Origin of the sequence: Levilactobacillus bambusae, from assembly GCF_003124125.1 — a bacterium.
GTDB lineage: Bacteria > Bacillota > Bacilli > Lactobacillales > Lactobacillaceae > Levilactobacillus > Levilactobacillus bambusae.
The window spans coordinates 84,881-142,551 of the sequence record NZ_QCXQ01000003.1 but is presented as its reverse complement, the minus strand read 5'-3'; the positions used below and the strand labels follow the sequence as shown (position 1 = coordinate 142,551).

Here is a 57,671-nt window from a genome sequence, read left to right as displayed (position 1 = left end):
AGCCGTTCGATTTCTGTGACTGGGTGTTTGCCGGTCTCGTTTTCCTTCGTCCAGTCCTTGCTGTCCGTGGCGTAGACAAGCTGATCATGATCTCGAAGCCCCTTAGAGATGTACCCGTTACCGGCCATCACCTCGAGGGTCTTTTTACCATCGATGTACTGTGCTAAATCGGCCGCAAAGGGCGCTGAAATGTAGGCCCACATCCCGTAACGGTCCTCCAAGTAATCCCGGAAATTCCGCAGGTCCTGATCTAACTTCGGCAGCGCATCCGATAGCTCGTTCCACAGCTGATCGCCCTTAGGATCATGGGGGGCAAAGCGCGCGTTAATATTTTGAAAAAGGATGTCCTGAATGTTGTCGGGAAGTTCAAGTACGGGAAGGTCCTGAGGGAGTCGTCCCTTGGTGAGTAACTCATCGGCTAATAATACGTTATTAACGAGGACTTGAATTTCCGGAATCTGGGCAAACCGATTTCGGTACCGCTGCATCCGAGTGATGTAAGGTTCAGCCCGGGAAGCGGGGTGCTTTTGGACCTGTTTTTTGAGTTTCTTTAATTTTTTGGGATTCATATGGTCCTCCTAGACTAAAAAGAAGCCTGGCTTGACGGGTCACCGCCTAACAGACTCCTAGGGTTAATCAAAGTGCAGGTCTAACTGTTCGTTTTGATCACCCGGATCGGTTTGACCGCGGGTTTCTTTACCGTGTAGGTAGCCATCAATGAGCTGGTAAATTTCGTACCGGTCTTCACCGCTAAGGATGACCCGGTTAAAGCTCAACTGCTTTCCCGATAGGAAGAGCTTTCCGAGGTCGTATTCATCACGTTCGGCCTTGCCCGTCAGGTAGTCTAACGTGACATCAAAGTATTCGGCAAGTTTACGAACCTCAATGTAGGACGGGGTCCGGATGCCACGTTCCCAGTTGCCAATCTGGGAGGCGGTGTTCGCGTGCTGATCTCCGTCGGTTTGCGCATTGAGTGCGTTTGCCAGTTGTTCAAGTGTAATGTGTTGGCCGCGACGTAAAGCTCGAAGGCGTTCTGGAAACATCTTGGTCCCCCGTTTCAACAAATTTTAATTCTGCTTTCATTATAGCCCAACTCAGCCTTGATGGGAAAGGATTCCCGCGGGAAACTTCGTGGAAGTCGACCTGGTTGACACGTGGTTGTCAGCCCGTATCATGAAGGCAAAGGGGGTGCCAAACATGAAGATTGACGTGATTTTACATTCTGAAGATGATTCTCTGGGATTCATTCAGGAATGGGCGGATAAACACCACCATGAGTTGGTCCTTCACCGGCCAACCGACAGTGATGGCGTTCAAACGATTCAGCCGCACCGGGTAAACCTATTAATTAGCCTTGGCGGGGGTGAGCTGCTGAAATTCAAGAAAACGGCATGGTTTGCTGTTGAACGGGAACTTATGCGACGGTTATCCGCGTTCAACATTCCCCAATTCGGAATTGGGATAGGCGCTCAACAGCTAGCGTCGGCCTTAGGTGGCACCATTACGTCCATGGCCCATCAGACAGCGGGCTGGCAGCTCGTCAACGCCACCCGGGCTGATACCGTCAAGCTTCCTGATCTAATGACGGTCTTTCAGGAGCCCCATGACCGAATCGTGATGCCCCGGGCCCAACGACTCTTTAATTCTGCCCTGGACCATTGTCAGGGATTTAAGTTTAAAAATGCAGTTGGCCTTCAATTTCATTTAGAAGTGATGCCCGAAACTCAGCGTCAACTAGCGGGAGGTGGTGATTCTAAAGTTAATTGGACCACCAATCAGCGGGTCTTAGACGAGCTTCTGGATACATTGGTGAAGAACGGGACAAATTAGCGTATAATGGTTATATGGCGAATTAGGTTTAATTTGCGATAATTTATAATTTAAGGAGAACCACATTTTGATGATGATAGGAGTGGCTGTCATTATGCTCGCGGTGGGCTTGTTAGGTGGCGGTTTAGTGCGCGAAAAGCAGCACCAGCGCGACCTAGCGAATGCCCGTGAAAAAGCGGCAGCAATTACAGCCGAAAAAGACCAACTCACACAACAAGACGTGGCCCGCATCCAAAACGAAAATCGAGCAGAAACCGATACCTACCAACAATCGATGACAGACGAGTTAGATGAACAGCACACTGATCTTAACCTTCGGCAACACCGAATTGATCAGCGGGAAGAAGCAATGAAACAAACTCAGCAGCGATTGGACGACCACGACCAAGATTTACGGCAGCGTCGAGCTGAAAATCGAGAGATCAATGAGGGCGTCAAGGAACGGCGGCACCAAGCAAACGATCTGATTCAAAAACGGAGCGAAGTGCTGGAAACCCAAGCGGGGATTACGCACGACGAAGCGGGACAACACGTTATAATTGAAACCCAGCGGGAATTAGCTGGGGAACGGGATATTCAGGTCAGGGAACTCACGGAGATTGCCACGGCCATTAATGAACGACGCGCCAAGGATCTGATCGTTGATGCCATTCAACGGGGCCCAGAAGACCTCCCAAAAATCCACATTGAGCACACGATTACCGTCCCAAACGGTGAAGTTAGAAGTAAAATTATCGGTCGGGAGGGCCAGCATATTCGGCTGCTGGAAACCTTAACTGGAACGGACTTACTGTTTGAACCGGATGATAAGTTAACCCTCTACATCAGTACTCACGATCCCATTCGGCGGGAAGTGGCCAGAACGGCAGTGGAAAACTTGATTGCCGGTCGTCGGGTTTCTGTGAGCGCCATTCAAGCCCAGGTTGCGGCTGCCGAAAAAGAAGTCATGAAGGGCCTCCGAGAAACCGGTGAAACGGTTGCGAGCCGACTGCACGTGGGATGGGTTCATCCCGACCTCATGAAGACGATCGGTCGGTTAAAGTACCGGACGAGTTACGGACAAAACATGTTGCTGCACTCCATTGAAGTCGCTGAATTGGCGGGATTAATGGCCCAGGAACTTGGTATTGACGTGCGGCTGGCTAAGCGAGCTGGGTTATTACATGATATTGGTAAGGCGTTAGATCATGAAGTTGACGGAACGCACGTGGAAATCGGGACGGAGATTGCCGAGAAATACGGTGAAGATCCGTTAGTTGTCAACGCGATTGAGGCGAGTCACGGAGACGTTGAAAAAACGAACCCAATTTCCGTGTTAGTCGCTACGGCAGATTCGATCTCTGGGGGTCGACCAGGTGCCCGGAGTGAATCGGTTGAAGAATACATTAACCGGCTGCACGCCTTAGAAAATATCGCCCGGTCACACGATGGAGTTTCCGATAGTTACGCCATCCAAGCCGGCCGTGAAATCCGCATCATCGTTAAGCCAAATGAACTAGACGATGAGGCCACGGCGACCCTATCAAACGAGGTAGCGAACCAAGTGGAACACGACTTAACCTACCCAGGTAAAATTAAGGTAACCGCCTTAAGAACCTTCGAAGCGGACGAATACGTCGGGGATGATCACCCGAAGAAGAAAAAGAAGAAGAAAAAGGCGGGATAGAGCGCAAGTCTCAACGGGAGATTTTGAGGACTAACCTAGAAAAAAGCTTATTCAACCGGTCCTTGGTTGGATGGGCTTTTTTCGTAGTTAGCCGCAGAAATCTGTTGAGACTTGCGCGTTTCGGCAACGAGGCCAAAGAAGTATGCCGGTCTTTGGCATGTATTCGGGGATTTTGTTAGGCGGAGGAATCTGACTTGCTGAATGCCATTCGGCAAAGAAGCCAATTTCGTTGAGCTTATTCAACCAGTTCTTGGTTGGATAAGCTTTTTTCGTAGTTAACCGCAGAAATCTGTTGAGACTTGCGCGTTTCAGCAACAAGGCTAAAGCAGTATGCCGGTCTTTGGCATGGTCTAAACATCTGATGTCCCAGTTTTACAAAAAAGGCTCAGCCTCGTACACGCGGGGCTGAGCTTATAATGGTTATTAGTTTGGTTCATTAATGACGTGAAAATTGTCGTTGGTGGTGGCATCAATGACGGGATGGTCACGGAGATAATCGGCGATCAGTTCGCTCATGGTACCGGAACTTTCACTGATGATCTTTTGGGCATTATACATGGGGTAGTGGCCCCCGCCAACCGCCCGATATTGATTAAGGGCAATTTTTAACCGCATCTTATCGGTCACGGGTTGGCCGTGATACATTAACTTAGTGACCCGACTACCAACGGGATTGGCGATGTTTAAGACGTAGTCAATCCCTTCGTACATATCGTAGTTATACTGACGGCGTTTGGGTGTAATATAGGCCGGATTGGCCGCTAACTGACCATTTTCAATGATGAAATAGTTGGCGGTAAGTTCGAGAGCGTCCCGTAAATCCTCTCCGGTAATTTCGAGTAGGGAAACCCCATTTGGGTAAACGTAATTTGTCATAATATTACGCATGGTAATGGGATTTTCAAATCCCCGGGCTTCGTCGTTAAACAGGGCGGTCGCCGAGATATCAGCGCCGACGGAGGCCATCTGGACCTTTTGGACGAATTCAATGTAGGGCGTTTCACGGATCCGGGCTTTAAATGCATTATTAAACGTCATGGAACCGTTGATGTGGCCGAGCGGCTGATCTAACCAATGGTCAACGTCACGGTCTAACCGGTGGGATTTTGCCATCATATCGCTATCTAACGTTGCGTCACCCGTTGGAATGAGTTCAGCTTCGGAGCTGATGACGCTCACCTTGCCGTTAGCTAACCGCTGTAAGTTTAACGTGATTTTGCCCACGTCTTCGCCCCGGGACCCGGGTTGAGTCACGGGAACGTCAAAAATTTTGGTCGCTAGCTTTCGATGTTGGTGGCCCGTCACAAGCGCGTCAATGCCCGGAATTTGTTCCAATAAGGTGTAAGCCTCGTTTTCACCGGCATGAATGTCCGTTAGCTTTCCCGTCAATAGGTCGCGTTCGAACCCACCGTGGTAACAGACTACTACGACGTCAGCCTGTTCCCGGATGATGGGGATGTAGTGTCGGGCGGTAGCAACGACTGAGTCGAACTGTAACCCGCTAATATTGGTCGGTTTTTCCCACTTATACACTGCTTGCGTGGTCAAACCGAGGACCCCAATCCGAATGCCCTCTTTTTCATAAATTTTATAAGGTGAACCGTACTCGGTGTCGCCGTTTTCGTCTAAGATATTAGCGCATAAAATATCACGTTTTGCCTCGTTAACGGCAGATTGGAGGTATTCTTGCCCGTAATTAAATTCATGGTTGCCAAGGACACCAACGTCGTATGGAATCAGATTATAAATGGCCATCAGCCGTTTGGGATCGTGTTCTGGTTCAACCTTAGCAACGTAGTACGCCAAGGGCGAACCCTCTAAAAAGTCACCGTTATCAACGGTTAATACGGCGCCGTCAGTTTGGCTTTCCCGGTGAATCACGGTTGCTGCCCGGGTTAAGCCAAAGGGCATAGTCGTTCCCTTTTCAACGTAATTCGTTGGAAAAATATAACCGTGGGTGTCACTAGTTGACAGAATTGTTAGTTTCATTTGACTGACCTCCAATCTTAATATTTTATAAACTATATTGAAATTATAGGCTAGTTTATAAGTCATGTAAATTGACCAATAAAATTAAAATTAGCAGATTGGGGTAATTAGGCAGTTATAGATTGGATAATGGGATGATGGGTGAGTTAATTAAAGGGAAGGTCCCCCATACNNGTATGGGGGACCTTCCCTTTATGCATGATATTTGGCTAATCCGACTGCTGCATGTAAACCAATTCATCCGTGGAAACCTGTTCGTAAAGTTGGTTAGCTAACGCTTTACTAATTTTATTCGAGCTAAGTTGCGCCTGAATGTAGTTATACTCGTACTGAAAGGCTTGGATAAAGAGGTCGTTTTGTTCTTCGTTGGTTTCATTGGAGTTTGTCATACGCCGATGCCGTAGGTTGTAGTAACGGCGAACCGCACTGGTTTCCGCGACATTTTCCGGTGTCATAATGTTTCCGAGGTAAGTCATGACGGCGTTGTACCCATCCGTTTCAATTTCGGCCATTGCCTGGCGACGGTCGGATAGGGCCGCCTTACTCTCGGGCGACTTCAGTTTTTTCTTAAACTCCCTGTAGGACCGGTAAGTTTGAGGGTGAGCTTCCCGCGGTAAGATGGCCACCTCTTTTTCATCCGCCGAAACATACTGGTTAGCCTTTTCGGTCGCCCCAAGTTCCAGTGGGTGATGGGTCAAGTTGCGCCGCACCATGACGTCGCCCTCCTTGGGCCGACGATGGGTCCAGAAGCGGGCCCAGAAACGGAGGGATAATCGAACGCGCCCCCAAAAACCTAGGGTCGCCTTATAGTTATTAATAATGATAAATCGTTCGTACATTTGGCCCCAGGCGCTGGGAATTTCACCGTTTTCAATCTGATTGTTGATTGTATCGGATTCAACGAGCCCAGCTTTGCGCATGAGGTGTTCAGTTTCCTTGCTGTTAGGTCGCTGGGCAGAAACCTGACTGCTTAAGGTTTCCACCACTTGCTGGGTGGTTGCAAGGGTTTCGGAATGGTTATCTAGGAGCTGCTGGATTGCGTAATTCACCATAGCGCGTCGGGTTTCCGCAAATTCGATCTCACTAACGGGAAGTTCCTTTGCGGGCAGAATTAGCGGCAGGACCAGAGTCGGAACCAGCAAGCTGATGATAATGACGATGCTGGCAATGAAAATAATGACGTTTCTAAACGGGAAGGGCGCCCCGTGGAAAAATAGGGGCAGTGAAAAGGCCATGGAGAGGGTAACCGTTCCGTGGATGCCGGATAGCGCGCCAATGAGGGCGGCTACGGGCGTCTGTTTCTTCGTAAAGTGGGCGTCGGAAAAACCGAACCGAATCCATAAGTATCTCATTAACGTCATTACCACGTATAGGAGGACGGCTAAGAGCAGGTACCGTAAGTAGTCGCTTTTGGGGTCACTCAAGATGTTAGCGAGGACGGTCGGCAGGGTTACCCCTAAGAGGACAAAGACAATTCCGTTCAAAATACTGGTCAAAATGGACCAGGTTGCCCGTGAAGCGATTTGCAAGTGGGTGGACGTTAACTGCAATCGGTTATGTTCAACCCCGTGGACTAAGCCGGCAGCCACGGCGGCTAAAATTCCGGACAGGCCCAGTTCTTCGGCAACGACGTAGACTAGGAAGGGGGTCAGAATACTATACGGAATCACAACCGCAGCGGTGCTCATGGAACGTTGGACGAGCCAAATCCGGCCAATCACTAGGAAGTAACCGAGGATAAGCCCAACTAGCAGGCCACCTAAAAAGACGATTAAAAAGTGTTCGACTCCGTGGCCAAGAGAAAACTGCCCGCTCGTGAACGCCGTTAAAGCCAGGTCAAACGCAACGATACCGGAAGCGTCGTTAAACAGCGCCTCGTTCTTCAGTAACGTCATAATCTTGTTTGGCACCGCTAAGTTGGTGGTCACGCTGCTAACCGCAACCGCATCCGTTGGCGTAATAATGGCCGCAAGAGCAAAGGCTAAGGGGAGCGGTATGGTTAACAAGACGGAGTGGGTGATTAAACCCACGACCCCAATGGTAATCATGACGAGTAGGACGGCCATCGATAGGATTGAATTAATGGACCGCCGCAGCAGACGGGTATTCGCGTTTTGCCCGTCCTCAAACATGAGGGGGGCAATAATGATCAGCATAAATACTGAGGGATCTAAGTTAAAGTGATGGTACATCGGAACAAAGGATAGGACTAAACCGGCGCCGATTTGGTAAAACGCCAGTGGAATCTTTGGTAGCAACGTATAGACGATGTTCGCAAAGATGGTGGTAATGACAAGCAAAACCACCGCGTAAAAAATTGTCATCGAAATCACTCCAATAAGGTTCTCCCCTTAATTTTACTGCACTGTTGCGGAAGTCGAAAGGAATTTAACAGAAGCCACAAGTTGGGTACAACGGAAACAGTTGATAGGATGAATAATTTCACAAAAAAACATTGTGTTAGGTCATTTAGAGTAAAACGCTAAACTCAACGGGGGTTTTTGGGGCAAAATCCTTAATTTGTGGGGTTTTACGTAAACATTTTGGGATCTAACACTCCGTTAGTTACAGTTATTAAAATGTGTCCCAACTGATACGATATAGAATTAATATTCATTTAAAGGGATTAATATTCATTATTCTCCAAGTCGACTTCAGAACTATCCAATCTCCAAAACATGACAAAAAAATGAAGACATATGTGTTAAAACCTATATATAAAGGCATTTGTAGTAGTGGATTGCGTCAAGTATTTTTCATTTTTTATCAATTTTATTTATAAATTTTGAGAAAATGACCGATTTTGGCTAGGGTGGGTATTCTGATGATTGATTATTCATACATTTATGTTATGCTTTTAACTGAGCATTACGGATGGCTGTGATTGCTTTAAAACGATGTGATCTTGTCTTGCCTACAATGTTCAACTACTATCACGCTAGGGAGTGTTCGGGATGATTAATTTATACGTTGCACCAAGTAGTGCATCGAGTCGGAAAGCACGTGCATGGTTAAAGGAGCATGATATTCCATTCAAGGAACGGAACATCAAATCCAAACCATTAAATGCTAACGAAATTAAGGAAATTTTGCGACTGACTGAAAATGGTAGTGAAGATATTATTTCCACTCGGTCCAATATTTTCAAAAAATTGGCTATTGATATGGATGGGTTAAGTGTTAGCCAACTAATTGATTTAGTGGTGAAGTACCCTGATTTAATCAAGCGCCCAATTATCTTTGACGACCGCCGGCTTGAAGTGGGATATAACGAAGAAGAAATTCGTCGTTTCTTACCACGTGAAGTTCGGATCGCCGAGCTGCACCAACTAGAATCTCAATTAAGCTCATAAAAAATGACCGGTAATCTGGGGGGATTATCGATCATGGACGTCGTTATTAAATTACATTAAAACTAATCGGTTAGCACCGATCGGACGGGATCCGATTCAGTGTAAATGGATTGTACCAGCTAGGTAAACTCTAGCTGGTTTTTTTATTTTCTAAGATGATGATCGTACCGGTTGGCTAGCTTAGTTTGCCCAAGCAAGGTGAGAGTGTCCACCACCGTTTGATGAATCGTTGATGTGGCCACCAGCGAAAACCCGGCTAACTGTGCAATCACCAATCCTTCGGTCCGGCGAATAATGATCGGATTACGGGAGAGGGTGCATAAAGAGGCGTGCAGCTTTTTTTGATCAAACGCAGTGAACGTTCCGTCAGATTTTTCCACGGTAAGTGTGCTAATATCACTGCTGTTCTGGAGTGCTTTTTGAACATCCATGGGCGGTGGCCTCCTTTTCTCTCATTCCTTACTCCCTATTTTAACTCTTTTTTGGTGAAAGGCAATCATTAATATCTATATCTGGTGTCTGAAATTTAACCAAAACTAGATATTGTGGTCAAACCACACTCCGTGGTGTTGTAAAATGTAAGGAACGGATGAAAAGGGTGTGGAGCTGCTCGGTAGATCTGGAGGATTAACTGAGTCATCGGAAAATGCTGGGTTTGGGCATTATCCGATGACTTGGTTAACCGTAGAGACCTGAGCGGTGGAACCCAACTAAAAGGGTGTGGAGCCGCTCGGTAGATCTTAAGGAATAACGGTACTACCTAAAGTCGACTCACAACTAAAAAGGGTGACGCCCAAATTCGATTATCGTGCAATCGAATTTGGGCGTCATCCATATTGGGAATACTCTGAATGTTTTTTTGATGGTCAAGTCTTGCAGTAAGTCGGCTAACCTACCCGGTACAAAATCCACGCGACCAAACTGATGGTGGCAATGACAAAGGTATAGAGAGCGACCTGAACGGGCCATGTATAGGCGCCCGTTGATAGATCGACTAACTGCCAGTTATTCTTCGGGATGTAGGATTCAGTCACGACTTTGGGTCTGGCTTGGGGCTTTTTAACGTCAAGTTTTTGGGGTTGTTCGTGTTGATCCTTCGGTGAAATCAGCCGCCCATCCGGTGTTACAATGAGTTGGTCTTTGTGGGCCCTATGAAAGGCCTGCTGGTGGATTGGCTCCGGCTGCATTTGGCCGTGGGCAATGGCAGCGGGGCCCATTAAAAAGATAAGCCCGGTCACAAGGATTAGCAGGCTGCTAAAACCCAGGCGGTACCATTTCTTCATTTATTTGTCATCCCCTCAGAAAGTCCCCGGTGATCAAACACTAGGGTGCGGTTTACTTTAAGTTGGCAACGCGGGCATAGCCAACGGCGTGCCACCATGGTGCATGGATGGACTCGGTAACGACCCCGCGGCTTTGGGCGTCGATCATTTGGCCGTTGCCGACGTAAAGGCCAACGTGGCTGATGGATCGCTTGTTACCGCCAAAGAAAACTAGGTCGCCCTTTTTCAGGTGTTTGGCTGAAACGTGTTGGTAATGGTTGTATTGGGCCTGTGCGGTCCGGGGTAAGGTTTTTTTAGCTGCCTTTTTGTAGACGTACTTGGTAAATCCAGAACAGTCAAATCCGGCGGGAGTTGTCCCACCCCAACGGTAACGGGTTCCCCGCAGGCTTTTCGCTTTTGAGACAACCTTGCTGGCTTTGATAGTGGCGGCCTGGGCTGAATTCGTGTGCCCCATCGGCAAACTGGCCGTAACCCCAAACATAACGGCCACCATTAATACGAGCTTAATCCACAAACGTTTCATATCCAAAAGACATCCCCTGAGTAATATGTATTTTTTCCAATGGTTCTATCATATCAGCTTAGTGTTACAGAAATATCTCAGATAGTTGTCGATTTACTGACCGTTTGTTATTTCAACTGGGTTTTGACAAAATGCCGGCCGCTGGAATTGAGTTTGGCTTGTATTTCGAAACTTAATCACGTACCCTTATTATAGGAAAATAATCACCATTGTAATTGAGGGAAGGGTGTAACAGATGAAATCAGCATGGAATTTAGTGGGAATGGCCCTGTGGCTAATTCTTCTGATTTACCTAATTTGGATGATTCATAATATGCGGGTTCGCCGGTTAAAACTGATTGTTCAGGAGCGAAAGAGCTTTTCGTGGCGTAACCTTGGGATTTCCACCGTTGAATTGATCGTCTTTCTCGTAGCGGCCTATGGGATGGGCAAGACAACGTTCTTCCAAAACCCGCACGATTTAAACGCTAGTCAAGTGACGGTCACCACGACCTACCACCCGTTAGTGGTCAATACCACGAGTTCAGGAGCTTCGTACTACGTCTCGGTAAAAAACACGACGGGAAGTTCTCCCGTTCAGTTCTATAGCTACTATACGGATGGCGAACGGTACCGGATTGCAAGCCCGAACGCCACCATCTCGAGCGGCAAGAACGCCATTAATATTTCGGCGTCCCGGTATCAGTGGGACGATAAAAAGGTTAAGGAAAATGACAAACGCCACCAGCGAGCCTGGGTTGGGACGGTTGATACCACCTATAAAAAGACCTGGCAAAACGGGATTGGCCTTCATGCCGGCCGCTTAGCCGATCGCTTCACACTGATTCGGGTGCCGGATAAAAGCTTTGTCCGTTACCGGGCTGGCGAAGCAACCCACTAGAAGTCGTTAAGCTTGCAGTTCTAAACGAGATAACAGAAAATTAGGGTAAACGATGAAAAGGGGAATGATCTTGGAGAATGCAGAGGCGTCATTTTTAGATATCACGTTTGACCACGCATTGGCCACCACGCTGACAACCTTCCATGATTTAAGCGACGACGACCACGATGAAGTTTTAGAGTTGGATCTGGCCTTAGACGTTGGAGACATTAGCCACGTGGATGATACCGAGACCCGGCAAGCCATCTGGGATACCCGGCGGAAGTTTAATCCTGATGCACCCACGGGCGATGATATGATTAGCCAGCTGGGCCACTTAGACGATGCCATTGATGATGGCCGGTCGCTCCGGGTGTGGATTAGTAATGATCCGAGTGATCTTTGCGGTTACTACTGGTTATGCGCCCGGTTAGCTGGCAATATGGCCGGTGAAGTCTTTACGGTCAACGTTACCCGGCACGCCATGAAATTAATGGGTGTTTACAAACGGAATACCATTGGCGATATGTCCCTGGATGAACTCGTGAACCAAATTAATAACGTCACCTCCGTTAATGGGTTAACGCTGCGGGATATTAAGCATATTTGGGACGTCTTAGTGGCTGAAAATGCCCCGTTACGGGTGAACGTTAACGGAGTGATCATTAGTGTGGCGGACAGTTTTTATGACCAATTTGTTTACGCTAGCGTGCAGGACACCCCGACAAAACTCAGTGCCGTCGTTGAACTCACCATTGAAGCTGGTCCAGGCGGGATGCCGCTGTGGTGGTATTTAAGCCGGATTGACACCCTAGTGGCTAACCAGATGATCGAATACGTTGGCGATGAACGTGACGTGGCCGATGCGGAAGTCAAACGGGTCACGCAAAATTAGGGTGTGGAATCACTCGGGAGTTCTAGGGTTAACCGCAAGAAGTTGAGAAGTGGAACCCGACTGAGGGTGTGAAACTTCTCGCTTACTTCTGAGGATTAACGGAGTTCACCGAAAATACTGGGTTTTAGTATTACTGGGGAACTTGGTTAACCGCAGGAAGTTGAGAAGTGGAACCTGACTAAAGGGTGTGAAACTTATTCAACCCCAATAAAAATTAAGTTATTAACACAAAAATCCCCGCCATCAAACGCAATGCTGTTTGGTGGTGGGGATTTTAACGTATATCTTAAACTAGTTCATCCAAGTCTTTCTCCTGGTTTTCAGGGGCCAAAATTTCACTGGCGATGCGGTCGGCCGTAATGAAGTTGCTATCATTAACGTCCGGCCGGGGGGCGGTCGTAGTCATCCAGTGCTCGCCCTCGGTAGGAATTCCCCAGAAATAGAAATTTGACAGGGAGTGGCCGTAAGCGTCAATGAGCCGGTCCGTTTCGTGATCCACTAAGACCGCGTGGGTTTGGGCCTTCGGATTAGTGGTGGTAGCTAACAATTCTGGCGTCGCTGTGTGGTGGGAAATTAAGGAGGCCAGCAACGGATTGTGACTCACCATGAGGTCAATCCGGGGCAGCCGGCTTTCAATTAACGCTGCGGCTGATACGGGTTGACCTCCCACCTGAGTCTGAAAGTGGTTGTCAGCGATGGTAACCGTCATGTTGGGATCCGCTAGGGTCACAATACCCGCGCGCATTAAGGCGCAGAGCTGTTCTATCCGAACTAGTGGCGGCCCGACCACTAAGAAGCTGTTTAGCTGGTCAAACGTGGTTAAAAAGTCGTTAATGTAGGCGTCGTTAGTTAACCAGTGGTTTTCGACGATGAACCGAATGTCGCTCCGGAAGTCCCGGAGGGCATCTAATGCCCCGTTGATGGGTCCCGTTAGGTTACCGAGTTTGGCGTCGACAATTAACGTGTTAAGTCGTTCAAGAATAAATTGCTGGTGGTTAACGCCAGCTGGTTCGTCTCGCAGCGGTTGAATGATTGACTCCCAGTTCCACCGGTCTTCGGGGTTAAACGGCGCCTGGTCAATTACCGTTTCAGGGTCGGCCGCAGCAAGGTAATCCTGCTTAAACTGATCGGCACTGAGTTTCGGGTACTTTTGCTTAATCAACAGTTGGTAATACACTAATTCAACGTCTAAGCGGACGAGGTGCTGAAACGCTGTGAAGTCCATGGGACGACTAATATGACGGGCAGTCAGGGCTTCGGCCGTTAAGAAATGGGACTGCCATTCCTCCCCCGGTTTTTTCTGGTTAACGCCCTTAGGGTAGTAAGGGAAACCCCGCCGGGAACCCGCAATGATTTGGGGTTCGTAACCGGACGGCTGGTAGGTGAGTTCATGATCCGTTTGCTGATATTTCCCTCCCCGGCCCAACGTTAATAGGGTAATGTAATCAAAGAAACTTAGCCCTAATCCGCGCATAATAACGGTTTGACCATCGGTGAGTTTGGAAAAATCAGCGTCACCCGGGTGCATGGGTGGGAAGTAGGCCAGACCGTGACTTTCAGCAAAGTCGGCAAACGAGCGCTGTTCCGTCGTGGGCCGGTTCTCAGAGTGACCAAGGGCCATGATAATTTGGTCGGCCAAAAGGGATCGGTGAGCCGTCTTAATGATGTCATGGGTGTCAACGTGCCGAATTTCGACGACCGATTCCTGAATAAACTGAATGGTGACGGTGTCTGACTGTCGGTTTAACTGCTGTTCGTAGAACCATTGAAGGTAGACGCCAAACAAAGCCCGGGGAGCGTAGTCGTTCTTGCCCAGGTGGCGGGCGAAGGTTTGAAGCGTCTCCCGGTTTGGTAAATCATGCGTCGCTATGTACCGTTGGCCAACCTGACTTTGGGCCCAGTCGCAGAGATCAGGGCCCGTAACGGATTGGCCCCGCATCTCAACGGACGAATCGGCAAAGAGCGAAATTTCCTGTGCAACGGTATTCATCAAAAGCAGCGGGTTTTGATCAGTCCGCCAAACATGACCCCCGACGGGAAAGTCATCCATTAGCGTGATTTCCAGTGACTCGGTTGAGTGGGGCGAATGCCAGGTAAGCAGCCGTTCGAGTACTAATAGGCCGCGTGGGCCAGCTCCGATAATGGTAATTTGCATGGGGAAGATCCTTTCTTACTTGCTTGGAATGAGGGGCGAAGGTGCGTAAACCCCAATGTCGGCAACGTGAAGCTGACCAACGTGCTGTCGGCCGCTCGTGGTTTCAAAGCCTATTTTACGATAACCCATGGTCGTTGTCATGCGGGCGGTCAAGGCGACCCCCAAAACGTCACCTGTGTCAGCGTTAATGCCTGACGGAACGTCAATGGCAAACACAGGCGCATCGACTTCGTTAATCTGATGAATAATTGTGGCATAGTGACCTTCAACGGGCCGTGAAAGTCCAACCCCGAAGATCCCGTCGACAACGAGGGTTGCGTGTTCAATATCCGCCGTTTCCGTGGTCATGGGTGTTTGGTAGTGAGCGGCAATTTTTAACTGCTGCTTTGTTTGTTCGGTAGCGTGGTCAGGTTGACCAACCAGCATGAGTCTAACGTTTAAACCATGAATGCGGAGCAATCGAGCGACCGCAACCCCGTCCCCGCCGTTATTACCCGATCCGGCAACCACTAAAATTCGGCTAAGGTCGAACGGCCCGGTTAAAATATCCCGGTAGCAAGCTAGTGCGGCCCGTTCCATTAAGACGAGGGAGGGAATCCCCACCTCCTCCATGGTGTAATGATCATATTCTTGTGCTTGTGCAACTGTAATGGCGTCTGTCATCTGCGCTCAACTCCTTTTACCTAAATCCTGACCTACTTGGCAAAATAATGCAAGAACCAACTCCTGCCGTGATACTATAGAAGCAAAACAGGAATGAGGAGTGGTGATGATGATTATTCAAATTCCACAAGATATGGATGAAGTCACTTTGCGTCAGGTTCAATTACAACGCAGCGGGGTGGATATGACGGAGGATGAAGTGATTAAGCAGGGAGTCCTAGACGCCTTTCAACAGTTCTTGGATCAGGTGGAGGACGGGCACTACGATACAGGCGTTTATGAGGGCCATGCCCTAGTCGTCAAGGATATTTACGGCGAAGATATGGGCCATGTTACACCAGAAGGCACCACATTTATTGAAGATTTCAAAACGAACGCGGAGTCCACCCTATCCCGTTTGGAGGCCGCAGCCATTAAAATCGGGGGCGGAAGGTAAAAATATAGTGCGGACCTAATCGGTAAATCCCGAGCACTAACGTAATCACCCGAAATACCTGCACTTGGGTATTACGGGTGATTTTGTTAGGCGGAAGGATTTGATTAGGGGAGCCGGAATAAAAAAAATAGTGCGGACCCAATCGGTAGATTTTGAGGACTAACCTAGCAAGGACATAAGCGTCTGGGCTTTGACGGTTAAGTTCTTGCGTAGTTAGCCACAGAAATCTGATTGGGGGAGCCGGAATAAAATAGTGCGGACCTAATCGATAAATCCCGTGCACTAACGTAAAAAGGCCAGCCAAGTTCTTTCGAATTTGACCGGTCTTTTGAGTTGCCCCACTGGTCCCCTAATTAAATAGGGTATCCGAGTCATGGGGAGTTCGAACGGCAATGGTGATGAGCTCAACCGTTGTAATAATGAGTAGACTAGGGGGATAGAAGTAAACTAAAACGCCTTCCACCCCAATTAACAGGTAGCCATACCAAGTCCCGATGAATCGATAGACCAGCATGTTCGTAATTCGACTGGCAATTTCGGGATTATGCCGGGCCAAGTCAAGCGACAGCGCGTGGTAAGTTGTATCCCACAAAACTAGGACTAAGAGATAGAAGTAGGCGGGGGCCCGGTGCATGATAAAGCGACCCGTCCAGCTTGTGGCGATCGGTAAAAAAGACATGACGAATAACCATAAACAGTTTAACCAGAAGGTACTTTTCCGAATGTGAGTCGCTAGGCTAAACATGTAGTGGTGGTTATACCAAGCGGTTAAGATGAATAACCAGCTCACGGCGTAGGCAAAGAAATAGGGAACATCCCCGACTAGGGCATCGGGCTGATAACTGTCGGGGGTCTTAACCTCCAACACCATAATCGTCAAAATAATTGCCACAATGGCGTCCGTAAAGGCTTCTAAACGGCTCTTATTCATCCGTTAAGCCTTGAAGGTGGTATCAATGATTTGGTAATCGGCGTCACTGAGGTTAACGGTCATAGATTGGGCGTTCGCCATCACTTGTTCGGGCCGTTTAGCACCGGGGATCACAACGGAAATAGCCGGGTTCTTGATGTACCAAGCTAGAATCAGTTGGGTTATGGTGACGTCATACTTTTTGGCCATTGGAATTAAGGAGTCAACGCTGCCAATGATTTGTTGGTAGCGGTCGCCCTTAAAGTCGTAGTCATTTTGCCGTAGGTCACCGTCCGGGAAGTGGGGTTCCTCAGCGGTGTACTTACCCGTTAATAGTCCAGAGGCAAGTGGGAAGTAAGGGATAAACGAAATCCCGTTTTGCTGAAGGTATGGGAGTAATTCGACTTCGGCGTCCCGGTGAATTAAGCTGTATTGATCCTCGACCACGTCGACGTAACCGTCACGGTTAGCTTCTTTGACTTGGTCTAACGTAAAGTTGGAAATCCCAATGGCGCGAATTTTACCGTCCCGTTTTAAATCGTTTAACGTTGAAACGGCTTCGTCCTTAGGAGTTTTTTCGTCAGGGAAGTGAATGAAGAAGATGTCTAAGTAGTCGGTGTGCAACCGCTCCAGACTTTCATCGACGGCCTTCTTTAGAAAGGCAGGGGAATTGTTCACGGCGTTTTTGCCTAGACTGGGATCTTGGGCCGCCTTAGTGGCAATCGTGACGTCCTCACGTTTGTAATCCCGGAGAACTTCACCGATAAGGGTTTCTGACCGGCCTAAACCGTAAACGTAGGCTGTATCTAAGAGGTTGATTCCCGAGTTGATGGCGGCCCGAACCATTTCTTTGCCCCGGTTATCATCTAAGTTCGGAAAAAGATTATAACCGCCGACCGCATTGGTACCTAAACCAAGTGGGGTGGTCATTACGTCGGAGTGGCCAATTTTAACAGTTGAAGTCATAAGCAAGTTACCTCCTTAAATTTTAAACGCGGCCAATAAAGGTACAGGTCGCTGTCGTTAACGTTTGAGAGTCAGCATCGTGCATCAATTCGTTCAACCAGAATCCTTCTTCAAGGTCGAGGACGGATTTTAAGGCGTACACCGTTAACGTATAGGTATGATCAGCATCCGGTGGGAACGGCCCCGTATAGTGTTCAATAATTGAGGGGTTCGTTTCATTGATTAATGACCCGGCATTACTGTTTTTACCGAGCGTGTGGGGAACGACTAGGGTTCGGCTGTCGTCCTCGGGGATTTCGGTAATGTCCCCCGGGAAGTTGGCGGCGACCCAGTGAATCCAGGGGAACCCGCTAACCGGAATGGCATCAAAGTCGAGAAGACTTAACGCAAACGACTGGGTGCCCTCAGGAGCATCTTCGATTCGGATGGGAAACGATCGGACGGGTTGGCCGTTATGAACGTCACTGCCCGTCGCATACTTTGCGTATTGATCCGGCAAGACGCCGTTTTGAAGCGGAACAGAAATTTTCATGATGTTAACCTCCAATGCTAAGAATACCCTTAATTATAGCGCTTCCTTCCCGGTAAATGGAGGATAAGGCTTTTTGTTACGAATCTGAATGTAAGCTTGATATAATGGCTAAAAAGGGGGATGGATAGTATGTCCACAAATTCAGATGCATATCCACGTACAGAAACGTATTACGAGAAATTAGCTCGATTGTCGAAGATTCAAGAGTTCCAAAAGGATGAAAACGGGGTTCTGTCTTTAACGAAACGTGATCCCAAGGTAAAAGACGGCGAAGAAGATCCCGTCTTAAAGGATTACCAGAAGGACTATAAGTTCCCGAAGGACTATAAGGCTCAGCCTTCAGCTGCTATGGCAGCAGCTGCGCGGGCCCCACGTAATGATACGGAAAAGAAGCTGTTTGCATGGCGGGAACGGATGAACGGGGTTAGTGTCAACATGGCGCCGAACGTTAAGACCGAAAAGGTAACGACTGACGAAGGCGTCAGCATGATGTCTTACACACCAGTTCTAACGGCACCTTACGAAACCTTACCAGCTGTTATGTACATTCACGGGGGCGGCTTTATTGGGGGCTCCATTTACTTAACCCAGGGCTTTTCATATCTCTTAGCTCAAGTTGCTCACGTTAAGGTATTTGCCGTTGACTTCCATTACGCACCAGAATTCGACTATGAAACGACAACGAGTGAAAATTACTCGTCGCTACGTTACCTGTCAGAACATGCGGATGAATTAGGCATTGATCCAGCCAACATTACCCTGTACGGGGAAAGTACGGGCGCTAACATTGCGGCTGCCATTACGTACATGGACCGCGAAACCCGCTACGCTAAGCAGCAGGCGCTGCTCTACCCGTTGGTCACCATCGATTCCAAACAAATTCGTGAATTAACCCCCAAGGGTGCCGGAAGTGGTCCCGTAGGTGCAAGTGGTGATTTTACAACGTTAATTGATACGATTGGAACCGCTTATACTCACGATAAGATTGATAAGATGGATCCGTTAGTATCGCCAATTAACTACCCGGATGACGTCACGGCTAACCTGCCCCGGACCATCCTTGTAACGGACGAATTTGATCCATTGCACGAAGAAGGGTACGCCTTTGCCAAAAAGTTAGCGAAGGCTGGGGTTGACCTCCACTACCTATACTACCCAGGAATGACCCACGCCTTCCTAAACAACGTCGGTCTATTTGCCCAAGCCGAAGACTTTGCGTGGGAAATGGCTAAGTGGTTAAGGGGATAGGGTGCGGAACCGCTCGGTAGATCTGGAGGTTTAACTGGGGCATCGAAAAATGCTGGTCTTAGGCATTATTCGATGCCCTGGTTAACCGCAGAGATCTGAGCGGTGGAACCCAACTAAAGACAGACCACAATTAAATAAAACGAAGGGCCAAATCCGATCAAAAACAATCGAATCTGGCCCTTTGTTTTATTTGGCATATCCTGAACGTTTTGTATTCCAACCCCATCTTTATTTTGGCTAATTATTGTCCCGTTACCCAACTAATCCAGAAGGTTAACAGCAGAATGCAGCCCATGGCACATAAAGTCCCTAAAATAAGGGACCAGATGAAGCGAATGTGGCGTCGGCCAAAGACCAGGCAGAAGTAATCCGCTAATAGAAAAAAATAGAAGTCGTTTAACCAATTACTGGTGCGCTGAAACCCGACTAGTGCCAGCCCGAGTAAAATGACCGGGCTCACTAGAACGATCCAGGTGAGCCGGCGACGCCATTTCTGACTGACCTGATCCGCAAAATTTCGGCTCGTCAGTCGTTTCCAGGCCAAAAGGACGTTGTTTTCCATGGGTGTCTCCCCCTAAATTATCCGCAAAGTTGTTGTTAGTAACAATGATATAAAAGAATCGTTTGTAAGTCACCCTTACAAACGATTCTTTAGTTATCTATTGGGAAAGTTAACTGCATGGTTGCTCCGTTTGGTTCGTTATCGAGTACCGTAACAGTGATGTGTTGCAGTGTTGCAAGTTGGCTAAGAATAGCTAACCCAAGGCCACTGCCGGCAATTTTACTGGAGTGTGAGGAATCAATCCGGTAAAACCGATCAAAGATAGCTGCTTTTTGATCATCGGGAATCCCCGGCCCTAAATCACTCACCGTTAGGATCACGGAACGGTCGGTTGGGGAAATTTGAACGACAATGGGGTAGTCAACCGGTGAGTATTTATGGGCGTTATCTAGGAGGATCAACAGTATTTGGGTCAGGTAATCAGCGTTCGCGGTCACCGTCACGGCTTTTTGAGGTGCCTTCAAGGTAATTGGCTGCGTGATCGTTGGCTGATACCGGGCGATTTGATCAGTCGAGAGTTGGGTGAGGTTAACGGGTTCAACTTGAACCTGACGTTGATCCGCCCGCGAAAGATCCAGTAGATTCGTAATCAAATGTTCCAGTCGTTGGGATTCTTCGTCAATAAACTGGAGGGATTCGGGGACTACTTCGGGATGTTCTTCACCGTGACGTTTAATCAAATTGACGTTGCCCCGAACCGCAGCAATGGGGGTACGAAGCTCGTGAGCCGCATCCGATACGAACTGCCGCTCCCGTTTAAGTTCCGCCCCTAATTCGGCGAGCAACTGGTTGAATTGAACGGCTAGATCGTGCATTTCTCGGGGTTCGGCGGGGACCGGCAACTTCTTGGTTGAATGGGTGTGGGTTACCGTTGTTGCGGCACTGGCAAGATCCAGCATGGGCTGACTAAGCCGGTTAGCCAACTGACGAACGACAATCAGGCTAATAACCATGATGATGACCATGGCGACCGCACACGCAGCGGCGACAAGCTGGAACTGATTCATGACGCCGTGTACACCAACCCAGAGTTCATAGTGGGTTTGGTTATGGCTGGTTGAGACGGCCAAGAAGAGGCCGCGATTCATGACCCAGACGAGGTTTAAGAAGGGAAGCTTAAACTGGGGGTGCGCTAAAAATTGCGATAGTCCGGTCGATTCGATCGCCGCCGCTCCGCGTGAAATGGAGGCGTAGGTGTTTTGAGAAATTCGTGATGCGCGCCCGGTAGCCATCGCAAACTGCCCGGGGAGCTGCTGGGTATTCTCCATGATATTGAGGGTTCGGTATGCCTCGGCCTGTGAAAGAACGACCGCTTGGTAGAGCATGGCGCCGGTTAGTAAGAGCCCCACGACTAACACGGCGCTAATGAGCAGGGGGGTAAAGGACCGCTGAATGAGGGCGGCACTGGATTTTATCGGTTTAGCCATTTTAATCCCCCCTTAGCCGGTAGCCAACGCCGCGAACCGTTTCCAGTCGGGATTCAGCGTTGGGCGGGGTCAGCTTATTTCTCAGGTAGCCGATGTAAACGTCGACCACGTTTTGATCCCCAAAAAAGTCAGCCCCCCAGACGTGATCGAGGAGATCATCGCGAGTTAAGGCTTCATTGGGATGCTGCATGAGAAACAGCAAGAGGTCGTATTCCCGTTGGGTTAGGGAAATGGGCGTCCCATTTTGGGAAACCTGGCGGGACTTAGGGATGAGTTTGATGGGACCCACTTCGTAGATCCCGGCGGGTTCTTGGTGCTTGTTAGCCCGACGTTGAATCACCCGGATCCGGGCTAAGAGTTCTTCGATTTCGAAGGGCTTAGTCAGGTAGTCATCGGCACCGTTGTCTAACCCGGTTACCTTGTCGCTCACGTAACTCCGGGCGGTCATCATAATAATGGCAACGTCATCTTCCTTCCGAATTCGGCGTAGAATAGCCATGCCGTCCATTTCGGGCAGCATCCAATCCAGCAAGATGACGAGCCAGTCGCCCCGGTGGTCCTGATACGTTTGCCACGCAGTCGTGCCATCATGAACGGTAATGACGTTAAACCCGTCAAACGTTAATTCTTTTTCAAGGTAGCTGGTTAAGCTGGGTTCATCATCAACTAGTAGAATATTATTGGTCATTGGCGTTTGCTCCTTTGCCAAAATAGGGTAGCACAAGAATGTGACGATTGTTTGACGCTTTGCTAATGAATGGGTTGGTCGGTAATACTGTTGACGACCCGTTGGATTCCAGCCACTAGGGGGCTATCAGGGGTGATTCCCGTCTGGGCAAACCGGTCGTTCCACCAGGATTCACGAATCTGACTCACCTGAGGAACCACTGCCGATCCGGCATCGGTTAGGGTCAGCGTCACGGACTTTCCCTTGCCGGGTTGTTTATTGACGTAGCCGAGGTCCCTTAACTTGTTGATTTCCCGGGTTGTTAACCCTTTGTCAATCACGAGCTGAGCTGAGATTTGGGCTTGATTGACGTTTGGCTGGTCCTTAACCGCCAGTAAAATACAGGCTGCCGTGGGATTGAGTCCCAGGTCTTTAAAACGTTCACCGGTGTCCTTATAGTATTGGCGGTGCAGGATCGAAATATCCTGCGCCAGGTAACCAAGATCTTTCATAGTTGATTCCTCCGTTTAGTGTTTGGGTAAGGTTAACTGATTTGTGTTGACAATTCAACTAAAAGTCGTTATTCTATCTGTGTTGACAATTCAACTTAATGATAAATAAAAAGGGGATCGCTGCGATGACGACAAATAAACGAGGTTCGGAAGCCTTAATTGAAACGATGATGAACCACGGGATTCACTACGTGTTCGGAATTCCGGGCGCTAAGGTGGATCAATTGTTTGAAGATCTTCAGTATTCCACGGATCCTAATGCCCCGCAACTCGTGATTACCCGTCATGAACAGAACGCGGCGTTTATGGCTGCTGGAATTGGCCGGTTAACCGGCCAGCCGGGGGTGGTTGCGGTTACCTCGGGTCCTGGGGCGTCTAATTTAGCGACAGGATTAGTGACTGCTACGTCAGAGGGCGATCCCGTCATTGCACTAGGTGGCCAGGTTAAACGGGACGACTTAGCTCGATTAACCCACCAAAGCATTAAGAGTCAGGAATTATTAGCCCCAACCACTAAGTTTAGCACGGAAGTTCAGGATGCAAATGCGCTTTCTGAAACATTTGCTAATGCCTATCAGACTGCGATTGCACCGAAGGCCGGAGCGACCTTTATTTCGCTTCCTCAGGATGTCCTGAGCGAAACAACCGACCGGCCCGTCATGAAGGCCCCCGTCCCCGTCAATCAAGGTATTCCAACGGAAAATCAGTTGCAGGAACTCGCCAGTCAAATTAAACGGGCCAAACTGCCCGTGATCCTGGCCGGAATGCGAGCCTCAGATGATGAAACCACGGCGGGAATCCGACGTCTACTGCAACAAGTGCACTTACCCGTTGTTGAAACCTTCCAGGGAGCCGGGATCATTTCACATGAACTTGAGGATGATTATTTTGGCCGGGTTGGGTTATTCCACAATCAGACGGGCGACCTCCTGCTGAAAAAGAGCGATCTTGTAATTGCGGTGGGTTACGACCCCGTTGAATATGAAGCCCGAAATTGGAACCAAGACCGGACCGGCCAAATCATTAACCTGGATAGTATTGATCCTGAATTAACCGTCGACTACCAACCTGATATGATGATGACTGGGAACATGGGAGCCACCTTAACGGCGTTGGCCGCACAATTTGACTCAAGCTTTAGTCTGAATCAGTCGGCAACCGATTATCTGACGACGCTCCGGGAGAAACGGGATGCCGAAGATGTACCGCCCGTCATTACCGATTCCACCCGGGTTCATCCCTTAGCGTTAGTGTCCGAGCTGCAAAACTGCATCACCGATGAGATGACGGTAACGGTGGACGTCGGAAGCCATTACATTTGGATGGCCCGCCACTTCCGTAGTTATGAACCCCGACACCTTTTGTTTAGTAATGGGATGCAGACACTGGGGGTGGCGTTACCGTGGGCCATTTCAGCGGCCCTAGTGCGGCCTAACACCCAAATCGTTTCGATTTCCGGTGACGGAGGCTTCCTATTTTCCGGGCAGGAATTAGAAACGGCCGTGCGATTGAACCTGAATATTGTGCATATTATTTGGAACGACGGCCACTATGACATGGTGAAGTTTCAGGAAGAAACGAAGTACGGCCGGTCAGCCGGCGTAGATTTTGGCGGCGTGGACTTCGTGCAATATGCCGAAAGTTTCGGGGCAACGGGACTTCGGGTCACTAACGAAGATGACTTGGCGGCCGTTTTAGCCGAAGCCTTTCAGACGGAGGGCCCGGTTATTGTAGATGTGCCCGTTGATTACAGTGAAAACAGCCAGCTGAGTCAAACTCTGCTGGACGATCAATTCTATTAAAGGAAGGGATCTCATGTCAAAGACCACTATTTTATATCAGCACGGGACCTTAGCCCTGCTAGTGCCCGGACTATTTCGGGGAACCATGCGGATGGGCGACTTATTGACACACGGAGACACGGGAATTGGAACGGGTGAGGGACTGGACGGGGAACTCCTTATCCTGGACGGGACCCCCTACCAAGTGACAAGCGACGGGGTGGTTCACGTTGTTGATGACGAATTTTTACTCCCATTTGCGAGCGTGCATCACGCTGCCTTTAAGCCGCTCATGACGGTTGAAGACGTTTCGGCAGATGATCTTGAGGCCCTCATTTTGGAACAGGGCCACTTTGCGAACACGTTCTTTGCCGTCACCGTGAAGGGAACGTTTACCTGTATGACAACCCGAGCGGTGGCTCGCAATATGGCCCCGGACGCGACGTTAGCTTCCGCAGCAGAAAACCAAAGTCAGTTTGTGGCGGACCACGTTTCTGGAACCCTATTAAGCTACTACTCACCCGAACTATTTAACGGTGCGGCGGTCGGTGGGTTTCACGCCCATTTTCTAACGGAAGATCAGTCAATGGGGGGTCACGTCCTCCAATATGACGTTGAAAAAGCCGATGTCGCCATTCAGCTATTTGATACCCTAGAACAACATTTACCAACCTCTGACCCAGACTTTATGGCGCACGACTTCAGTAATGATGACGTGAACGGCGTCATTAAAAAGGCGGAGTAGTTTAATTAAGCGGCACGAGTAGAATAAGAGATAAAAAGGCTGGGAAATAAGACGTTTAGACCATGCCGAATAGGGACAAGGACCAGGTTCGATTGTACTTTGATCGGATTTGGTCCTTGTCCCTATTTGGTTGTGGTCTGTCTTATTTCCCGTAACTAATGGTCCGAAAGCATCCTGTTAAGGATGAAGGGCTTTCGGACCACGTTGCAAGAATCGTATTTTTAGCGAAGCGGACCTAATGTCCCAAACCGCTCCTCTTATTGTGATGATGGTTAAGCTTGTTTTGGTTGTTTGTGGGTGGCTTGAATGAAGATAATCAGGCCGGTGAGGATGACCAACCCAACCGCACAGATAATCATGTCGGCAGCCGGCGTGGTGTTGCCAAACAACCCGGCAACCCAGTTGACCCAGATTGGGCCCACAAAAACTCCGACGTTTAAGAAGACGAGCATCACGGAAGAGGCTAAGTTCTTTGAACCAGCTGGCGCAACCAGGTTAACTTCCGTAAAAATGTACGGGTTAGCGATGGAGTACCCGGCACCGACCACTAAGACGGAGAGGGTAACCCCCCAGAAACTGTGGAACATGGCAACCCCAAAGCAGCCGAGGGCCATCACCCCAATCCCAATTGGCAGGACAAGGCGGCCCATGAACTTATGCACCCACCCGTATCCAAAACCAACGAACATGGATAACAGGGTGTAACCCCCAAGGACGCCGGCAGCTTCACTGGCGGTCCCGATATTTTCGGACGTAAAGAGACTTGCCAGTTTAACGGTTAAAACCATGAAAAAGCCAAAGACGAAGAACGTCAAGATTGAAATCAAGATGACGGGCAGGTTGACCCGTTGCTTAACCTTCTGGGTGGTTTGGCTGGTTTGCCCGCTGTCCGTCTTCGTTTGGGTTTGTTGGGTTGGCCGTTTGATCATTGGAACAACGGCTCCAAACAGGAAGAAAACGGGGAGGGCAATGGCGTAAATCCAGTAGGCGGCGTGCCAACTGAATAGCAATAGGTAACCCACCACGAATGAGAAGGCTGAATTTCCGAGTGATTGAACCGCACTCTGATACCCCATCATCGTCGAGAGTTCATCCCCCGTGTAGAAATCTGAGATTAAACTGATGGCCAGGGAGTTATATAACCCCAGACTGACCCCTAACAGTAACCGGGAAACTAGTAGGACGGTGTAGCTATCCGTAAACACCGGCATGATCCCAAAGATAAAGACGCCGGCCACCCCGGTTAAGACCGTCTGTTTGGCACCCCAATGCAGGGCTAAGAAACTCCCAATAAAAATTCCAAAAACTAACCCGAAGTTAGGGATGGAAACTAATGATTCCACCGCAGACGGTGATTGACCAATTAAGGTCTTCGACATGGATGGGACGGTTGAGGAAACAACGGGCCCCATCATTAATAAAATTGAAATGGACAGTAACGCTGTTTTAAATAACGGCGAACTGGTTTTTGCCTTATCCATAACGACTTCCCCCTTAATACGTAAAGTTTAGCAAGGAATATGCTGAAACCGGTAAAATTTGCTTGTGATGAATACACAATCGTTGAAAACAATGGATTTTTGCTTATGAAAATGGTTGCAAAAATAGCTGTAAATGGACACGGAGTCAATTTTCTGAATCTGCGGAGGCCTGCCTAGGTTAATCCTCGAAGCTAGCGATTTAAAAAGCATCCTAAGAATTTCTTATCCAACGTTTATCTTGGTCACAAGATTAGGGGGCGGCGGGGATGGTATAACTGAAACATCGAAAAGCAAAGGTGTGATGTTGAAAATGAATTTTGTGAAACGGGCTTGGCTCTCCCTCTCCGCTAAGTGGGGGCGCTCCATCCTCTTAGTCCTGGTGACCTCGACCATCTTGATGTTTGTGTTAGCGGGACTATTAATCAGCCATGCGGCCAGTCAAGCGACTGCGGAAGCCAAGAAGAGCGTAGGCGCCACTTTAACCCTGTCGGCGAACCGGGAAGCGGCCTTCAAGAAAATGCAGTCTGGTTCGACCACCAGTAAACCCAAGAAGATCACGATGACTCCCGTCAAACTGAGTGATGCCAAAAAGATTGCGCGTTCAGGTAACATTAGCAGTATGAATGCGACAGCAACGACCTCCGTTGACGCCAAATCATTCGATACCGTGAGCACGACGAGTTCAAGTACCGGGATGATGGGCATGCGGGGCGGCAGTTCCAGTTCGACGGGCGACGTGACGGTCAACGGTGTCACTTCAACTTCTGACGTTTCCAGTTTTACCAGCAAATCCAGTAAAATTACGAAGGGGCGTGGAATTAAGGCTTCTGATGAAGGTACAAACAACGTTGTGATTGAAAGCGAACTGGCCAAGCAGGATAACTTAACGGTCGGGGATACTATGACCGTTAAACAAACCACTGGCAATAAAACGACTTATAAATTGAAAATAGTCGGAATTTACAAGGCCAGTTCCAGCGCCTCCAGCGGAATGGGCATGATGGGCAGTGATCCATCCAATGCCGTGTACACTTCCTACACGTTTGCCAACACCATTAAGGGCAGCAAATATAAGGATACCGCTGATTCGGTCACCTTTAAGATTAGCAACCCGGCCAAAACGACTGCCGTGAAAAAGGCCGGTGATAAACTGATTAACACCTCAACTTACAGTTTGACAACGGACGATAATAGCTACCAAACTGTGAAAAAATCCATGAATACCGTTAGCGGATTCGCCAATAAGATTGTCTGGCTCGTTGCAGCGGCGGGAACCGTGATTCTCGCGCTCATCGTGATCATGATGGTTCGGGAACGCCGGTATGAAATCGGGGTCTTGTTATCCCTCGGAGAGTCCCGCTTTAAAATTGCCGCTCAGTTCTTCACGGAATTAGTGATGGTGCTAATCGTTTCCCTAGCCATTGCTGGGATTGGTGGCCAGTTCGTCGGTAATCAACTAGGCCAGCAGCTTGTGACCCAAGCTCAAACTAGTCAGACCTCTGAAACGAGCGGGCCAATGGGTCAGGGTGGCGGACAACCTGGCGGGATGCGAAGCGGCGGTATGGGCGGTCAACGATCAGGTGGATTCAGCCAGAAAAAGGCGGCTAAGACTAAGCTCTCAACCACCGTTACCGCAACCGAGATGGCAGAGCTAGGCGGCTTTGGTTTATCCATCATGTTTGTCTCCGTAGCCATTGGGTCCCTAGGTATCATGCGGTTAGAACCCAAAAAAGTACTCATTGACGATTAAGGAGGATGCTGATGACCACGATGTTAGAAACAAAGGACTTGGCTTACTGGTACGAGAATGGTTCACGACCGTTATTTAAGGATGTTAATTTGACCTTTGAGGCCGGCAAATCCTATGCCATTGTCGGGCAAAGCGGGACGGGAAAAACGACTTTTCTCTCCCTACTTGCGGGCCTGGATCATCCGAAGGCCGGAGAAATTTTGTATGATAATGAAACGCTAAAAAAGATTGGTCTGACGAATTATCGCCGACGCGATGTTTCGATCGTTTTTCAGGCTTACAACCTCTTTAACTATATGTCACCCGTGAACAATTTAATGACGGCGATGGCTATTACCAATGCCGAGCACCGGGGGGACCAAGAGTATGCGAAACGCATGCTGGAACAGATTGGGATTCCCAAGGGTGACTTTAACCGTAATGTAACCCACCTATCCGGGGGACAGCAGCAACGGGTTGCCATCGCCCGAACGATGTGCTGTGACGCAGCGTTAGTGGTGGCGGATGAACCGACCGGGAACCTTGACGAACAAAACACCAAGGCGGTGATTAACCAGTTTCAGTCCATTGCCCACGATCAGGGAAAGTGTGTCATTATTGTGACGCATGAACCCGAGGTGGCAAAACAGTGCGACGTGGAAATTCAACTGGCCGACCGTGAATTTCAAACGGTGGTGAGGTAGAAGATGACGAACCAAAACAAAAGGGACTCCCCAGTGGGGAGTCCCTTTTGTTTTGGTTTAATTACCGTTGAAATTTCAACAGATAATTTCCTTGTGCATCCGTCGTCACCGTGTAATTATTATAACCAGCTGCTAGCCAATCATCCTTTGTGGCGCGCGCCCAATTGGTGGCGTCGTTAACCGATGAAAAAGTGTGGGTTGCACTAAATTGTGAATCCGACGTTTTAGTGGATGAGGATGAACTAGACGGTGTGGTAGAGGATGAAGCCGAAGAAGACGAGGACGTGCTCGTCGGGGAAGAATCCGGTTGAGACGTTGAGGATGTTTGTGCTTCTTGCTTGCTACTCGTTTGGGAATCAACAACTTCTGTACTGGATGAACTATCGGCAACGGAAGATCGATTGGCCGTTACGTTCATACGAATTACCAAGGCAAGACTTAGCGAGACCACCAGTACAATCAGCGTCAGAATCCAGGGCCATTTAGGCCGCCGTGGTTTCCTGCGAGTTTGTTGACGAGTGGAATTGAAGTTATAACGCTGCACCCTAGAGCGTTGTGGTTGTTGGTTGTTCATAGAAAACCTCCAGTTTCCGGTTCGTGGTGCAATCAATTTTCTTTTTCATCGTCATCTTGTATTATACCAGCTTCTAAAAGATGGTGCTTGTCATTTACCAAAATAGACCAATTGTCAATAAATTAACAAACAGGGGTCTAGTTCATCCGTAGTAAAAGGCTTACAATAGGAATAAGAAATTCAAAAATGAAATGAGTTGATAACCATGAAATTTGTTTTAGCACCAGATTCCTTTAAGGGATCACTGACTGCCAAACAAGCAGCTTCCGCAATGCAACGCGGTTTATCACGTATTTTTCCAAGCGCGGAATTTATTCAGGTTCCCATGGCCGATGGCGGCGCGGGAACCGCTCAATCGTTGGTCGATGCTCGTCACGGTGAATTTATTACGGCCGAAGTAAACGATCCTTTGATGCATACCATTAGTGCCCGTTACGGATTAATTAAAGACAGTCACTATTTTACGGGAATTATTGAGGTCGCTGAGGCCAGTGGCTTAGGTTATTTAAATGATGATGACCGAAATCCGTTGATTACGACGACTTACGGCACGGGACAGTTAGTGAAGGACGCCCTAGATAAGGGCGTGAACCGGATTATCATTGCCATTGGCGGGAGCGCCACTAATGACGGTGGGGCCGGGATGTTTGAAGCTCTGGGCGTTCGCTTCCTGGATAGTAAAGGGAATCCGATTCCCCGGGGTGGCGGTGGCCTAGGTGGCTTGGTTTCCATTGATATGTCCAACATTGATCCCCGGCTAGCGGACGTGGAGTTTGTCATTGCCACCGACGTCGCCAACCCAATGGTCGGTGAATATGGGGCCAGCGCTGTGTTTGCGCCGAACAAGGGAGCCACGCCAGAAATGGTGGAAACCCTAGATCAAAATTTAACCCACTATGCCGATGTTTTACAGCGGTTTACGGGTAAGGATATTAAGGATATGCCGGGGTCCGGGTCCTCAGGTGGCTTAGCGGGTGGCGTCATGGCGTTTACGAACGCCCACATTGTGCGTGGCGTCGATCTAGTAGCGAAGGTGGCGAAGCTCGATGAAAAAGTAGTTGGAGCTGACTATACGTTTACCGGAGAAGGGATGGTGGATTATCAAACCCAGTACGGTAAAACCCCGTTGGGCGTGGCGATTGAAGCTAATAAGGGAAATCCTGATACCCACGTTATTATTGTAACGGGCGGGATTGGCGATGGAATTGATGAACTGTACAACGTTGGGGTGGACGCCATCTTTTCCATGACCCCCGGCGCCATGAGCCTAGACAAGGCGATGCAGGATGCCGCCATCAATCTGGAACGAACAACCGAAAACATCGGCCGATTGATTAAGGTCGATGGAGAAAAGTATAGAGAGTGACCTCAACCGGAATGACCATGAGGATTAAGAAAGTTCCGGGAAAAGTCCGATTCTGGAGCTTATCTCGAAACTGGCTTAACCGGAATGGTCAGGTTGAGGGAGCGTATTTAAGAAGAGAGCGTGACCCAAATCGTTTGACAGCGAGGATTAAGGGGATGCCAAGAAAAGCCGGGTTAGGGCTTATCTTGGTATTAACTTAACCGGAACTGTCAGATTTGAGGGAGCGCGTTTAGGAAGAGAGCGTGACCCCAATCGTTTGACAGCGAGGATTAAGGGGATGCCAAGAAAAGCCGGGTTAGGGCTTATCTTGGTATTAACTTAACCGGAACTGTCAGATTTGAGGGAGCGCATTTAAGAAGAGCACATGACCCAAATCATTTAACAACAGTGATCTAACCCATGAAAGGGGTAATTTTAGAATGCACAATGAGATTCCCAATATTCCATTAAATAATGAACATACCATCCCGCAGCTCGGATTGGGCGTTTTCCGGGTGGATGACGCTACCCAGGTGAAAGAGGCGGTCAAATGGGCCCTTGCAGCTGGTTACCGGCACATTGATACGGCGTCGTACTATGCCAACGAAAAAGAAGTGGGCGAGGCCATTGCAGAAAGTGACGTGCCCCGGGAGGACGTATTTGTGACGTCTAAGTTTTGGAATGATGTCCGTGGGTACGACAACGTTCGGGCCCAGTATGAAAAGACCTTAGACCTGATGGGATTTGATTACCTGGACATGTACCTCATTCACTGGCCGGCCGACGGGTACGTTGAAGCTTGGGCGGCCTTAGTCGATCTGTACCATGAAGGAAAAATTAAAAATATCGGGGTATCGAACTTTGAGAAACGGCACATTGAAGATTTATTAGCCCATTCGGACGTTAAACCGGTCGTGGACCAAATTGAAACGCACCCGTACTTTCAGCAGAAGGAGCTCCATGCCTACCTGAAGGATCAGGGAATTATTCACGAAGCTTGGAGCCCGCTTGGTGGCGGCAAGAGTTCGGAACTAAACGATCCGTTGGTTAAACAGTTGGCCGAAAATCACGGGGTCACACCGGCCCAAATCATCTTGCGGTGGCACGTCGAACGCGAAGAGGTCGTGATTCCGAAGTCGATCCACCAAAACCGAATTCAGGAGAATCGGGATATCTTCGCCTTCGGTTTAGATGAAGAGGAAATGAAGGCGATGGCTGGATTAGACCGCGGGGACCGGGTGGGTTCGGATCCTAACGACGAAGCCTTTTTAAAACGGTCGGTCACGTATAACACCAGTCAGGCCAAGTAATTGGGTTGACCGTAAACGTTCAGTTTTAATTAAAAAAATTATCATATTTTCGACAAATTTTTTTCAAGTGGGTATAATGAAGAAAAAAGCGTGAAATGTGAGGGAACGTTGTGAAAGTTAGCATAGAAACGGTTCAACCAGAGGATTATGAAGCAGTCAAACAGATTGTTAACCAAGCTTACGCTAACGAACCAAAGGCGTACGGTGATGAAGCTGAGACAATGGAACGAATTCGGGCAACGGCCAAGTATAACCCTAGCTTTGAAGTGGAAGCTAAAATACGGGAGTCGGCTACCATTGTGGGGTACGCCATGTTAATGCCCGTGGTTCTGCACCACGGTTACGATGAAATGGACCTGGTGGCCTTAACCCCGTTAGCCGTTTTACCGGAATATCAGGGACAGGGAATTGCTGAAGCCCTCGTTCACGAACTGACGACCCGTGCTCAATTAGCTGGGGTTCCCGCCATGAGTGCGGTTGGGGATGCAAACTATCTTTCACGGTTTAACTTTGTTCCTGCGGATACGTTTAACGTACGGAATAGTTTGGAAATTAATATGGCGGATAACTTAATTAAACCGCTGAAGGATGGCGCCTTATTGCATAAAGGCGGCGTCATCCGGTACCCCAACGGGTTCTTTAAATAGGGATTGACGTTGGGATACGGGCATGATACACTAGGCAACAATTAAAAATGAACGCATAAAATCACGCTTAAGTAGCGAGTAATCTGGGTGTCAGGAAGTCGGTGGGTGCTGCGAACCGATCAGGGTTACGTCGTCGAAATACAGTGATGGGCTCTGGGGCAACCCAGCGGAAAAATCGTCAGAACCGTTACCATCTGATGAAGAGGTTCCTTTGTCGTGCTTAACAGCCGGAGGGAGCAATCTGGGTGGTACCACGGTGAAAATCGTCCCTGTTGCAGTTGGCAGCAGGGACGATTTTTTTTGCATATGGAGGTAGAGACGATGATTAAACGAACGTGCGGGGGCAACCCTTATTATTGGTTATTACCGGAAACTTCAGGGTTGAAGACGGATAATTAATCAATAAGGAGACGTAAAGATATGAAACAAACAACGCTTAAAGTCGGGTTCGCTGAATCCGTTACGGTATTAGCCGGCATGATTATCATTTTAGGAACCGGGGTCATTGGGTTTGGCCTGTCACCGCTTGTTCCCGTTTTGACGACGATTGCCCTCATTATTTTATGGGCCAAGGTGCGGGGGTTTAGCTGGGAGGACATTCACGAAGGAATATCAAAGGGGGTTTCCAACGGAATTATTCCCCTGGTCATTTTTTTACTCATTGGGGCCATTATTAGTACGTGGATTGCGGCCGGAATTATTCCATCCATGATGGTGTTAGGGTTCCACATGATTTCAGCCCAGTGGTTTGTTCCCTCTGTGTTTCTCGTGTGCGCCTTAATCGGCTCCTCCATTGGGAGTGCCTTTACCATCATTTCCACCGTGGGAATTGCCCTGTTTGGGATGGGGTTAACCATGGGCGTACAGCCAGCGTTAGTGGCGGGCGCCGTCATCTCAGGGGCGATCTTTGGGGATAAGATGTCGCCGCTATCGGCCTCCACTAACTTAGCGTCAGCCATTGCAGAGGATGACTTGTTTGATCATATTCGGAATATGATGTGGTCGACCATCCCGGCCTTTGTGCTTTCGCTTATCCTGTACGGGATTTTAGGCCAGGGAAGCCAACACTTGGCTTTGGGACGGGTTGAAACCACCCTGTCGGTGTTAAACAGTCACTTTGTGATTTCGTGGTGGGCGGCCCTACCCATTGTCGTGATGATGCTTTGTGCGATCTTTAAGATTCCTGCCATTGCGACCCTCTTTTTAAACATCGGGATTGCGATTGGGATGACGTTTATTCAAACGCCGGGAATGACCATTAAGAAAATGGCTGCCATTATTGAATCGGGGTACGTTGCGCATACGGGAAATTCCAGTGTTGATACGCTTCTTACCCGGGGCGGGATTAACGCCATGTTGGGCACCATTGCGTTAATTCTTTTAACGTTATCGTTAGGCGGTCTGCTCATGCAGTTTGGGCTGATTCAAACGGCGATGACCCCGTTGATTAACCACCTGCACTCGGATGGTTCGATGGTGACCGCCGCCATCTTATCGGGAATTGGGGTTAACGTTTTCGTTGGGGAACAGTACCTGTCCGTTCTGTTGCCTGGGAAAGCTTTTAAACGGGCGTTCAATCAGCACGGCCTCAATAACTTGGCTTTAAGCCGGGTACTTGAAGATGGAGGGACGGTTATTAACTACTTGGTTCCGTGGGGAGTTGCCGGCGCTTTTGCTGCCAACACGCTGGGAGTGTCTACGCTAGCTTACCTGCCGTTCTGTTTCTTTAGTATTCTATCGCCGATTTTCTCAATCTTAAGCGGGTACACGGGAATCGGATTAAAGCATACGGCGACTGAGCCGGTGAAGGCAGAGACGGTAATCGATTAGAAAAATCCGGTTTTACTCATTAGTTAGGTGAGTAAAACCGGATTTTTTAATTATTAATTAATGGAGGGAAGAACGTGCATACTATACTCTTTAGTCGGGTTCCATCGCACAGGTGATAAAAAAAGCCTCATCCGGCAAGGGATGAGGCTTTTGTGCTGTTACATAAGAACTATTCTCTTTATTATTGCTAACCAATTATAACATTTTTTTTTACGATAAATCCCAATGATTCATAAAACCTAAAAGTATTTTGTGGGAGGTTATTGCTGGCGCATAAAGGTCAACAACCACCTAGTAATTATCCCCGTTCATAATTGAGTTTTTAACGATCACGTAGTCGACGGTCCTGATATCCATGAGGTGACGACCACCGGCGTATGAAATTGAGGATTGCAGGTCTTCTTCCATTTCGTTGAGGGTATTTTTGATGGGTCCCCGGTAAGGAACCAGCATCTGTTTTCCTTCAACGTTTTGGTAGGTGCCCTTTTGTTTCTCGGAGGCAGACCCCCAGTATTGCTTGTAGACGCGGCCATCAATGGTGATTTCGTTGCCAGGGGACTCCTGGTGACCAGCCAGCATTGAACCGATCATGACCATGCTGGCACCAAACCGAATCGACTTAGCAATGTCGCCGTCGTACCGAATTCCACCGTCCGCAATGATGGGCTTTCGGGCGGCCTTGGCGCAGAGTCGAAGGGCAGCCAACTGCCAACCACCGGTTCCAAACCCGGTCTTGAGTTTCGTGATACAGGCCTTTCCGGGACCAATCCCCACCTTAGTGGCATCGGCCCCGGCGTTCTCGAGGTCCCGAACACCAGCGGGGGTGCCGACGTTGCCAGCAATGACGAAGGCATCAGGGAGCAAGTCCTTAATAACCTGAATCATGTGGATGACTGAGTCAGCGTGGCCGTGGGCAATATCAATGGTGATATATTCCGGGACCGCGTTTTCATCGTGAAGTTGTTTTATAAAGGCTAGTTCATCCGGTTTGACACCGACACTGATGGAAGCAAATAAGTTTTGGTCGTGCATGCGGGTAATGAACCCCAACCGATCCGCCGGTTGGAACCGGTGCATGACGTAAAAGTAACCGTGCTGGGCTAGTTTAGTAGCTAACTCTTCGTTAATCACCGTTTCCATATTAGCGGGAACGACGGGAATCTTAAAGGTACGGCTGCCAAACTGAACGCTGGTATCTGCTTCACTCCGGCTGTTAATCACACATTTATTGGGGATTAATTGAACGTCTTCGTAGTCAAAAACTTCGTTAATGGTCATGTTGGGCCTCCTTGGCTATTGCCATGCTGATGCTAAGATGTTCGTTTGATCCCGGTCGGGGCCTACCGAAAAGGTGAGGTAGGGAACCCCAACGAGTTTACTAATGCGGGTCAGGTAATGTTGGGCATTATCCGGTAAGTCTTCGAACCGGCGGCACTGTGTAATATCCTCGGTCCATCCCGGAAGTTCCTCGTAAATGGGGCGGCACCGGTCAATTTCAGCTAGACTAGCCGGATAGTGGTTGATTCGTTGGCCGTCTAAGTCGTAGGCAACACAAACCTTGAGGGTGGGAATTCCCGTTAGAACGTCTAAACAGTTGAGGGACAGCCGGGTAAAACCAGAAACCCGGGTGGCGTGGCGCAAACAGACGCTGTCAAACCAGCCAATCCGACGTGGCCGATGGGTAACGGTGCCGTACTCATGGGCGGTTTCACGAATCTGGTCCCCGATTTCATTAATCTGTTCCGTTGGGAAGGGGCCATCCCCGACCCGGGAAGTGTAAGCCTTGCAGACCCCGATGACTTCATTAACCAGGCTAGGGCCAATTCCTAAGCCCGTGGTGACACCACCAGCGACCGGATTTGAAGAGGTAACGAACGGATAGGTTCCATGGTCGACGTCCAGCATGACGCCCTGCGCCCCTTCAAAAAGAACGTGCTGGCCGTTAGCGAGGGCGTCGTTAACGAGGACGGATGTATCGGTGATGAATGGTTTTAACTGTTGACCAATTGCATAATATTGATTGAAAATTTCATCGAATTTAAGGGTCGGTTTGTCATATAGGCGATCAAATAACCGGTTTTTAATGGTTAAATTTTGCTGGAGCTTAGCGGCAAAAATATCCTGGTCCAGCAAATCAACCATGCGAATGCCAATCCGTTCCGCCTTATCCATGTAAGCGGGACCGATGCCCTTGTGGGTTGTGCCGATCTTTTCGGTTTTCATTTCTTCTTCGTATTCATCTTGTAACCGATGGTAGGGGAAGATGACGTTTGCCCGGTCAGAAATCCGAAGGTTATCCGTCGAAATTCCGTTATCGTGCAGGTATTTTAACTCATCCATGAGGGAAACGGGGTTCACGACCACGCCATTTCCAATCACGCACGTCTTTTCCGGAAAGAAGATGCCGGACGGGATGAGTTGAAGCGAGAATTGCTGGCCGTTAAACACAATACTGTGGCCGGCATTATCGCCACCTTGGTACCGCGCAACAATATCCGCATCCTGACTTAAAAAATCCGTGATTTTTCCCTTACCTTCGTCGCCCCACTGGGAGCCGACAACTACGATTGATGACATAAAAGCACCTCATTGATCAAATTATTGATTCCTTCGAACCAACATCGCAAAGTATACCCATGTTCGACATGAAAATCAAACGAAATAACGAACGAAAATGTAAATATTTTTGTTTATATATGTAAATTAAATGAAATAAAAAACTTTTTAACCCCGAATAACAATAAAATTAATGAAATCAGGAACAATGTATGGTAATATCTTAGGTGGTCACGACGAAAGGATGAGGAAAATGCTAGAACGCTATACCCGCCCTGAAATGGGTCAGGTTTGGTCGTTAGATAATCAGTATGCAACTTGGTTAGCCGTTGAATTAGCGGTGGACCATGCGTGGAATCGGTTAGGGGTGATTTCCGATGCCGATCTCACAAAGATTGAGCAAAACGCGAACTATAGTGTCGATCGAATTACTGAAATTGAGGCGGAAACTCATCATGACGTGGTGGCGTTTACCCGTGCCGTTTCCGAAAGCTTAGGGGATGAACGGCGGTGGATTCATTACGGGGTAACGAGTACGGATGTTGTGGATACCGCGCAGGGACTCCGGTTAAAGCAGGCTAACGCCATCATTAAGGCCGATTTAGAAGCCCTAAAGCAGGTGTTGGCCCAGTTAGCGGTAACCTACAAGGACACCGTTATGATCGGTCGCACCCATGGCGTCCAGGCCGAACCAACGACGTTTGGACTGAAAGTCGCCCGGTGGTATTCCGAAATCAACCGGCACATTAAGCGGTTTGACGAGGTTGCGGCGGGTGTTGAAGCGGGCAAGATTAGCGGAGCCGTTGGAACGTATGCCAACGTCCCACCGGAGTTAGAACAGCTAGTGTGCGACCACCTAGGGCTTCGGGCACAGGAAATTTCGAGTCAGGTTTTGCCCCGGGATCTGCACGCCGCCTACGTTGCCGAAATTGCGTTAATTGGAACGAGCCTAGAAGAGTTTGCCACTGAAATTCGTAGTCTTCAGCGTTCCGAAATTCATGAGGTCGAAGAACATTTTCGCCCCGGTCAGAAGGGATCCTCGGCAATGCCGCACAAACGGAACCCCATTGGATCAGAAAACGTAACGGGCCTAGCCCGTGTATTACGCGGATACGTTGTCACGGCGTACGAAAACGTGACGTTATGGCACGAGCGGGATATTTCTCATTCGTCCGCTGAACGGATCATTTTAGCGGATAGTACGACCTTAATTGACTATATGCTGGGCCGGTTCACGGCGATTTTACGGTCCCTCGACGTTTTTCCAGAAACGATGCGGAAAAATATGGACCGGACCTATGGCCTTATCTATAGTCAGCGCGTTCTGCTAAAATTAGTGGCGGCGGGAATGTCGCGCGAGGCCGCTTACGATTTGGTTCAACCGTTAACGGCCAAGGCGTGGGACGAACAAATTCAATTTAAACCACTGGTTGAAGAAAATTCGGAAATCCGGCAGTTTTTAACACCGGCCGAAATTGAGGATGCCTTTGATTACCACTATCATTTGCGACATGTGGATGAGGTTTTTAACCGGTTGGGATTAAACTAATGATTGAGATGTAACCCTTTACATAGTGGTCGAATCGTGTTATCTTATAGATGCAGATTTATAATTTTTCATATGACAGTTCCTCACCAGAGCTGTAACGAAAAAGGGTCCCCCTTGGAAACGGGGATCCTTTTTCGTGTGGAACGGGAGCTAAGAGTCCCCGAGCACTAAAAAAGCGACCGTCGGGGGAGACGGCCGCTCAGGGAATTCAATTGTTGGGAGGCAATTGAATTTTAAAGAGAGGAAAGAAAAGAAGGATATCAAATCTTAGGGGAAAGACTATCAAGATGTCCTCAGGGGATATTTTTATCTATCAAGTCATCAATTACTTAATGACTATGGTGATAACTATACCCACAAGTTAAGAAGCAATCGCGATAAAAGTGTGACGAATTATTGATAACTTTCATAAGCAAAATTAAAGAACGTTAAGCTAGAATAAACGGTTAAAGAGCCCGCGGGAATTTTTCTTTGAATCCTCGGGCTTTTCGTATGCCCGCAGCTTCTGTTCGGCACTCATTTGTAACTGCTGAGCTTGACCGAGCAGTTCCGTTAGCCGGGTAACCTGTTGCTGTAGATCCGCAATTTGAGTTTGTTGGGCCTTCGTCTGATCCGTTAAAAGGGCAATGGTATCGGACTGATCCGGGGCTTTTACTATCGAAGTGGTTTTGGGTTTATCGCTCAGCCACTGCTTAATTTGGTCGAACTGACTTTGATCGTAGATTTGTGCCTTACCTGCCACCCCAATGTTTTGGACGTTATGGTCAGAAATAATCCGGGAAACCTTCATCTTGTAAACACCGAGTTCATCGGCCATTTGTTTAATTGTGTAAGTTTTTGTTGTTGTCATAATGACACCTCCACCTCTAATATAACAGATGTTACGCAACGAGGAAATATCTAAACCGGGGTTTTATGAATTGATATTTTACGGTATTCTAAGGCAAATAACTGATGTTCAGGGAGGGATCATGGTGGTCAAACAATTTCTCAGGGTCATACTCGGAAATCTTATTGCTGTTACGATCTATTGGATGATGGTGGCCTTAGTACCGGGGCAGCAAGGTGCTTGGCCCGAGTTAGCAAGGATAACGGGCCTGTTACTGTTTACGGCACTGTTTGCTGGCCCAAGGTGGCGGATTGCGCCCCGGTCCGTAGCGGATAACCCAAGTACGGTGACTAAGAAACGGCAGATTCGGGCCGGCTTAGAGTTCATGAGTTTAGTTGTCATTGCCCTGGTGTATCCCCGGTTATTCTCCGCTAATTTATGGGTGAAGGCGGGGCTAGGCGACCTCTTGTTATGGGTGGTTCTTTGCTGGTTTAATCGGCAATCACGAAAATAGGGCAGCACCACTAACATCGATTGAAATTCAATCGAAGCCAGTAGTGCTACCCCATTGGTAATCTGATGATTTTCCCGTTGGTGTCAGTTTTTGACCGACACCAACATAATATTAAATAAAATGGCTAAGGCCAATGGAACCCATAAGGTGTATCCGGCTAAGTAAGTAACGGTGACGGTAATGACCGTTAAGATGGCCACCCAATTGCTCCAGTTACTGATGGATCGGTCGTTAGGCAGCCAGAGTAATCCGAGTTCGAATAGGATGAGGAGACAGCTTAGAACTAAAAGGCCGGTAATGAGCCAGAAAATTCCGCCAACGTACATGGCTGAGCTAAAGTAGCCAACTGTGCCATCTCCATATCCCCAAATTAAGATCAGGGCAATTAAAGTGCCAATAAGTTTAAAAATCCGACTATTTTTCATGCGGGAAAGCTCCTTTATTGTGCGGGAATGACGCGGGGGTCAAAGTAGGTATGAAGAAACTTGGCGACACGATGTTGATAGGCGGGGGTGTCAATCCAGAAGCTTTCGGCGTGGCTGGCGTTGCGGACCAGCCAAAGCTGTTTAGGAGCGTGGGTCGCCGCATAGTTCTTGTAGGACATGTAGGGTGGCACGTAAGCGTCCTTTTCGCCGTGAATAAACAGAATGGGCCGGGTATTATGGGCTAACTGATCGGTGGAAGAAACGTCCCCCAAGTAGTAACCTAACCGCCGCCGGTTAATGGTGCTGACCATGGGCTCAAAGGGATATTTAGGCAGGTGGTACTGGTTCGTTAGGATGTAGGTCAGTTCTTCGGCAATGCTGGAGTAACCACAGTCTGCAATGATAGCTTTAACCTGGGTTGGCAAATTTTCCCCCGATAACATTTCGACGGTGGCACCCCCCATACTGACCCCAAATAAGAGAATCGCTAAGGTTTCGCCCCGGTACTTAATGGCCGTGTTGATCCATTCGAGGTAGTCAAGTCGGTCTAACCAGCCAAAGCTAATGTACTTGCCCGCTGATTTTCCGTGGGCCCGGTCGTCCGGGAGTAGGACGCTAAAGCCCATGTCATAAAACATCTTGGCGTACCCGGACATGGTTTCTCCGTTGCCCTTATACCCGTGAGAAATGATTACAAATTTATTTGATGGGGCCTTGGCCGGAATATAGATCGCGTGCATCCGTCTATTTGGATCGTGCTGATGTAAAAACCAGTCGTGGGTCTCAACCTTAGCTAACCAATCTAAGTAGTGGTAGTACGCAGCGGCATACTGTTTTTTATCATCGGAAGTTTCGGGGACGTCATCGACCCGGTTCATAGCAATGCTAAAGAGTTTTTCACTAACGAACAGGGAGGTAGCGGCCACTCCGGCCAGTGGAGCTAGGATGCGCCAAGCGTGTTTGACCAACGGAGTCAGTCCTTTCGTAAATTAATCATGGGATTCATTATAGAAGTGTTCAGAAGAGAAAACAAACATGGTGGTCAGTGAAATTTTAATTTAGGCGATATAAAGGCCTCCCTGTGATGCGGCTGGGATTGAAGACGTTCAGGTTATATTAAAATCGGGATGATGACCGCATTTGGCCATCATCCCGACTAGGACACCGTTTCAGGGGTGCCTAATTAATCTAAGTAAATTTTTTGGAGCGTTTGTTTTTGGGCGGTAGTTAGCCCTAGGACGTCGTGAAGGTAGTCGGCCATTCCACCATACTGGGTGTTGATGACCTTCATCGCAGCGTCATAGTAGTCCGCGCTAACCGTTAAGAGGGCGGCAATATTATCGTAGAGGGTCTGAGAAGCGCCCTTTTGTTTGATCTCATTTAAATTGTGCTGAATGTGATCCCCAGCCACCTGGTTAGTTAAGAGGTAGTCGTCCTTAATCACCGTGGGGTCGACGTCTAATGCGGAGAGGGTAAAGATAGCACCCATCCCCGTCCGGTCCTTTCCAGCCGTACAATGGAAGAGAATGGACTGGTTAGACTGATCGTTAGCCAGTAAATTATCGAACAGGTCCCGGTAGGCGCCCTGGGCCTGCTTAGTGGTCACCATATCTTGATAGACCTCAATCATGTGCTGATACCCCTGATGCGGGTTAGCCGAAAACTCTTGGGTCAACTGGCTTTCTGATTTAGAGGCATCCGTTTGGTCGCTAGGGAAGACGGAGTCAACGCTGTAGGTGACGCCATCCGGAATGCGATCGGGCTGCTGCTTAATTTCTTCATCCGAACGTAAATCAATGTCGGTCGCAACGCCGTACCCCTTAAGGTATAGCAAATCAGAGTCGGCCAGGGTGGCTAAGTTTGCGGAACGAATGAGTTTGTGCCACTTAATGGTATGATTATTAACGGTGGGATAACCCCCAAGTTCGCGGAAGTTCACTCCACCAGCAAGATCTAACACGCGTTGTTCTACCATAAACGTAATCACCTTTCCTGTCCTAGTTGTCCTTCATTGTAAGGGTTTTGGGATCAAAATGAAAGCGAACCTATTAAGCTTGAAGAGTAATTCTGTACAAGGCCTCTGGTCATGGAGTAAACTCTAACTAATAGTTTGGGCGAATTAAAGGAGCTGAGATTGTGAGCGTACGTGGACGTCTCGTTACATATCAAATGCGGCGGCAGCACATGAAACAACGGGTGAAAGACTTTGTCATTAACGAGGGCGCCCCCTTACCAGAACTAGCGGCAGGGTCGTTTGCGGATAATTTGCAGGTAGCCACTCGGAATGTGTTTGGCGCCGGAATTACGACCGTTTCAGAGGCTAATCCGCAACGAAAACATCTCATTTACGTTCATGGGCCAAACTTTGCCGCCGTCAGCCTTCAAAAGCACGCGGAGTTAGTGACCGAAGTGATTAAACAAACTAACGTGACAGTTTCCTACTTAGACTTTCCCATGCCGCCGGTTCATAACTGTGAAACGGTATTGCCCTTTATCGTTAATGCATATGATTATTTACATGTACAGTATCCCGGTGACCGGTTCTTCTTAATGGGTGATTCTGGTGGGGCAGGCTTAATCCTGGCCATGCTGCAAAAGCTCAGGGCCACCAACGCAACCATGCCCGTAGGAACCATTCTGCTTTCCCCCTGGACGGATTTTTCCATGAGTAATCCCGACCTGATTGTCTCCGCCAATGACGATCCGTTTATGGCGTACGATGTTTTGCGAACGATTGGCCGGCAATATGCCGGTGAGTGGTCGACCACGGATCCGAAGGTGAGCCCGTTCTATGGCACCTTCGATCATCTAGGCGCAATCCTGCTTGATTACGGGACGAGTGATCTTATTGCCCCGGACATCGAGCGGTTAACGGCCAAACTGATTACGGCTAAGCAAACGGCCGTTCAGGTCCATAAACAACAAGGCATGTGGCACGATTACGTGTTATGGAACGATCTGCCCGAAACGAAGAAAACGATTAAAGCGATCAGCCGGTTTGTGACGGCCGATGGCGAAGTGAACTAAGCCCGAACGGGTTTGGTTAAGGGTAAAATAATACCGCTGACTCATCCGATCGTTTGTTGATCAATGAGTCAGCGGTATTATTTAGCAATTTTTATCGCGGTCTTTTAGGGGAGTAACTAGTAAAAGCCGAACTGTTGGGCGTAGTGGCGGCCTGATATTTGATCGTACTGGATTAGTTTGTAATCTTCGTATAATTTTTGCTGTTTGGGTGTAAATGAAGCGATGGTAACCTGTTGATTCTGATCGTTGACCATTAATCCGTTGGGATTTCCCTGACTATCTTTTGCAGTTGCGGGTAAGTCAGATAGGACTTGGGTCATGAGACCATAATACGGAGTTACTCGTTGGTTCATTTGCTGTAAAACTAGTGGTGAAAAGGTGTTAGGCGAAACCACGTTCACCCCTTTTTGTTTACCGATTGAAAACCCGTGTTGTCTGGCATACCGATTGCTGTAGATGAAATAATCTGTTTCGTGCAGCGGAATATTATTGGCCGCCATAGGAGCGTTCCAAATACCCGCTAAGTGGTCACCATACCATAGAACGGTGATCGGTTTTTTTATGCTGTCGAGGCGGGCTAAGAACTCCCGGGTAAATTGATCGGTGAGATGGATTCCTTCCACGTAATTCTTGACCTGCTGGGAATTTTGGCCAACTGCGGGTCCGGCAACGCCGTAATCATCGTGGTTGTATTTATTGGTAAAGGGCAGGTGATTTTGCATGGTGACTAGACTGATAAATTGGCCGTCCTTTTCCTGATTAACTTGCCATTCGGCGTCCTTATAAGCATCCTCGTCAGAAATTAAATCACTTTTTTGGATGGTTTGATGATACTTTAACTTATCGGTCCCCGTAGAATCCGAAAAACGGGCGCTTTGAAACCCAAACTTTTTGTAAACCAGGTTGCGACTATAGAACTCGCTGGAGTTCGTGTGAATTGCGTTACGAGTCTTGAATAACTTAGCGATGGTTGGAACATGCGACTGAGTCGGAACTAACTGGGTAAATGGCGTTGATAAGGATGGGGTAAAAAAGGTGGTTAAAAAACTGGTATCGGTCATATATTCCATGTTAGCCGTCCCGCCGCCGTATCCGGAGCTTAACATAAGCCCAGCGGTAGATTGATTCTCAACGCGATTGATATTTGCTACGGGATTGTGGTTTACTGTGAGTCCTGGTACTCGTTTTGGATCGGAAAAACTCTCGCTTAGGACGTAAATTAAAGTCTGCTGGTTAATGTCCGAATGAGCCCGAGTTTGGTTAATGTTGGCGGCCACCTTCTTATAGTGGGTGACAATCTGTTCAATTTTAGCTTTGCTGTAGTGATCGGGTTCGTTCATTGGCTTTTTATCCACGTTATTGATAAAAGTAATGATTGGACCGTTGGACTTAGCGCCGGCGACAAGGTTCCACGCAAAGTGGTCGTTCTCGATTTTGGCTGCTAGGACATTACTGGGAGTTCCAGGGTGATTTAGAAACGCAATTCCCCACCCGACGATCAGTGCCAGGGAAACGGCGCCTATCCGTTCAAAGAGGTTGAAACGCAGTGTGGAAAAGGGCACGGTGCGATTAGATTGAATAAAAATGGCGCCAATAATAATAATTAATATTATAATGATGACGCTCGCCAAACTACCGACATTAATCATTCCAGATAACTCTTTCGTTTGTTTTGCTAATAAGAGGTCACTAGGCAAAAAGGGTTCGTTTCTGAGCGCCATTTTTTGATAATTAATGTATTCAAAGAGGATTAGAAGCAGGAGTAAGAGTGCATTTCCTAACCATACCCGGTTGAATAGCGCAATAACAAAACAATCTAATATAAAACAGATGAGGAGCGTCACCAGAACGACCTTTTTGCGGTGCACAAGCCATAGAAATGAGGCGGACAAGCTGTTCATCTGGATGGCCTGAATCAACCACAGACTAAGTAAAAGCTCAGCCAGTAGTAAAATGAAAAGTAGGCCAATTTTACCATAGCGAGTATGTAAAACGTTTTTTAACATATTTCCTCCGATAATTCTAGAACAATGAGAGACACTTAGCTTATATTACGATATTTCAATCACTTTATACATACTTTTATTAATATTTTTAAGTATAAATTAGTTTATACAGTTAATAAAAAGCAGGCATAATTAATATGCCTGCAGAACTTATAAATCAACATGGTGCTTCAGCCGGGGAAAAACGTGGTTATCGGCCCAACCCATCACAATACCCTGTGTTAAGAGGGCCCAGACCGTTCCAAAGCCAATGGCGTGCAGCTGCCCGGTGGCGAAGTATGACATGACCATAATTAAGATTGGCGGAGTATAGCTGACCCACTGGGCCAAGGCTGCTGAGCCATGGAGGTATTTAAACCGTAAAATGTAGGAGAGGTCATCGTTTGGATGCATTAAAATATTGCACCGCTGGTAGATAGACACGGCAAACGCAATGCCGGTCAAACCGACTAAATCAATCACGATTCGCCAGCCTAGGCTGTATCCCGGGACTCCAATCCAGTTCCAAAATAGGTGGGTCCAATCAACCAGATAGCTAAACGGAATAATATACAGAAGGTTGGAGATGAATCGGCGTCGATCAAAGGATCCGATTAAAATCTGATTCATGAGGGTTACCACGATACCATAAATGAACATGGTGGTCCCCAGACTTATGTGGATCCAGTCAGCTAGGTTAACGGAACTGGCAGTCCAAACGGCACTCCCTAAGTTGGTGGAGATGGTTAGCCCGTTGGCCGCCGAATTTAAAATAATTGAAAAAACTAGGAATCCTAAGCGTTGCTTCATATCGTTTGTGTGCATCTCATACCGTTCCCTTCCACCTAACTTCCATTTTACGCATTATGTGGCACGGTGCCAAGTCGTCGTCCGGATTATTTCAATTTTAATGTGCTAGTATAATGTTAGAACATTAGGAGATGGAAGTGGAACGTATGATAAACAATTTCTCTTCGCAAATTGCGGATCAGAATTTACAGCGTAACCGAGACTGGTTTAACGAGTTTCGATCCACGGACAACTTTCAACGGCTGTCACATGAAGAACAACGGGCGGCTTTTTTTGTGACCCAAGCTTTTTCTGAAATGAATTACGTTTATTTTTCGCGGGAACCCAAGGATTGGTCCGTTGAAAATATGAAACGGATCGTCGGGGTCTACTTTCCAAGTATGATTACGGCGTTGCCAGAATTCTTTACTAGCGTGGGCCCCATCCTACAAGCCTTTTTGGGGTTTCTGCAGCAGACAGGAAAGATTAAGAACGGCGACGAGTTAGCTCGACATGTTCGACAAGCCGCTAAGTCCGGTGCTCACTTTGCCGATTTTACGGATAGCTGGAGCGAGCATAAGAAGATGGGCATGCAGGTGATTGACGGTGAAGTCAAGTTTCCGAACAAACGGGCGCTGGCGAACTTTGTCGCTGACTTTAACTTTGGGGTTCCGTTAGTGGGGGTCGCCGAGGGTTTGCCAGAAGCGCCAAGCAACGTCATTGCGTTTAGCGATGAACAACGGGCTCGTGCCAAGGAACGGCTAGAGAAACGCCAGGAGTCTGTGTGGAACCGTTGAAATCAGTTCACAAATCCACTAAAGAACGGTACAGTGAAAGAGTAATCACTTTTTGAAATGGGGTAATGGATGATGGCAATGACAGAACGTCAAATGATTCAAGAGATCTTGAACACTGAGGATGTCCCTTACACGTTTGAAGATGTGGACGACGATAACAGTCAATACACCTTATTGATTTCTCAAGAGGACGGCGATACCCGGCCTTTAAAGGAAGTTAACGACGAAATTAAAGGCTACTTCCAAGAGACGAACTTTGAGTACAAAGAAGATATTCACCCGGAAGATGTGGACGCAGACATTCGGGTCATTGTTAAGCGTAAGGACTAATCAAAGTTTAAATAAGGCGGGGCATTAAATTCNNGAATTTAATGCCCCGCCTTATGAGTTACAAACGAGTTAATTAATGGGCCACGTGGTTAAGCCAATTTACTTTTCTTCCTTCACAATGTACAGCGGCCGGTGTTTGCTTTCAAGGTAGACCTTGCCTAAGTACTCGCCTAGGACGCCTAAACACATGAGTTGAAGTCCGCCGATAAAGAGAATGATGGTGACCAAGGAGGCCCAGCCGGCCACGCTGCCGCCTACCGTGAGTTTACGGATAATGACAAACAGGATGCCGAGGAGGGAAAAGCCAAAGGTGATACCACCAATCCAGGTTGAAATCCGCAGCGGCAGATCAGAAAAATCCATAATCCCGGTTAGGGAGTACTGCAGGAGCTGCTTTAAAGACCAGTGAGTGGTCCCGGCTGCCCGGGGCTGGCTTTCGTACGTCAGATACGTCGTCTTAAACCCAACCCAACTGAAAATTCCCTTTGAAAACCGGTTATATTCGCCAACGGAAAGGACGGCGTTAACCATTTGCCGGGTCATCAGGCGGTAATCTCTGGCGTTCGGTTCAATGTGAACGTCCGAAATTTTATTAATGACGGAGTAGAAGCTTGAGGAAGCCCACGCTCTAAACCAGCCCTGTCCGGCTCGATCGTGCTGGACGGTCCCGACACAGTCGTAGTTTTCGGATTCAATGAGGTTGAGCATCTTGGGGAGGAGTTCGGGCGGATCCTGAAGATCCACATCCATAACAGCCACGTAATCTCCAGTGCTGGCTTCAAGTCCAGCGGCTAAGCCCGCTTCCTTGCCAAAGTTTCTTGAAAAGGACACGTAATGCACGGTGTCGGGATGTTCGGCCTGTAGGTTGCGCAAGATATCCAGGGTATGGTCACTAGAACCATCGTTAACAAAGATGTATTCGGGTTCAATTTTTTCAGTGGGGCTCATTGCGTTAATCACAGGGGTTACCGTATCGTAAAATAGGTTCACCGATTCTTCCTCGTTATAACAAGGAACAATTAAACTGATTTTCTTCATGAATGTCTTCCTTTGAATTGACAAATTAGCGGTTGGTTAAAGTACTGCCATAGTGAAGTATAGCTTAACCAGGAAGGTGAGGCAAATCGAAGTAGGGGTTGATTGGTGACGGAGAATCCAGTAAAATATGAACTACGGAGAAAATATTTAAAACAATTGTTCGTTAAAAAGGAGAGGTAAAACATGACCCATAATGTTTATTTTAATCACGATGGTAGCGTTGACGATGTTATTTCCCTACTATTGCTTTTACAGATGGATAATGTTCGGTTAACGGGGGTTGGCGTAGTTGGAGCCGATTCATACCTGGAACCAGCGCTGTCAGCTTCCCGCAAGATTATTGACCGGTTTGGTCACGGGGTAAAATTAGACGTTGCCGCATCCGATTCTCGCGGAGTTCACCCATTTCCCAAGGAATGGCGGATGGATGCCTTCATGTTTGATGCCTTCCCAATTTTGAACGAGAGTGGCGAGATTAAAACGCCGGTGGCTGAAAAACCTGCCCACTTAGATATGATTGATAAGTTGAAGCAAGAAGATGACAAGACAACGTTAGTCATGACGGGTCCCTTGACCGACTTAGCCCGGGCACTTGAAGTTGACCCAACCATCGTTGATAAAATTGAAAAGCTCTATTGGATGGGCGGCACGATGGATGATAAGGGAAACGTGGCGGAACCTGAACAGGATGGGACCGTTGAATGGAATGCTTACTGGGACCCAGAGGCCACTAAGGCGGTCTTTGATAGCCCAATTCCAATGCAGATGGTTGGTCTTGAAAGTACCCGTCAGGTACCCTTAACCCGCGAAGTCCGGCAGCACTGGGCTTCTGAATTGAAGTACCCGGCCTTAGATTTAATTGGCCAGGGTTACGCCCTTGTTCCACCATTAGATCACTTTGAAACAAACTCGACGTACTTCATGTGGGATGTCTTAACCACGTTGGCTAGTGAATATCCTGACGTCGTTGAAACCAAACCCATTCACGGTGACGTTATCACCGAGGGGCCAGCAGCTGGTCGGACGTTTGAAACCGATGACGGACGGCCAATGACGTTAGTCACTAAGGTTAACCACGATAGATTCTTTGATCTCATTGATGAATTAGGGAAAAAAGGATAATAATGAACTAACAAATAAGAAGCTTCCTGTTATACTGAGTTCCAATAACGTATAACGGGGGCTTTTTTATGACGATTCAAGAGCTATATGACCTAATGTCCAGTCAGATGGGCCAGCGGTCGTGGTTAAAAATTGGGGATCCGTGGGCGGAAAGCGCCTGGGAAATCATTTGGGGTGGGATTTTGGTCCAAAACACCAATTGGCGAAACGTGGAACCCTCCCTGGTGAAATTAAAGGCCCAAACGCGGTTTAACCCCGCTATTATTCGGGGATTGGACGTTGATGAACTCATTCCCCTGATTCGAACGAGTGGGTTTTACACCCGAAAAGCCCAAACGTTAAAAAACGTGGCCGATTGGATTGGTCACTACCAGGATGATATGACGTTGATTAAGTCGAAACCCACTGACCGATTACGGAAAGAATTGTTGGCAATTAAGGGTATCGGGCACGAAACCTCCGATTATATTTTAATGTACGTCTTAGATAAGCCGGCCTTTATTGCGGATAATTATGTGCGAAAACTATTTACCCGGTTGGGTGCCACCGTACCCAAGACGTACGTCCCGTTTGCCCACTTAGTGGATGCTCAAGTTCAGGACCGGTGGACACTGACGGACTACCAAGAATTTCATGCGTTAATCGTTGATTTTGGTAAGGTGGTCAAAAGCGAAGCGGACTGGCAAACTCATTTTTTGGCGGGTCATCGGCTGACGTTGTGAGGATGCCCCCTTGATATTAATTTTTTGGTAGGGTTTTTGGCAATGAAGCCTGGGCGGGCAAAAACTATGGTAAAATTTTTGTAATCGGTTGCAATTTCAAAGGAGAGAATGCCCATGTCATTAATGGATACAGAAGATTATATTTTAGCCATTGATCAAGGAACCTCAAGTTCGCGGGCACTGCTTTTTGCCCACGATGGACGAAAGGTCATTGAATCCTACCGGGAAGTGGAACAGAGTTACCCCCATAATGGATGGGTTGAAATGGATCCGAATAAAATTTGGACTTCCGTTTTATCCGTGATTTCGGACGCTCTAATTGATGCATCCGTTCATCCGGAACAGATTATGGGAATCGGAGTTACTAACCAGCGAGAAACCACGGTGGTATGGGACAAACAAACTGGTGAACCCATCTACAATGCCATTGGCTGGGCATCCAAGCAAACCACTCCGTTGGCGAAGGACCTAACTGCCCATGGCTATGCGGACATGATTCACGAAAAGACTGGCTTAGTGGTGGATGCTTACTTTAGTGCAACGAAGCTGCGGTGGATTTTAGATCACGTGGCGGGCGCTCAAGGACGAGCTGAACGGGGCGAGTTGCTGTTTGGGACGATTGATACTTGGCTCATTTGGAAGCTAACGGGTGGTAAACGCCACGTCACCGATTTTTCCAACGCCTCCCGGACAATGATGTTTAATATCCATGACTTAGCCTGGGATTCAGAAATTTTAAGCCTCTTAAACATTCCTGAGGTGATGCTGCCACGGTTGGTAGAAAGTGACCAGGTGGTGGGTGCCACCCGATCAGATCAATTCTTTGGGGCGTCCGTTCCCATTGCTGGAATTGCGGGTGACCAATCGGCGGCCATGATCGGTCAACGGGCGTTTGAACCGGGAATGGTTAAGAACACGTACGGTGACGGGGCATTTATCATGCTGAATACTGGGAGTGACCTTGTTCTGTCCAGCCACGACCTCTTGACGACCATTGCCTATAAGTTTAACGGCCAGATTGCTTACGCTTTGGAAGGTTCCGTCCTAGTAGCGGGGTCCGCACTTTCCTGGCTGGCAGATACCATCCAATTAATTGATAACGTTCCCCGATCCCGGCAAGCGGCTATGGAATCGACGGATCATGATGAAGTCTACGTGGTTCCCGCCTTTTATGGGTTAGGGGCCCCGTACTGGGATCAAGATGCTAGGGGAGCGGCCTACGGATTAACCCGGGGGACAACCCGGGATGATTTTGTGAAAGCGACGCTGCAATCCATTGCCTACCAAACCCGGGATATCTTAGAAACCATGAACCGGGATAGCCACCAACAAATTAAGGAACTATTGGCGGATGGCGGCTCCTCACGGAATCGATATTTGATGCAGTTCCAAGCGGACATCCTTAATTTACCGGTCCAACGGTCGGCGGATGAAGAATCAACTGCGTTAGGGGTGGCCCTGTTAGCCGGACTGGCAACGGGATTCTGGAATGATTTTTCGGAATTGAGCGACTTATACGAAGAGGGTCGGCGGTTTAATCCGGAGATGACGCCGGAAAAACGCCAGCATCTCTATCGGGGATGGCAAACGGCGGTCAAGGCAACCCGGTTATTTAAGCCGGATAATAATGAATAAGGAGTGACACAGATGACAGATGTTTTAGTGACGACAACAGAACAGATTCCAGGCAAGCAATACGAAATAATCGGGGAAGTTTTTGGACTAACGACGCAATCAAAGAACGTTATTAAAAATATTGGGGCCGGTTTGAAAAGTGTGGTTGGGGGTGAAATTAAGTCCTTTACCGAACTGATGACCGAAACCCGCGATACGTCAGTCGCCCGGTTAAAGGCTAATGCGGCCGAGCTTGGCGCTGATGCAGTCGTTATGATGCGTTACGATACCGACTCGATTAGCGAAGGAATGGAAACTGTAACGGCGTACGGAACCGCCGTTAAATTTATTAGTTAAACGAATCAAATCCGTCGATCAGAACCCAATGGTCGACGGATTTTTATTTCAAAAAAAGTTTGAAATTTTTTATCTCCCGTCAGGGCAACGTTTGTTCGCGTTTTTGACCGTCCCGATAACTTGTCAAGACTGGTTTGGAATTTTTTTTTATTGCATACTAGTTCTTGGCTAAATTTATCTCATTTACTGGCCGGTAGAAATAAATCCTAAAGGAGAGAATAAAATATGCAGAACTCAGAGCAACATGGTCACACATTTTCAGATTCACAAGACGTTGAAGACATTGCGTTAACCAGCGTCTTAAAGCCCAGCTGGTACATTGAACAAATGAAGGGGTGGACTAAGGGTAGTTACATTTTGTTGGTGATTGGGTTAGTCATTATTATTGGAACGACATTTTTAAGTCCCATTACCCCCATCTCTTTAGTCACCATGTTTGCGGCGGTCCTAGGTTTTACCTGTACGATTTCGATTACTAATACGAAACCATTAAACGGGGTTTTCGGGTTGGTGAGCGCCTTAATCTACATTGTGGTTGCCTTTACCGCCAAGAATTACTCGGATATGCTGCTTCAGGCAGTGTACATCGTATTATTGGATATCCCCGTCTTAATGATGCCAGGGTGGGCCAAGAACGTGGGTTCACGGGTTCGTCAAATTAAGGATACGCCGCACGCCGGCCGAACTTGGGCTCTGTTTGCGCTATTCTTTATCGTTGTGTTGGGAGCTTTATACGGTTTTGAAGCTAGCTTCACCGATTCTCCCCGGCCCTTTATTGATGCTCTCTCGGCTGCCATCGGTGTAACTGGAGCGTTATTAACGACGCTCCGTTACTCAGATACGTATTATTTCTGGCTAGCGCAAGGAATCATGTCCGTGGTTTTATGGGGCATTACAGCGCTTCAAGGTGGTGCTAACTGGGTTCTGTTCATTACTTATCTGCTCTACTTGAGTAATGATTTCATCGCTCTGTTTGATAAGGGTGTGGCTTGGTTCCATAAGGAAACGATGGAAAACGATATGTTGGAATAATTAAACTTTAATTCATAAATTTAGAGTTAAAGGTAGAATAAGTAAATAAATGAGAAGAAAAGAGCCCTTTACGTTAGAGGGCTCTTTTCTTTGCGGAAAAATTTCATTTTTACAGGTTCATTAATAATGAGGAAAGTACTTATTTTTAAGGCCTAAGTTATCCAGGTAATATAAGAAACTTACAATTCGTCTAAATTAAAGATGCGGGGTGTTAAATGGATTTGTTCAGCTAGGTAGAGTTTATTATAAATTCATTGTTTAGTAGAGAATTCGATGATAAACTAACTCTATGTTTTAAATTGGCGCTGAGAAGAGTGGAATGTAGTGAAAAAACAAAGAATAATATTATTCACTCCATTTATGTCAGGTTATGGTGGAACTGAAACTGTTATAAAAAACCTATTTATTTCATATAATAAGTTGGATAACTTAAAAAGTTCTATGAAACTAGTTAACATAGGTGGAACTATTGATACAACATGGACTGAAAGTATACAAGATAAAAAAATAGTGTTTATGGCCCGACCAAAGTTAGTTAGAACAATAGAGTATCTTTTTAGTCTTCCATTTTTATTATGGTATTTTGTGAAAACGGAAAAGCCAGATGTTGTAATTTCAACTAATCCAGTGATGTGGACCATCTTGTTTTTTATAAAAAAAATTATGAATGAAGATTATCGTGTATGTGCTTGGTATCACTATTCTTTAGCCTCAAAGCCCTTGAAAAAAATCGAACTTCATAGTTTTGACCAGTTTCTTGCTATTAGTAGTGGCATTGAAAAACAATTAATTGATCTAGGAATTAAAGATACAAAAATTAACGTGATTTTTAATCCTATCTTTCCAACTGAAAACATCGTTTATCGATCAAAGAATGAGAATAAATTAGAGCTAATTTATGTTGGTCGACAAATGTTAGATGGGCAAAAGAATATGAGAATATTATTCGATGCTTTAAGCAGTGTCCAGTTTGAGTGGCATTTAAATGTGTATGGAGAAGGAAAAAATAAAGAGGTAGAAGATTATGTGCGTCACTTAGGACTATTTAACAATGTCACCTTTAACGGGTTTCAACAAGATTTATGGGAGAATTTGACGGATGTTGATGCTTTAATATTGACCTCTAATTATGAAGGTTTACCTATGGTACTTATTGAGGCAATTGCTAACGGAATACCAGTGATATCCTCAAATTGTGATACTGGACCTTCTGATATAGTTAATTCAGAAAATGGATTGTTATTTCAAGTTGATAAAAAAAAGGATTTAATAAAGCAAATGAACACCTTTTTTTTGAAAAAAGATGAGTTTAATAGTCATTTGATAAAAAAATCTATTAATAAATTTTACGCTAAACAATATGTAAAGAGATTTATAAAGGTTGTGACTGAAGAATTTGAAAACAATTAGGACTCGTATAAAAGAAATCGCTTTTGCAACATTATATCCACTTTTCAGGTTATTACCTTTAAAGAGTGGTTATATATTGTTCAATTGTGATAATGGAAAACGGTTTTCGGATAATCCCTTAGCCCTATATACTGAACTGAAAAATAACTCAAGAGATTATCAATATATCATTACATTAAATAATAACCAATTTGAAAAAAATACATGTATACCATATATGTCGATTCGATACTTATATTACTTAGCAACTTCAAAATACTTAGTTTCAAATGTAAATATGTATTCTGGTCTTCGTGTACGAAAAAACCAGGTTTATCTTGAAACATGGCATGGAACGCCGCTAAAACGTATTGGTGACGATATTATTGATGATGAACGAAAAAAAGAGAAGCAGGAATGGTTATTAGATGCAAGTCACTGGACTTATTTTTTGAGCAATGCACCTATTTCTAATCAAGACTATGAGTCAGCATTTCATATTAATCCTAATATTATTTTGGATTATGGATTACCAAGAAATGATAATTTAACATCTGATACACAGTTATATAATGCATTTCGGAGTAAGCGAAATATAATAGATAGAAAGGTTATATTGTATGCGCCGACGTTTCGAGATAATGGGACAACAGTTAATTTTAATTTCAAGAAATTTGCTGAACAATTGGGTGATGAATATTACTTACTGATTAACTTTCACCGTCTTTATGAAGTACATACAATTGAAAATATCAGTAACGTTGAGTTTAATGATAAACTTACTATTGAAGATTGCATGAAGGTCGCAGACATACTCGTTACCGATTATTCTTCAGTAATGTTTGATTATGCCTTATTAGAACGACCAATGGTATTTTACCCATATGATTTTGATTATTACTCAAAAGAAGATCGTGGCTTCTACTTTGATTATACACAGACAGTTCCTGGCCCCATTTTCTATGATCAGGATAAAATGATGAGCTTTTTTAAGAGTGTACAAAGTGGAGATTTTAATATAGCTAGGGTAAAGCAGTTTGCAAAGCAGTTTAATGCAAATGCTGAACAACGCAATGCAAGTGAACGAGTGATCAGGAGGGTATTTGATTGAATCATAAGCATGTTACGGCAGTTATTGTCACCTACAACAGATTGGATTGGTTAAAACAGTGTTTGATGAGTGTAAAAAATCAAACTAGAAAACCAGATAGAATTTTAGTTATTGACAATGCCAGTACTGATGGGACAGATAAGTATTTTGAAACCGAAAAAGATGATCAAGTTACATATATTAGAAAAATCCAAAATACTGGTGGGGCAGGTGGATTTAATTATGGACTTCGAAAGGCCGTTGAACTTGGAACGGATTATGAATGGATTATGGATGACGATACTATTCCTACCCAAACAGCTTTGGAAGAATTATTAGTATCGGATGAGCGATTACAAGGAAATTGGTCCTTTTTAGCTAGCAATGTAAGATGGCAGGATAATACACCTGCTGTTATGAATCAATTACAAACCTCTGATACATGGGCAACCCACGTGGATAAAGGTGTAATTGAGGTACAGTCAGGAACATTCGTTTCGATACTGGTCAAAACACAGTTAGTAAAACAAATTGGATTACCTATCTCAGATTTTTTTATCTGGGGAGATGATACGGAATACACATTACGACTTGCGCAAATTCAACCTGGTTATTTTGTATCTAATAGTATTGTTATTCATGAAATAATGGTAAATGAAAGAAATGATATTATTAGTGAAAATAACAAGTTAAGACTTAAACGCTACTTTTATAGTATGAGAAACTCTTTCTATATTGCTAGAAGAGAGGGGAAGGGGGGGATTTACTTTATAAAAAAAGTTATTTTGTCATTTAGCCTTATCAAAAACACAAAAAAATATAAATGGCGTAAATTTAGTATTTTATATAAAGGATTATTTGCAGGAATGTTTTTTAATCCAAAGATTGAAAAAGTGGAGTAAGACGTTGAATAAAAAAGCGATTTTAAAAAAATATTGGTATCAACATACATTGTTTAATTCATTGTTAACTATATTTCGGTTTGGTCATAGTCGTAAAGAGTTAGATCTTATGAATGAGCAAAATGCCTATATTTTAAAAAGTAAACTACAAAAAAAATATGGTTCCGTTGAAAATTATGAAAGAAAAGAACGTCTTAATGATACTAAACAATTATGTGAGCACCAAGTGATTTGGAGTTGTTGGTTGCAAGGAATGGAAAAGGCACCCAATCTTGTTAAGATGTGTCATAGTAGATTGCATCAATTACTAGATGATCAATTTGATGTTATTACACTTACAAATGATAACTATAAAGAATACGTTAACCTTCCAAATTATATAATTGAAAAGTATGAACGTGGAATTATTTCAGCTGCACATTTTTCGGATATTCTTAGAATAGAAGTACTTTCTGTTTATGGTGGAATCTGGGTTGATGCAACAGTTTATTTAAGTGACACTCAATTTATTCAACAACATAAGCAGGATCAACTTTTTTTCTATCAGGTATTACCCCCAGCAAGAAGTGCTAAAGTATTATGGATGTCAAGCTGGTTTATAATTGCAAACAAAAACTCGAGTATTATAAATAAGACGCGGAGTATGTTATATAAATATTGGAAAAGTAACGATTTTCTAATTGATTACTTTTTATTTCACTATTGTTTTATTATCGCTTGTGAATTTAATTCTGATGAATATAATTCAGTGGTTAAGTATGATAATGCAGATCCTCATCTTTTACAGTTTGAACTGGGTACAACATACAATGAGCAGCGTATATCTAATATTTTTAGGCAGAGTGATGTTCATAAATTGACCTATAAAAATATAAATAATGAAAACGAAGAAACAGTTTTAGCCCATTTATTAAAAAATAATCTTTAAAAGTAGGGAATGAGACACATGCAAGTAGTAAAAAATTATCTGTATAATGCATTT

At 46.8% G+C, this 57,671-nt stretch carries 57 protein-coding genes (2 of these 57 running past the window's edge); 30 read left to right on the top strand and 27 right to left on the bottom strand.

Features of this window, described 5'->3' with window-relative positions; all coding sequences use genetic code 11:
* Together DCM90_RS07180 and DCM90_RS07175 are read right to left on the bottom strand one after the other, a co-directional pair.
* A protein-coding gene (locus DCM90_RS07180) for an SAM-dependent methyltransferase (protein WP_109250690.1) crosses the window boundary here: on the bottom strand, positions 1–569 show its 5' portion. The gene continues 283 nt to the left of window position 1, outside the view; 569 of the gene's 852 nt are visible here — the first part of the coding sequence; the start codon lies at positions 567–569; the stop codon falls past the left edge of the window.
* Between the two features lie 63 nt (positions 570–632).
* Positions 633–1,043, bottom strand: a complete 411-nt coding sequence (locus DCM90_RS07175; protein WP_109250689.1) for a helix-turn-helix domain-containing protein — start codon at positions 1,041–1,043, stop codon at positions 633–635.
* A 154-nt stretch (positions 1,044–1,197) separates the two neighbouring features.
* Between DCM90_RS07175 and DCM90_RS07170 the strand changes: the two genes are divergently transcribed.
* Complete coding sequence (locus tag DCM90_RS07170; RefSeq protein WP_165815247.1) at positions 1,198–1,830, top strand: type 1 glutamine amidotransferase; 633 nt, start codon at positions 1,198–1,200, stop codon at positions 1,828–1,830.
* A gap of 67 nt (positions 1,831–1,897) precedes the next feature.
* Complete coding sequence (rny, locus tag DCM90_RS07165) at positions 1,898–3,496, top strand: ribonuclease Y (protein WP_109250687.1); 1,599 nt, start codon at positions 1,898–1,900, stop codon at positions 3,494–3,496.
* Between the two features lie 423 nt (positions 3,497–3,919).
* Here the strand turns inward: rny and DCM90_RS07160 are convergent, their stop codons facing one another.
* Both DCM90_RS07160 and DCM90_RS07155 read right to left on the bottom strand, forming a co-directional pair.
* A complete protein-coding gene (locus DCM90_RS07160; RefSeq protein ID WP_109250686.1) occupies positions 3,920–5,485 on the bottom strand; it encodes a bifunctional metallophosphatase/5'-nucleotidase in 1,566 nt (521 codons plus the stop codon).
* Between the two features lie 209 nt (positions 5,486–5,694).
* The gene (locus DCM90_RS07155; protein ID WP_109250685.1) at positions 5,695–7,809 is read right to left on the bottom strand and encodes a cation:proton antiporter; all 2,115 of its coding nucleotides are present in this window, start codon (positions 7,807–7,809) and stop codon (positions 5,695–5,697) included.
* A gap of 630 nt (positions 7,810–8,439) precedes the next feature.
* On the opposite strand from DCM90_RS07155, the gene spx reads away from it, so the two are divergent.
* On the top strand, positions 8,440–8,838 hold the full coding sequence (spx, locus tag DCM90_RS07150) for a transcriptional regulator Spx (RefSeq protein WP_109250684.1): 399 nt from the start codon (positions 8,440–8,442) through the stop codon (positions 8,836–8,838).
* Positions 8,839–8,981: 143 nt separating this feature from the next.
* Here spx and DCM90_RS07145 read toward each other — a convergent pair whose 3' ends face one another.
* From DCM90_RS07145 to DCM90_RS07135, 3 genes are all read right to left on the bottom strand, one after another.
* The gene (locus DCM90_RS07145; protein ID WP_109250683.1) at positions 8,982–9,269 is read right to left on the bottom strand and encodes a hypothetical protein; all 288 of its coding nucleotides are present in this window, start codon (positions 9,267–9,269) and stop codon (positions 8,982–8,984) included.
* Between the two features lie 456 nt (positions 9,270–9,725).
* On the bottom strand, positions 9,726–10,121 hold the full coding sequence (locus DCM90_RS07140) for a hypothetical protein (protein WP_109250682.1): 396 nt from the start codon (positions 10,119–10,121) through the stop codon (positions 9,726–9,728).
* A gap of 52 nt (positions 10,122–10,173) precedes the next feature.
* A complete protein-coding gene (locus tag DCM90_RS07135; RefSeq protein WP_109250741.1) occupies positions 10,174–10,644 on the bottom strand; it encodes a C40 family peptidase in 471 nt (156 codons plus the stop codon).
* A 235-nt stretch (positions 10,645–10,879) separates the two neighbouring features.
* Between DCM90_RS07135 and DCM90_RS07130 the strand changes: the two genes are divergently transcribed.
* Together DCM90_RS07130 and DCM90_RS07125 are read left to right on the top strand one after the other, a co-directional pair.
* The gene (locus DCM90_RS07130) at positions 10,880–11,524 is read left to right on the top strand and encodes an LVIS_2131 family protein (protein ID WP_109250681.1); all 645 of its coding nucleotides are present in this window, start codon (positions 10,880–10,882) and stop codon (positions 11,522–11,524) included.
* A 70-nt stretch (positions 11,525–11,594) separates the two neighbouring features.
* Entirely contained in the window at positions 11,595–12,398 is an 804-nt protein-coding gene (locus DCM90_RS07125; RefSeq protein ID WP_165815246.1) for a DUF3658 domain-containing protein, read from the top strand.
* 286 nt (positions 12,399–12,684) lie between these two features.
* On the opposite strand, the gene DCM90_RS07120 is transcribed toward DCM90_RS07125, so the two are convergent.
* Both DCM90_RS07120 and DCM90_RS07115 read right to left on the bottom strand, forming a co-directional pair.
* Positions 12,685–14,553, bottom strand: coding sequence for an FAD/NAD(P)-binding protein (locus DCM90_RS07120; protein WP_109250679.1), 1,869 nt, complete (start codon positions 14,551–14,553; stop codon positions 12,685–12,687).
* Positions 14,554–14,568: 15 nt separating this feature from the next.
* Positions 14,569–15,216 carry an NAD(P)H-hydrate epimerase gene (locus tag DCM90_RS07115; RefSeq protein WP_109250678.1) on the bottom strand — a complete coding sequence of 216 codons (648 nt, stop codon included), beginning with the start codon at positions 15,214–15,216 and terminating at the stop codon, positions 14,569–14,571.
* Positions 15,217–15,322: 106 nt separating this feature from the next.
* Between DCM90_RS07115 and DCM90_RS07110 the strand changes: the two genes are divergently transcribed.
* A complete protein-coding gene (locus tag DCM90_RS07110) occupies positions 15,323–15,652 on the top strand; it encodes a hypothetical protein (RefSeq protein ID WP_225366000.1) in 330 nt (109 codons plus the stop codon).
* Between the two features lie 349 nt (positions 15,653–16,001).
* Here the strand turns inward: DCM90_RS07110 and DCM90_RS07105 are convergent, their stop codons facing one another.
* Genes DCM90_RS07105 through DCM90_RS07095 form a run of 3 tightly spaced genes read right to left on the bottom strand, consistent with a single transcriptional unit; the run spans position 16,002 to position 18,060 of the window.
* Positions 16,002–16,583 carry a TMEM175 family protein gene (locus tag DCM90_RS07105; RefSeq protein WP_109250677.1) on the bottom strand — a complete coding sequence of 194 codons (582 nt, stop codon included), beginning with the start codon at positions 16,581–16,583 and terminating at the stop codon, positions 16,002–16,004.
* Between the two features lie 3 nt (positions 16,584–16,586).
* Positions 16,587–17,528: an aldo/keto reductase gene (locus tag DCM90_RS07100; protein ID WP_109250676.1), complete on the bottom strand. Its 942-nt coding sequence runs from the start codon at positions 17,526–17,528 to the stop codon at positions 16,587–16,589.
* A gap of 22 nt (positions 17,529–17,550) precedes the next feature.
* Entirely contained in the window at positions 17,551–18,060 is a 510-nt protein-coding gene (locus tag DCM90_RS07095) for a YbhB/YbcL family Raf kinase inhibitor-like protein (RefSeq protein ID WP_109250675.1), read from the bottom strand.
* 129 nt (positions 18,061–18,189) lie between these two features.
* Here DCM90_RS07095 and DCM90_RS07090 point away from each other — a divergent pair, with 129 nt between their 5' ends.
* Positions 18,190–19,308 (top strand): alpha/beta hydrolase, encoded by a 1,119-nt coding sequence (locus DCM90_RS07090; protein ID WP_165815245.1) that lies wholly within the window; start codon positions 18,190–18,192, stop codon positions 19,306–19,308.
* Between the two features lie 241 nt (positions 19,309–19,549).
* Here the strand turns inward: DCM90_RS07090 and DCM90_RS07085 are convergent, their stop codons facing one another.
* From DCM90_RS07085 to DCM90_RS07070, 4 genes are all read right to left on the bottom strand, one after another.
* Positions 19,550–19,870 (bottom strand): hypothetical protein, encoded by a 321-nt coding sequence (locus DCM90_RS07085; RefSeq protein ID WP_109250673.1) that lies wholly within the window; start codon positions 19,868–19,870, stop codon positions 19,550–19,552.
* A gap of 89 nt (positions 19,871–19,959) precedes the next feature.
* Positions 19,960–21,297, bottom strand: coding sequence for a sensor histidine kinase (locus DCM90_RS07080; RefSeq protein WP_109250672.1), 1,338 nt, complete (start codon positions 21,295–21,297; stop codon positions 19,960–19,962).
* A 1-nt stretch (position 21,298) separates the two neighbouring features.
* A complete protein-coding gene (locus DCM90_RS07075; protein WP_109250671.1) occupies positions 21,299–21,985 on the bottom strand; it encodes a response regulator transcription factor in 687 nt (228 codons plus the stop codon).
* Between the two features lie 62 nt (positions 21,986–22,047).
* On the bottom strand, positions 22,048–22,476 hold the full coding sequence (locus DCM90_RS07070) for a MarR family winged helix-turn-helix transcriptional regulator (RefSeq protein ID WP_109250670.1): 429 nt from the start codon (positions 22,474–22,476) through the stop codon (positions 22,048–22,050).
* Positions 22,477–22,601: 125 nt separating this feature from the next.
* On the opposite strand from DCM90_RS07070, the gene alsS reads away from it, so the two are divergent.
* Entirely contained in the window at positions 22,602–24,278 is a 1,677-nt protein-coding gene (gene alsS, locus DCM90_RS07065; RefSeq protein WP_109250669.1) for an acetolactate synthase AlsS, read from the top strand.
* 13 nt (positions 24,279–24,291) lie between these two features.
* Positions 24,292–25,002, top strand: a complete 711-nt coding sequence (gene budA, locus DCM90_RS07060) for an acetolactate decarboxylase (RefSeq protein WP_109250668.1) — start codon at positions 24,292–24,294, stop codon at positions 25,000–25,002.
* Positions 25,003–25,274: 272 nt separating this feature from the next.
* Here budA and DCM90_RS07055 read toward each other — a convergent pair whose 3' ends face one another.
* Complete coding sequence (locus DCM90_RS07055; RefSeq protein WP_109250667.1) at positions 25,275–26,483, bottom strand: MFS transporter; 1,209 nt, start codon at positions 26,481–26,483, stop codon at positions 25,275–25,277.
* 310 nt (positions 26,484–26,793) lie between these two features.
* On the opposite strand from DCM90_RS07055, the gene DCM90_RS07050 reads away from it, so the two are divergent.
* Together DCM90_RS07050 and DCM90_RS07045 are read left to right on the top strand one after the other, a co-directional pair.
* Positions 26,794–28,233: an ABC transporter permease gene (locus DCM90_RS07050; RefSeq protein ID WP_109250666.1), complete on the top strand. Its 1,440-nt coding sequence runs from the start codon at positions 26,794–26,796 to the stop codon at positions 28,231–28,233.
* 20 nt (positions 28,234–28,253) lie between these two features.
* Positions 28,254–28,916: an ABC transporter ATP-binding protein gene (locus DCM90_RS07045; protein ID WP_109250739.1), complete on the top strand. Its 663-nt coding sequence runs from the start codon at positions 28,254–28,256 to the stop codon at positions 28,914–28,916.
* Between the two features lie 61 nt (positions 28,917–28,977).
* On the opposite strand, the gene DCM90_RS07040 is transcribed toward DCM90_RS07045, so the two are convergent.
* The gene (locus DCM90_RS07040; protein ID WP_109250665.1) at positions 28,978–29,490 is read right to left on the bottom strand and encodes a hypothetical protein; all 513 of its coding nucleotides are present in this window, start codon (positions 29,488–29,490) and stop codon (positions 28,978–28,980) included.
* Positions 29,491–29,695: 205 nt separating this feature from the next.
* Here DCM90_RS07040 and DCM90_RS07035 point away from each other — a divergent pair, with 205 nt between their 5' ends.
* The 4 genes from DCM90_RS07035 (at position 29,696) to nhaC (ending at position 34,622) form a co-directional block, all read left to right on the top strand.
* Positions 29,696–30,856, top strand: coding sequence for a glycerate kinase (locus tag DCM90_RS07035; RefSeq protein WP_109250664.1), 1,161 nt, complete (start codon positions 29,696–29,698; stop codon positions 30,854–30,856).
* Positions 30,857–31,275: 419 nt separating this feature from the next.
* A complete protein-coding gene (locus tag DCM90_RS07030) occupies positions 31,276–32,145 on the top strand; it encodes an aldo/keto reductase (protein ID WP_109250663.1) in 870 nt (289 codons plus the stop codon).
* 110 nt (positions 32,146–32,255) lie between these two features.
* Positions 32,256–32,792 carry a GNAT family N-acetyltransferase gene (locus DCM90_RS07025; protein ID WP_109250662.1) on the top strand — a complete coding sequence of 179 codons (537 nt, stop codon included), beginning with the start codon at positions 32,256–32,258 and terminating at the stop codon, positions 32,790–32,792.
* A gap of 420 nt (positions 32,793–33,212) precedes the next feature.
* On the top strand, positions 33,213–34,622 hold the full coding sequence (gene nhaC / locus DCM90_RS07020; RefSeq protein WP_109250661.1) for a Na+/H+ antiporter NhaC: 1,410 nt from the start codon (positions 33,213–33,215) through the stop codon (positions 34,620–34,622).
* Positions 34,623–34,913: 291 nt separating this feature from the next.
* Here nhaC and DCM90_RS07015 read toward each other — a convergent pair whose 3' ends face one another.
* On the bottom strand, positions 34,914–35,900 hold the full coding sequence (locus tag DCM90_RS07015) for a GMP reductase (RefSeq protein ID WP_109250660.1): 987 nt from the start codon (positions 35,898–35,900) through the stop codon (positions 34,914–34,916).
* Between the two features lie 15 nt (positions 35,901–35,915).
* Positions 35,916–37,199 carry an adenylosuccinate synthase gene (locus DCM90_RS07010; RefSeq protein WP_109250659.1) on the bottom strand — a complete coding sequence of 428 codons (1,284 nt, stop codon included), beginning with the start codon at positions 37,197–37,199 and terminating at the stop codon, positions 35,916–35,918.
* Positions 37,200–37,431: 232 nt separating this feature from the next.
* Here DCM90_RS07010 and purB point away from each other — a divergent pair, with 232 nt between their 5' ends.
* The gene (gene purB / locus DCM90_RS07005) at positions 37,432–38,727 is read left to right on the top strand and encodes an adenylosuccinate lyase (RefSeq protein WP_109250658.1); all 1,296 of its coding nucleotides are present in this window, start codon (positions 37,432–37,434) and stop codon (positions 38,725–38,727) included.
* 433 nt (positions 38,728–39,160) lie between these two features.
* Here the strand turns inward: purB and DCM90_RS07000 are convergent, their stop codons facing one another.
* Positions 39,161–39,577: a hypothetical protein gene (locus DCM90_RS07000; RefSeq protein ID WP_109250657.1), complete on the bottom strand. Its 417-nt coding sequence runs from the start codon at positions 39,575–39,577 to the stop codon at positions 39,161–39,163.
* 184 nt (positions 39,578–39,761) lie between these two features.
* Between DCM90_RS07000 and DCM90_RS06995 the strand changes: the two genes are divergently transcribed.
* A complete protein-coding gene (locus DCM90_RS06995; protein WP_165815244.1) occupies positions 39,762–40,070 on the top strand; it encodes a hypothetical protein in 309 nt (102 codons plus the stop codon).
* Between the two features lie 83 nt (positions 40,071–40,153).
* Here DCM90_RS06995 and DCM90_RS06990 read toward each other — a convergent pair whose 3' ends face one another.
* The 3 genes from DCM90_RS06990 to DCM90_RS06980 form a co-directional block, all read right to left on the bottom strand.
* The gene (locus DCM90_RS06990) at positions 40,154–40,495 is read right to left on the bottom strand and encodes a hypothetical protein (RefSeq protein WP_109250655.1); all 342 of its coding nucleotides are present in this window, start codon (positions 40,493–40,495) and stop codon (positions 40,154–40,156) included.
* Between the two features lie 14 nt (positions 40,496–40,509).
* Entirely contained in the window at positions 40,510–41,463 is a 954-nt protein-coding gene (locus DCM90_RS06985; RefSeq protein WP_370738410.1) for an alpha/beta hydrolase, read from the bottom strand.
* A gap of 215 nt (positions 41,464–41,678) precedes the next feature.
* Positions 41,679–42,470 carry a tyrosine-protein phosphatase gene (locus DCM90_RS06980; protein WP_109250654.1) on the bottom strand — a complete coding sequence of 264 codons (792 nt, stop codon included), beginning with the start codon at positions 42,468–42,470 and terminating at the stop codon, positions 41,679–41,681.
* Positions 42,471–42,631: 161 nt separating this feature from the next.
* Between DCM90_RS06980 and DCM90_RS06975 the strand changes: the two genes are divergently transcribed.
* Positions 42,632–43,522 (top strand): alpha/beta hydrolase fold domain-containing protein, encoded by an 891-nt coding sequence (locus tag DCM90_RS06975; protein WP_109250653.1) that lies wholly within the window; start codon positions 42,632–42,634, stop codon positions 43,520–43,522.
* 116 nt (positions 43,523–43,638) lie between these two features.
* Here DCM90_RS06975 and DCM90_RS06970 read toward each other — a convergent pair whose 3' ends face one another.
* Both DCM90_RS06970 and DCM90_RS06965 read right to left on the bottom strand, forming a co-directional pair.
* Positions 43,639–45,528, bottom strand: coding sequence for an LTA synthase family protein (locus DCM90_RS06970; protein ID WP_109250652.1), 1,890 nt, complete (start codon positions 45,526–45,528; stop codon positions 43,639–43,641).
* Between the two features lie 150 nt (positions 45,529–45,678).
* The gene (locus DCM90_RS06965) at positions 45,679–46,317 is read right to left on the bottom strand and encodes a YczE/YyaS/YitT family protein (protein WP_225365999.1); all 639 of its coding nucleotides are present in this window, start codon (positions 46,315–46,317) and stop codon (positions 45,679–45,681) included.
* 146 nt (positions 46,318–46,463) lie between these two features.
* On the opposite strand from DCM90_RS06965, the gene DCM90_RS06960 reads away from it, so the two are divergent.
* Both DCM90_RS06960 and DCM90_RS06955 read left to right on the top strand, forming a co-directional pair.
* Positions 46,464–47,093, top strand: coding sequence for a hypothetical protein (locus DCM90_RS06960; RefSeq protein WP_109250650.1), 630 nt, complete (start codon positions 46,464–46,466; stop codon positions 47,091–47,093).
* A gap of 78 nt (positions 47,094–47,171) precedes the next feature.
* A complete protein-coding gene (locus DCM90_RS06955; RefSeq protein ID WP_109250737.1) occupies positions 47,172–47,423 on the top strand; it encodes a hypothetical protein in 252 nt (83 codons plus the stop codon).
* Between the two features lie 99 nt (positions 47,424–47,522).
* Here the strand turns inward: DCM90_RS06955 and DCM90_RS06950 are convergent, their stop codons facing one another.
* The gene (locus tag DCM90_RS06950) at positions 47,523–48,461 is read right to left on the bottom strand and encodes a glycosyltransferase family 2 protein (RefSeq protein ID WP_109250649.1); all 939 of its coding nucleotides are present in this window, start codon (positions 48,459–48,461) and stop codon (positions 47,523–47,525) included.
* Between the two features lie 183 nt (positions 48,462–48,644).
* On the opposite strand from DCM90_RS06950, the gene DCM90_RS06945 reads away from it, so the two are divergent.
* From DCM90_RS06945 to DCM90_RS06900, 10 genes are all read left to right on the top strand, one after another.
* Positions 48,645–49,583, top strand: a complete 939-nt coding sequence (locus tag DCM90_RS06945; RefSeq protein ID WP_109250648.1) for a nucleoside hydrolase — start codon at positions 48,645–48,647, stop codon at positions 49,581–49,583.
* 68 nt (positions 49,584–49,651) lie between these two features.
* Positions 49,652–50,305, top strand: coding sequence for an endonuclease III domain-containing protein (locus DCM90_RS06940; RefSeq protein WP_109250647.1), 654 nt, complete (start codon positions 49,652–49,654; stop codon positions 50,303–50,305).
* A gap of 114 nt (positions 50,306–50,419) precedes the next feature.
* Entirely contained in the window at positions 50,420–51,940 is a 1,521-nt protein-coding gene (glpK, locus tag DCM90_RS06935; RefSeq protein ID WP_109250646.1) for a glycerol kinase GlpK, read from the top strand.
* 12 nt (positions 51,941–51,952) lie between these two features.
* Positions 51,953–52,276, top strand: a complete 324-nt coding sequence (locus tag DCM90_RS06930) for a heavy metal-binding domain-containing protein (protein WP_109250645.1) — start codon at positions 51,953–51,955, stop codon at positions 52,274–52,276.
* A 225-nt stretch (positions 52,277–52,501) separates the two neighbouring features.
* On the top strand, positions 52,502–53,308 hold the full coding sequence (pnuC, locus tag DCM90_RS06925; protein WP_109250644.1) for a nicotinamide riboside transporter PnuC: 807 nt from the start codon (positions 52,502–52,504) through the stop codon (positions 53,306–53,308).
* 324 nt (positions 53,309–53,632) lie between these two features.
* A complete protein-coding gene (locus DCM90_RS06920) occupies positions 53,633–54,718 on the top strand; it encodes a glycosyltransferase (protein ID WP_109250643.1) in 1,086 nt (361 codons plus the stop codon).
* Complete coding sequence (locus tag DCM90_RS06915) at positions 54,705–55,808, top strand: CDP-glycerol glycerophosphotransferase family protein (protein WP_109250642.1); 1,104 nt, start codon at positions 54,705–54,707, stop codon at positions 55,806–55,808. The genes DCM90_RS06920 and DCM90_RS06915 overlap by 14 nt, the downstream gene beginning before the upstream one ends.
* On the top strand, positions 55,805–56,689 hold the full coding sequence (locus tag DCM90_RS06910) for a glycosyltransferase family 2 protein (RefSeq protein ID WP_109250641.1): 885 nt from the start codon (positions 55,805–55,807) through the stop codon (positions 56,687–56,689). The genes DCM90_RS06915 and DCM90_RS06910 overlap by 4 nt, the downstream gene beginning before the upstream one ends.
* Positions 56,690–56,693: 4 nt before the next feature.
* Positions 56,694–57,617, top strand: coding sequence for a capsular polysaccharide synthesis protein (locus DCM90_RS06905; protein ID WP_109250640.1), 924 nt, complete (start codon positions 56,694–56,696; stop codon positions 57,615–57,617).
* A gap of 18 nt (positions 57,618–57,635) precedes the next feature.
* Positions 57,636–57,671, top strand: the 5' end (the start) of a protein-coding gene (locus DCM90_RS06900; protein ID WP_109250639.1) for a flippase. It continues 1,383 nt past the right edge of the window; the window shows 36 of its 1,419 coding nt (coding positions 1–36); its start codon is at positions 57,636–57,638; its stop codon lies beyond the right edge, outside the window.

Coding starts and splice junctions, on each gene's coding strand:
- DCM90_RS06990 (WP_109250655.1), bottom strand. CDS start 40,495: ATGAAAAATAGTCGGATTTTTAAACTTATTGGCACTTTAATTGCCCTG.
- DCM90_RS06980 (WP_109250654.1), bottom strand. CDS start 42,470: ATGGTAGAACAACGCGTGTTAGATCTTGCTGGTGGAGTGAACTTCCGC.
- glpK (WP_109250646.1), top strand. CDS start 50,420: ATGTCATTAATGGATACAGAAGATTATATTTTAGCCATTGATCAAGGA.
- DCM90_RS07175 (WP_109250689.1), bottom strand. CDS start 1,043: ATGTTTCCAGAACGCCTTCGAGCTTTACGTCGCGGCCAACACATTACA.
- DCM90_RS07130 (WP_109250681.1), top strand. CDS start 10,880: ATGAAATCAGCATGGAATTTAGTGGGAATGGCCCTGTGGCTAATTCTT.
- DCM90_RS07105 (WP_109250677.1), bottom strand. CDS start 16,583: ATGAATAAGAGCCGTTTAGAAGCCTTTACGGACGCCATTGTGGCAATT.
- DCM90_RS06970 (WP_109250652.1), bottom strand. CDS start 45,528: ATGTTAAAAAACGTTTTACATACTCGCTATGGTAAAATTGGCCTACTT.
- DCM90_RS07055 (WP_109250667.1), bottom strand. CDS start 26,483: ATGGATAAGGCAAAAACCAGTTCGCCGTTATTTAAAACAGCGTTACTG.
- DCM90_RS07075 (WP_109250671.1), bottom strand. CDS start 21,985: ATGACCAATAATATTCTACTAGTTGATGATGAACCCAGCTTAACCAGC.
- DCM90_RS07045 (WP_109250739.1), top strand. CDS start 28,254: ATGTTAGAAACAAAGGACTTGGCTTACTGGTACGAGAATGGTTCACGA.
- DCM90_RS07080 (WP_109250672.1), bottom strand. CDS start 21,297: ATGGCTAAACCGATAAAATCCAGTGCCGCCCTCATTCAGCGGTCCTTT.
- DCM90_RS07015 (WP_109250660.1), bottom strand. CDS start 35,900: ATGACCATTAACGAAGTTTTTGACTACGAAGACGTTCAATTAATCCCC.
- DCM90_RS07035 (WP_109250664.1), top strand. CDS start 29,696: ATGAAATTTGTTTTAGCACCAGATTCCTTTAAGGGATCACTGACTGCC.
- DCM90_RS07070 (WP_109250670.1), bottom strand. CDS start 22,476: ATGAAAGATCTTGGTTACCTGGCGCAGGATATTTCGATCCTGCACCGC.
- nhaC (WP_109250661.1), top strand. CDS start 33,213: ATGAAACAAACAACGCTTAAAGTCGGGTTCGCTGAATCCGTTACGGTA.
- DCM90_RS06960 (WP_109250650.1), top strand. CDS start 46,464: ATGATAAACAATTTCTCTTCGCAAATTGCGGATCAGAATTTACAGCGT.
- DCM90_RS07170 (WP_165815247.1), top strand. CDS start 1,198: ATGAAGATTGACGTGATTTTACATTCTGAAGATGATTCTCTGGGATTC.
- DCM90_RS07110 (WP_225366000.1), top strand. CDS start 15,323: ATGATGATTATTCAAATTCCACAAGATATGGATGAAGTCACTTTGCGT.
- spx (WP_109250684.1), top strand. CDS start 8,440: ATGATTAATTTATACGTTGCACCAAGTAGTGCATCGAGTCGGAAAGCA.
- DCM90_RS06965 (WP_225365999.1), bottom strand. CDS start 46,317: ATGAAGCAACGCTTAGGATTCCTAGTTTTTTCAATTATTTTAAATTCG.
- DCM90_RS06995 (WP_165815244.1), top strand. CDS start 39,762: ATGATGGTGGCCTTAGTACCGGGGCAGCAAGGTGCTTGGCCCGAGTTA.
- DCM90_RS07090 (WP_165815245.1), top strand. CDS start 18,190: ATGTCCACAAATTCAGATGCATATCCACGTACAGAAACGTATTACGAG.
- DCM90_RS07010 (WP_109250659.1), bottom strand. CDS start 37,199: ATGTCATCAATCGTAGTTGTCGGCTCCCAGTGGGGCGACGAAGGTAAG.
- DCM90_RS06945 (WP_109250648.1), top strand. CDS start 48,645: ATGACCCATAATGTTTATTTTAATCACGATGGTAGCGTTGACGATGTT.
- DCM90_RS07155 (WP_109250685.1), bottom strand. CDS start 7,809: ATGACAATTTTTTACGCGGTGGTTTTGCTTGTCATTACCACCATCTTT.
- DCM90_RS06950 (WP_109250649.1), bottom strand. CDS start 48,461: ATGAAGAAAATCAGTTTAATTGTTCCTTGTTATAACGAGGAAGAATCG.
- DCM90_RS07040 (WP_109250665.1), bottom strand. CDS start 29,490: ATGAACAACCAACAACCACAACGCTCTAGGGTGCAGCGTTATAACTTC.
- DCM90_RS07050 (WP_109250666.1), top strand. CDS start 26,794: ATGAATTTTGTGAAACGGGCTTGGCTCTCCCTCTCCGCTAAGTGGGGG.
- DCM90_RS07115 (WP_109250678.1), bottom strand. CDS start 15,216: ATGACAGACGCCATTACAGTTGCACAAGCACAAGAATATGATCATTAC.
- DCM90_RS07000 (WP_109250657.1), bottom strand. CDS start 39,577: ATGACAACAACAAAAACTTACACAATTAAACAAATGGCCGATGAACTC.
- DCM90_RS07100 (WP_109250676.1), bottom strand. CDS start 17,528: ATGACTTCAACTGTTAAAATTGGCCACTCCGACGTAATGACCACCCCA.
- DCM90_RS07095 (WP_109250675.1), bottom strand. CDS start 18,060: ATGAAAATTTCTGTTCCGCTTCAAAACGGCGTCTTGCCGGATCAATAC.
- budA (WP_109250668.1), top strand. CDS start 24,292: ATGTCAAAGACCACTATTTTATATCAGCACGGGACCTTAGCCCTGCTA.
- pnuC (WP_109250644.1), top strand. CDS start 52,502: ATGCAGAACTCAGAGCAACATGGTCACACATTTTCAGATTCACAAGAC.
- DCM90_RS07120 (WP_109250679.1), bottom strand. CDS start 14,553: ATGCAAATTACCATTATCGGAGCTGGCCCACGCGGCCTATTAGTACTC.
- DCM90_RS07145 (WP_109250683.1), bottom strand. CDS start 9,269: ATGGATGTTCAAAAAGCACTCCAGAACAGCAGTGATATTAGCACACTT.
- DCM90_RS07085 (WP_109250673.1), bottom strand. CDS start 19,870: ATGGAAAACAACGTCCTTTTGGCCTGGAAACGACTGACGAGCCGAAAT.
- purB (WP_109250658.1), top strand. CDS start 37,432: ATGCTAGAACGCTATACCCGCCCTGAAATGGGTCAGGTTTGGTCGTTA.
- alsS (WP_109250669.1), top strand. CDS start 22,602: ATGACGACAAATAAACGAGGTTCGGAAGCCTTAATTGAAACGATGATG.
- DCM90_RS06930 (WP_109250645.1), top strand. CDS start 51,953: ATGACAGATGTTTTAGTGACGACAACAGAACAGATTCCAGGCAAGCAA.
- DCM90_RS07140 (WP_109250682.1), bottom strand. CDS start 10,121: ATGAAGAAATGGTACCGCCTGGGTTTTAGCAGCCTGCTAATCCTTGTG.
- DCM90_RS06955 (WP_109250737.1), top strand. CDS start 47,172: ATGACAGAACGTCAAATGATTCAAGAGATCTTGAACACTGAGGATGTC.
- DCM90_RS06940 (WP_109250647.1), top strand. CDS start 49,652: ATGACGATTCAAGAGCTATATGACCTAATGTCCAGTCAGATGGGCCAG.
- DCM90_RS07030 (WP_109250663.1), top strand. CDS start 31,276: ATGCACAATGAGATTCCCAATATTCCATTAAATAATGAACATACCATC.
- DCM90_RS07135 (WP_109250741.1), bottom strand. CDS start 10,644: ATGAAACGTTTGTGGATTAAGCTCGTATTAATGGTGGCCGTTATGTTT.
- DCM90_RS07160 (WP_109250686.1), bottom strand. CDS start 5,485: ATGAAACTAACAATTCTGTCAACTAGTGACACCCACGGTTATATTTTT.